Raw genomic sequence first — 56,460 nt, forward strand, 5'->3', positions numbered from 1 at the left:
CCAGCGCCCGTTTTTTACTCTGGCAATGTACACCATTACGGGTGCAGGACAGGTTCAGGACCGAGCCCAGTTCCAGTTTTAGATCGTTGTTCATCATAGTTTCACTTACGTGTTCACATCCGCATGGCGATTAACTCAGGCCGTTTTAATAGCCGTCGTTGACCCCTGATTGATTAGCGGCTCGTACCCTTATAAAGATACGAGCCGCCGCTGACTTTAGCTTAACCCGATGTGGGATGCTGCAGAGACAATCAGCGCATGGTGAAATTTAGTGTTGTTTAAGCTTATCTTTGTGTTTATTTAACTGGCGAGCCAGCTTATCTACCAGGCCGTCAATCGCCGCGTACATATCTTTTTCTTCTGCGGTTGCATGCAACTCCCCGCCGTTCACATGCAGCGTCGCATCTGCAATTTGAGTCACTTTTTCCACCTTCAAAACAATATAGACCTGATTAATCCGGTCAAAATATTGTTCCAGTTTACCGAATTTCGCTGTCACAAATTCGCGCAGGGCTTCGGTAATTTCAACGTTTAGTCCAGTGATATTGAGTTGCATGATGTCTTCCTTCTCAGTTCTTTCAGACCAGCTGTTTGCGCTGGTTTGATGGCGGGATGGATAAAGACTCTCGATATTTTGCCACAGTACGGCGCGCGACCATAATCCCCTGCTCAGAAAGCAGAGAAGTCAACTTGCTATCGCTCAGCGGCTTGGCGGGATTTTCCGCCGAAATTAATTTCTTAACCAATGCACGAATAGCAGTAGAAGAGGCTTCCCCCCCGCCTTCAGTACTCACGTGGCTGGAGAAAAAGTACTTCAGTTCAAATATACCGCGTGGGCTATGCAGATACTTCTGCGTTGTTACGCGCGATATAGTTGATTCATGCATATCGACTGCGCTGGCTATGTCTGCCAGTACCATCGGCCGCATATATTCCTCGCCCTGTTCAAAAAATGCCTGCTGTTGATCGACAATACAGCGTGTCACTTTTAGCAGCGTGTCGTTGCGGCTCTCAAGGCTTTTAATCAGCCATTTTGCTTCCTGCAAATTACTACGGATAAATTGTGAATCACTGTCGTTACGGGTTGAACCGCCCAGTGCAGCATAGTGCTGATTGATCTTTAAACGCGGAACGCTGTCGGCGTTAAGTTCAACCGTCCAGCGCGCACCGACTTTTCGTACCAGCACGTCAGGAATGACATATTCAGGTTCCTGCGTATTGATCGACTGTCCGGGACGTGGATCGAGGGACTGGATCAGCTGAACGGCACCCTTTAGAACCTCTTCTTTTAACTTTGTCAGGCGCATCAGGCTGCGGAAGTCATGATTTGCTAACAGATCGAGGTGATCGCTAACGATCAGCCGCGCTTCTTTCAACAGAGGAAGATCGTCAGGGAACTGAGAAAGCTGGACCAGCAGGCAGTCGCGCAGATCGCGGGCACATACGCCCACCGGATCGAATCGCTGTACGCGCTTCAGCACCGCTTCAACTTCATCCAGGCTGAGATCTTCATTCCCCATACTATCGAGGATATCGTCCAGCGAGATGGTCAGATAGCCGGTTTCATCCACGGCATCAACGATTGAAGTCGCGATCGCACGATCGGTGTCGGTAAAAGGCGTTAACTCCACCTGCCACATCAGATAATCCTGCAGTGACTGGGTGGTTTCCCCCTGATAAACCGGCAGTTCGTCGTCATGGTAGTCAGTACCGGTGCCGGAAGGTGTACCTGCGGTGTAAATCTCATCCCAGGTGGCATCCAGCGGCAGCTCTTCAGGCATGTCCTTTTGTTCCAGCGCTTCCCGGGTATCCAGCGCTTCGGTTTCCTGATATTCACGAGAGTCGATTTCCTCGTGAACATCGCTCTGCTCGAGCAACGGGTTGCTTTCCAGCGCCAGCTGAATTTCCTGCTGTAGTTCAAGCGTAGAGAGTTGCAGCAGTCGAATGGCCTGCTGTAACTGTGGCGTCATGGCAAGCTGTTGGCTCAGCCTGAGTTGTAAACCTTGCTTCATATTCAGGATAATAATTCCCTAAAAAACAAACCTTATGGCCACCTTATCAGAGTCTGAACTCTTCGCCCAGGTAGACGCGTTTCACCTGCTCATCGGCAAGGATTTCTTCAGGCGTACCGTGTGCGATAAGGTGCCCCTGGCTGACGATATAAGCGCGCTCACAGACCGCCAGCGTTTCACGAACGTTGTGGTCGGTAATCAGCACACCAAGTCCGCTATCACGAAGATGCTCGATAATCTTTTTAATATCAATAACGGAAATAGGGTCAACCCCGGCAAAAGGTTCATCCAACAGGATAAATTTGGGATTTGCAGCCAGCGCACGGGCAATTTCAACCCTGCGACGTTCGCCGCCGGAAAGCGCCTGGCCCAGACTGTCGCGCAGATGTTCGATATGGAACTCGGCCATCAGCTCATTGGCACGATCTTCACGTTGTTCGCTGGTCAGGTCTTCACGAATTTGCAGGACCGCCATCAGATTATCGTAAACGCTCAGACGACGGAAAATGGAGGCTTCCTGAGGGAGATAACCAATCCCCCGGCGCGCGCGCGCGTGCAGGGGCAGGATACTGATATCTTCATCATCAATCACGATACGGCCTGCATCGCGCGGAACAATACCCACTACCATATAAAAGGTGGTGGTTTTGCCGGCCCCGTTTGGCCCCAGTAGTCCGACAATCTCACCGGATTTCACTTCCAGACTGACGTCTTCAACCACGCGGCGGCCTTTGTAGGCCTTCGCCAGGTTTTCCGCAATTAACGTTGCCATGTTAGTTAGTTACTCTTCTTCTGACCGTTAGACGGTGTGCTTTTATCCTGCAGCTGTGACGGTACAAGTACGGTTGTCACGCGTTTGCCGGTGCTGCCGTAAGCCTGCATTTTCTGCTCTTTGACCAGATAGGTAATGCGATCGCCTTTGACATTGCTGTCCAGCTGCTCCAGATAGGCATTACCGGTCAACTCAACAAAATCTTTGGCCAGTTCATAATGCATTTTCTGCGCGTGTCCCTGAACCGGTTTACCGTTGTCCTGCATCTGATAGAAGGTTGCGGGATTGCCATAGGCATCAACGATAGTTTTATTGCTGTCGCCACCGGGACGAGTCACCACCACTTTATCGGCGGTGATCTTGATCGAGCCCTGGGTAACGATCACTTTACCGGTAAACGTGGCCACGTTCCCCTGCATATCCAGTGCCTGATTCTCCGAGTCGACATTGACCGGTTTGTCGGAATCCCCGGTCAAGGCCAAAGCCGGAACGCTGGCAGCGAGGAGCAGGGATGCCGTCAGGAACTTAAGGCTGTTTTTCATTTTGAATTTCATAAGATGTTTTGACCTTTTCAATCAACTCGGCAGTTTTCTTCCGTAAATTTCCGCGCATCTTCATTCCCGTGGAGTTAAAGCTGCGGCCATAAAGCGTAACTTGATCGTTAGAGGTGACATCCTGAGTTGTCAGGTTCACCAGCGCATTGTCGGTTGTAATTTTCTCCAACTGCGCATCTTTCGTCAGGCTTTTTACGACTACATTGCCGTACAGAAACAGCATACGATCGTTAGTCAGTTTGGCTTTATCGGCGCTTACTGACCAGGTAGCCACTTTATTTTCATCGTAAGTCGTCATCTTCGGGTTGTCGAACCAGCTGATGGCGTCTGTTGAAAAGTAAGTCACCTTGTCTGAAATCAGTCTGTAGCTCAGCCCACCCTCGGGGTTGTAAACGACGGTATGTGAATTATCACTCAGATAGGTGGGTTCGCTATCGTTGTTGCTGACTGCACCGTCACCGTTATCAGAATCCGCCAGATTCCAGCCAATCAAGATGATGGCAATCAGCGTCAGTAAAAGTGTAATCCAGCGTCTTGTTTTACTCATACAGACTGCCCTATGGCCTTATCAAACGTACCCTGAGAGATTAAGATCAGGTCACAAAGTTCCCGAACGGCTCCGCGTCCCCCGGCAATGCGGGTCACGTAGTCAGCTTTAGGCAGCAGTACCGGATGCGCATCGGCGACGGCCACGCTCAGGCCAACCTGGGCCATAACCGGCCAGTCAATCAGGTCATCACCAATGTAGGCAACCTGGCTGGCATTAAGCGCTAGTTTATCCAGAAGTTCGCGGAAGGCCAAAGTCTTATCAGACTGCCCCTGGTAAAGATGGGTAATACCCAGCGTGGTACAGCGATCTTCCAGCAGTTTTGCTTTGCGACCGGTAATAATCGCCACCTCCACATCCGAGGTCAGCAGGCAGCGGATGCCGTAGCCGTCTCGAACATTAAATGCTTTCAGCTCTTCACCGTTGTTACCCTGATAGATCACGCCATCAGACATCACCCCATCCACATCACAGATCAGCAATTTAATTTGCTGTGCCTGCGCCATGACCTGCTGACTTACCGGGCCATAGCAGGTGTCAACGGTGGCTGCTGGATTACTCATTCTCGTTTTATTCCTTATCAAACAACGCCGGCACGCAGCATATCGTGCATATGTACCACGCCCAACAGATGGTCGCCGTCGGCCACCATCACGGAAGTAATGTTCTTGTTCTGCATCAGATTCAACGCATCTACCGCCAGCGTATTGGGACGGACGCGAATGCCACCAGGGGTCATCACGCTGGCAATGCTGGCGTGCTGTATATCGATGCCCATATCAAACACGCGACGCAAGTCACCATCGGTAAAGATACCTTCGATTTTCATCAGATCGTTACAGATGACCGTCATGCCCATATTTTTGCGGGTAATTTCCAACAGCGCATCGCGCAGTGATGCATCGCTACTGATATGCGGCATTTCGTCACCAGAATGCATAATATCATCAACCCGCAGCAGCAACTTACGCCCCAACGCTCCACCAGGATGCGACAGTGCGAAGTCTTCCGCGGTAAAGCCGCGAGCTTTAAGCAAAGCAACCGCTAAGGCGTCACCCATTACCAGTGTAGCCGTCGTGCTGGTTGTTGGCGCAAGGCCCAGCGGACAGGCTTCCTGCGGCACTTTAACACACAGATGAATATCGGCAGCACGCCCCATTGCGCTATCGGGGCGGCTGGTCATGCAAATCAGGGAAACATGCAGGCGTTTCAGCACCGGTATCAGGGCCAAAATTTCGGAGGATTCTCCAGAATTAGAGATGGCGATAACCACATCATTAGGACTGACCATCCCCAGATCGCCATGGCTGGCTTCACCCGGATGGACAAAAAAAGCGGGTGTCCCGGTGCTGGCAAAGGTGGCGGCGATTTTTTTGCCGATATGCCCGGATTTGCCCATCCCCATGACTACCACTTTGCCACGGCAGCGTGAAATCAGCGCACAGGCCTGGTTAAAATCACCGTTAATGTACTGATCGAGCTGTTCCAGTCCCTCTCGCTCGATCTGTAAAACCTCTTTTCCGGCCGTTATAAAGTCAAAATCAGAATCGGTAATGATATGCGCCATAACTCTTCAGTCCTTTTACCAGAAAGTCACTGAGGGGAAACCGTACAGCATGACCACCCAGAGGATAAATCCGCACAGCAGCAACGCACCGGCTATCCGGCCAATCCGGCGGTTGCGTTGCAAACAGATCAGCGTAAACAGGGCGCTGACGCCCAGCATGACCCAGTAATCTCGGGCAAATGCGCTGGCATCAAAGCTACCGGGATGAATCAGTGCCGGGATACCCAGGACAATCACCATATTATAAATGTTAGACCCAATCAGGTTACCGATGGCGATATCATCTTCGCCTTTCAACGCGCCTGCGATCACCGTGGCCAGCTCCGGCAGGCTGGTACCAACTGAAATAATCGTCAGTGCAATAACCAGCTCGCTGATGCCGAAGTAGTCGGCAATCACCGTGGCGTTATCAATCACCATACGGGTTGAAACCGGCAGTAATATCAGCGCAACGGCCAGCCACAGGAAAGCTACTGTGTTGCCGACATCATCACGCGGTAGTTCGGCCAGCTGCTCACGGGTCAGGGTGTCATTATTCTCACGCTCTGCCCGGCGGGCGATTTTTATGGTGCACAGCAGCCAGCAGGCGGCGATGGCAATCAGCCCCAGCCCGTCATTCCGGCTAAGGTGATTATCAAAGAGTATGATGCCGCACAGCAGAGTCACCAGCAGCATCAGTGGCAGCTCGCGGCGTATCAGGTTGGAATGCACGGTGAGTGGATGCAGCAGTGCTGCACCGCCGAGAATGAGCAGGATATTGGTAATATTGGAACCAATTGCTGTCCCAACGGCGATATCCATCTGTCCGTGCGTTGCCGCTGAAAACGAAACAATCAGCTCGGGGAGGGAGGTGCCAATGCCTACCACGGTCATCCCGATGATCAGCGGCGGGATACCAAGCGATCGGCATAAAATAGCGGCGCTAAACACCAGACGATCGGCCCCATAAACCAGTAAGGCTAAACCGATAATCAATAGTGCTATAGCTACGAGCATGAAATGTCCTTTTATCGGATATAATCGTCGGTTGCTGCATGTGACGAAGCGTTTCTGGTTACGTTTTTTTAATGCCCGTGATTTTGACGGTCTAAAGCTAAAAAGTAAAACTTATGCCAGCTTTCGCGAAGTGATTGCAGTAAGTTTCTGTAAAAGTGTCCAGTCCGGCGGTTAATGCGTTACCATCGGAAGTATATTTAACGCCTGAATTGAGGATCGAGGTAACTATGGGCCAGACGGAAACGAATTTGGTAGATGTCCGGGATGTCTGTTTCTCCCGTGGCAACAGGCCTATTTTCGATAACATCTCGCTTACGGTGCCCAAAGGGAAAATTACCGCCATTATGGGACCCTCTGGCATTGGTAAAACAACGCTACTGCGTTTGATCGGCGGACAGATACCGCCCGACAGTGGTGAAATCTGGTTCAACGGTGAAAATATCCCCACGCTTTCGCGTTCCCGTCTTTATGCCGCCCGCAAAAAAATGAGCATGCTGTTCCAGTCCGGCGCATTGTTTACCGACCTGAGCGTTTTCGATAACGTTGCCTGGCCGCTGCGCGAGCACACTCAGCTGCCTGCGGCGTTGCTGCACAGCACGGTGATGATGAAGCTGGAAGCGGTGGGGCTGCGGGGTGCGGCGAATCTTAAACCTTCCGAGCTGTCCGGGGGAATGGCGCGACGTGCTGCGCTGGCGCGAGCCATTGCGCTTGAACCCGATCTGATTATGTTCGATGAACCTTTTGTCGGTCAGGACCCCATCACGATGGGCGTACTGGTCAAGCTTATCGACGAACTAAATCATTCGCTGGGTGTCACTTGCATTGTAGTTTCCCACGATGTACCTGAAGTACTGAGTATTGCTGATTATGCGTATATCATTGCCGACCAGAAAGTTATCGCCCAGGGTACGTCACCTCAACTGAGAGAGAATAATGATGCTCGCGTGCGTCAGTTTATTGATGGTATTGCTGATGGGCCGGTGCCGTTTCGTTTCCCGGCGGGAGATTATCTTCACGATTTAGTCGGCTCAGGGAGTTAACATACTGATGTTTTTACGAGCGCTGGCGTCATTAGGACGTCAGGGAATTAATACCTGTGCCGCCTTTGGCCGTGCCGGATTGATGCTTTTCCATGCACTTATCGGCGTTCCCAGTTTTCGCAAACATGCGCCGCTGTTGGTAAAGCAGCTTTATAGCGTTGGCGTATTATCGCTACTGATTATCGTGGTTTCCGGCTTGTTCATTGGTATGGTGTTGGGCCTGCAGGGCTATCTGGTGCTGAATACCTATGGTGCTGAAACCAGCCTCGGGATGCTGGTGGCACTGTCTCTGCTGCGCGAGTTGGGGCCGGTGGTCACCGCGTTGCTGTTTGCCGGACGGGCCGGTTCCGCGCTGACCGCTGAGATCGGTCTGATGAAAGCCACGGAACAGCTCTCCAGCATGGAAATGATGGCGGTTGATCCGCTGCGGCGTATTGTCTCACCGCGTTTTTGGGCTGGGGCGATCAGCATGCCTCTGCTGACGCTGATCTTTGTTGCCGTGGGGATACTCGGCGGTGCGATGGTTGGTGTGAGCTGGAAAGGGATCGACAGTGGCTTCTTCTGGTCAGCGATGCAGAATGCGGTCGATGTGCGTACTGATATTATCAACTGCGTGATTAAGAGCCTCGTGTTTGCCATTACCGTGACCTGGATTGCGCTGTTTAACGGCTACGACGCCATTCCGACGTCTGAAGGGATTAGTCGGGCAACAACGCGTACTGTGGTACATGCCTCTCTGGCTGTGCTCGGTCTGGATTTTGTGCTTACGGCACTGATGTTTGGGAATTGATTCGATGCAAACGAAAAAAAGCGAAATTTGGGTAGGTGCCTTCTTATTGTTAGCGCTTTGCGCGATCGTTTTTCTGTGTCTGCGCGTTGCCGATCTGAAGTCGCTCGGCAATGAACCGACCTGGAAACTCTATGCTACCTTTGACAATATCGGCGGCTTAAAATCAGGATCGCCGGTAAAAGTGGGTGGCGTTGTGATTGGCCGCGTAACGGATATCACGCTTGACCCAAAAAACTACTCGCCGCGGGTCACTATGGATATTGATGAAAAGTATAACAATATCCCGGATACCAGCTCACTGGCGGTACGTACATCAGGCCTGTTGGGCGAACAGTTTCTGGCGATGAATATCGGTTTCGATGACCCGGAAATGGGTACCGCGATGCTGAAAGATGGCAGCACGCTGCAGGACACCAAGTCGGCAATGGTGCTGGAAGATTTGATCGGTCAGTTCCTCTACAAAAGCGGAAATGGCAACGATAAGAGCGCAGATAAAGCAGATGATAACGGTGCTTCTGAGCAACCGGCTGTGGCTAACACTCCAGGAGAGGATAAGTAATGTTTAAACGTTTACTGATGGTGGCAATGCTGATCGTTGCCCCGATTGCGGCTAACGCGGCGGCTGATAAAACTAACCCTTATTCGATGATGAATGAAGCGGCAGCAAAAACCTTCGATCGTTTGAAGAATGAGCAAGCTAAGATCAAGCAGGACCCGAACTATCTGCGTCAGGTTGTTAAAGAAGAACTGCTGCCGTACGTGCAAATAAAATATGCCGGAGCGTTGGTGCTGGGTCGCTATTACAAAGATGCCACTCCGGCACAGCGAGAAGCCTATTTTAGCGCTTTTGGTGACTATCTGGCGCAGGCCTACGGTCAGGCTCTGGCGCTTTACAACGGTCAGACATACCAGATAGCTCCCGAGCAGCCGCTGGGGAATGCCGATATCATTGCTATCCGCGTTACCATCATTGATAAAAATGGCCGCCCTCCGGTACGTCTGGATTTCCAGTGGCGTAAAAACAGTCGTACGGGCGACTGGCAGGCTTATGACATGATTGCCGAAGGGGTCAGTATGATCACTACCAAGCAAAACGAATGGAGTGACATCCTGCGACAGAAAGGCATCGATGGTTTGACCGAGCGGCTGAAATCCTATGCGCAACAGCCAATCACGCTGGACAAACAGCAGTGAGCAACATGACGGCAGATTTGCTTAGCTGGACAGTCGACTCCGGCCTGTTGCGTCTTAGCGGTGAGCTTGAGCGCGAAACCCTGCTGCCGCTATGGCAGCAGCGGGATCAACTAATGCAGCAGGCTGAGGTTATTGATGTATCCAGCCTGGATCGCGTTGATTCTGCGGGGCTGGCATTACTGGTGCATCTGCGGCAAATCGCGTTACAAAAGGGCAAAACACCTCATTTCACCGGTATCCCCGATAAGCTCCGTTCTCTGATTACCCTGTATAATCTTCAGGAAATTATTGCCGATAATCGTTGATCCAGGACACGGCGGCTCAGGCCGCCGTACTCTTGCGGAACATATTGAGTTCGTTGATCTTTGCTTTCCTTTTCGTTTCCCCCGATCCTCCAAGCCTGAGCGACGTATAGCGTTATTCATTCTCATTTAGCCTTTTTCTGACGATCCTGGCATTTATTGCTTGTTTAAGAGTAGGGCAGATTCCACTAATATGTGTGCCTGTTTATTATCAGGTGAATTTGAAAGCATCATGGAAAATAGTGAAATTCAGTCCGTGCTTATGAGCGCGTTACCGCTGCAGGAAGTCCACGTCACTGGCGATGGCAGCCATTTTCAGGTGATTGCCGTGGGTGAGTTATTCGGTGAACTGAGCCGCGTGAAGAAGCAGCAGACGGTCTATGCACCCCTGATGGCCTATATTGCGGACAACCGTATTCACGCCGTTTCAATCAAGACTTACACTCCTGAAGAGTGGGCGCGTGACCGTAAGTTAAACGGTTTCTAAGCGGCAGCTGTCCACCGCGCGATGATGTGCTGGCGGGCTGAGCCGCAGATTTTTGGTCTGACAACAGAGAGCAGTTGCAATGGATAAATTTCGTGTGCAGGGTCCAACCCGGCTGAGTGGTGAAGTCACAATTTCCGGGGCTAAAAATGCTGCCCTGCCGATCCTGTTCGCTGCTTTGCTGGCTGAAGAACCGGTAGAGATTCAGAATGTCCCGAAACTGAAGGACATCGATACCACCATGAAGCTGCTGGGCCAACTGGGTGTGAAGACCGAGCGTAACGGCTCGGTGCATATGGATGCCAGTAAGGTTGATGTTTACTGTGCCCCATACGATCTGGTGAAAACCATGCGTGCCTCTATCTGGGCGCTTGGCCCGCTGGTGGCGCGTTTTGGCCAGGGTCAGGTATCGCTTCCCGGCGGCTGCGCTATTGGCGCGCGTCCGGTCGATCTGCATATTACCGGCCTGGAACAGCTGGGTGCTGAGATCAAGCTGGAAGAGGGCTACGTTAAGGCCTCGGTCGATGGCCGCCTGAAGGGCGCACATATCGTCATGGATAAGGTCAGCGTGGGTGCCACGGTAACCATCATGAGTGCCGCTACGCTGGCAACCGGCACAACGATTATCGAAAACGCCGCGCGCGAGCCGGAAATCGTTGATACCGCCAACTTCCTGAATACGCTGGGTGCAAAAATTACGGGCGCGGGCAGCGATCGCATTACCATCGAGGGCGTTGAGCGCCTGGGCGGTGGCGTGTACCGTGTGCTTCCCGATCGTATCGAAACCGGTACGTTCCTCGTGGCGGCTGCGATTTCCGGTGGTGCAGTGGTCTGCCGTGCTGCTCAGCCTGACACGCTGGATGCCGTATTGGCCAAACTGCGTGAGGCGGGGGCCGACATTGAAGTGGGCGAGGACTGGATAAGCCTTGATATGCACGGCAAGCGACCGAAAGCCGTGAACGTGCGCACCGCGCCGCATCCAGGATTCCCGACGGATATGCAGGCACAGTTCAGCCTGCTGAATCTGGTAGCAGAAGGAACTGGGGTGATCACTGAGACCATTTTCGAAAACCGCTTTATGCACGTACCGGAACTGGTACGTATGGGAGCGCACGGTGAAATTGAAAGCAACACGCTGATTTGCCACGGTGTAGAAAAGCTATCGGGTGCTCAGGTAATGGCGACCGATCTTCGCGCATCAGCCAGCCTGGTTCTGGCTGGCTGTATTGCGGAAGGTACAACGATCGTCGATCGTATTTATCATATCGATCGTGGCTATGAGCATATCGAAGACAAGCTGATGGCTCTGGGTGCCAATATCCAGCGGGTCAGCGGTGACGAATAAACGTTGCCTGTAGTCTTTTAGCAAGGGCCGGTCTTCAATACCGGCCCTTTTTATTTTCTGATCAGTTTTTTACGATCGATCAACTGCTTTGTCTTAGGATCGTAATAGCGGCTGGGCCAGATCTCTGCCGGGTGTATCTCCAGGGCGTCAGCAATCAGCCATTCCCCCTTCGGCCACGGCCGGCATAGCGTATTAGCCAGCGTTGATGAGCTTAAGCCTGCGCGGCGCGACTGTTCGGCGAGAGTGGTGCCTCTTTTACGCAGGGCGGCAATGATATCGGCAGGATGCCAGTCTTGAGAATTATAGGCCACGTGCTCTTTCTCCTTGTGCACTTGTGGAAACAACAGGAAATAATCTGCACAGGGAAAGTCTTTTCCTGCGCATCCGTATTTACCGTATTAACCCTGACGATAGTAACGGAATTTATAAGAGCTTTATATCAACTTGTTTCCTTTAATTTCCAGTAATTTTTATGCAAAGAGCCAGTTTTGCGTAGCTCTACGCAAAAGTGGAGACAAATGATGTAACGTTACATCGTGCAGTAATATCAGGACTGGCGGTGGGGGAATGGCTAAGATGAATCATGAAAAGCGCGGATTTCCGCGCATTTTCAATCAGAATTCGCGTTGTACAGACATATGAGCAAGTGCCTCAAGTGCGCTGCGCCATGGAGATTCAGGTAGAACTTGCAGGGCAGTAATGGCTTTGTCCGCTTCCTGCTCGGCAGCACGGCGCGTCCATTCCAGCGAGCCACACTGGTTCATGGTTTCCAAAACTGGTTCCAGTAAATGGCGGCCATTACCTTCCTCAATAGCCTTACGGATCATGCTGGCCTGCTCAGCAGTACCGTTGCGCATGGCGTGCAGCAACGGCAGCGTCGGTTTGCCTTCGCTGAGATCGTCACCCACATTTTTACCAAGTGTTGCACCATCTGCGCTGTAATCCAGCAGATCGTCAATCAGCTGGAAAGCGGTGCCAATGTAGCATCCATAATCCTGCAGAGCCTTTTCCTGCTCTGCGGTGGCACCTGCCAGTATCCCGGAAGACTGCGCGGCGGCTTCAAACAAGCGAGCAGTTTTGCTGTAAATCACCCGCATATAGCTTTCTTCAGTGATGTCCGGATCGTTACAGTTCATCAACTGTAACACTTCACCTTCGGCAATCACGTTAACCGCTTCAGACATCAGCGCCAGCACCCGCAGCGAGCCGAGGCTGGTCATCATCTGGAAGGCACGGGTATAAATAAAATCACCAACCAGTACGCTGGCCGCGTTGCCAAATGCCGCATTGGCCGTTGCTTTACCACGGCGCATATCCGATTCGTCGACCACATCGTCGTGCAGCAGCGTTGCGGTGTGGATAAATTCGATTAGTGCCGCCACGGCGATGTGCTGCTTGCCGTCGTAATTGTTGATAGCGCGTGCAGCAAGAACGGCGATCATTGGTCGGATACGTTTCCCACCGCCGCTAATAATGTAATGGCCCAGCTGATTGATAAGGGATACGTCCGAGTTCAGCTGGTCGAGTATTGTCGCGTTGACATCCGCCATATCCTGCGCGGTAAGTTCATTTATCTGTTCTAAGTTCATCAGTCTGTTCAGCTATCGCTCGCTCAGTTTGCTGGTATGATAAGCGCCTTTACGCGTGCCTGTGGCATGAAATGTATGACAGATTGTACTTGAAAAACACAACGGTGAAAGCGTCCCATGCACGTTGCGTTTTTTTTCTGCAATACAGCGTAACTGGCACTTGTCATTGGCAGCGAAGTTGCGTAGAATTCGCGCCCTATTGTGAATATTTATAGCGCAGCCTGATAATCAAAAAAAGGCAAGCGCGAGAGCGGAGTTTTATATGTACGCGGTTTTCCAAAGTGGTGGTAAACAACACCGAGTAAGCGAAGGTCAGACCGTTCGCCTGGAAAAGCTGGACATCGCAACCGGCGAAACTATTGAGTTCGACCAGGTTCTGATGATTGCCAACGGCGAAGACGTTAAAATCGGCGCGCCTTTAGTTTCAGGTGGCGTGATCAAAGCGGAAATCGTTGCTCACGGTCGTGGCGACAAGATCAAGATTGTTAAGTTCCGTCGTCGTAAGCATTACCGTAAGCAGCAGGGTCACCGTCAGTGGTTCACTGATGTGAAGATCACTGGCATCAGCGCCTAAGAGGAGATCTGACAAATGGCACATAAAAAGGCTGGTGGCTCGACTCGTAACGGTCGTGACTCCAATGCAAAACGTCTGGGCGTAAAACGTTTCGGCGGCGAATCAGTTCTGGCAGGTAGCATCATCGTTCGTCAGCGTGGTACTAAATTCCACGCCGGCACCAACGTTGGCTGCGGTCGTGACCACACCCTGTTTGCAACTGCAGACGGCAAGGTCAAATTCGAAGTTAAAGGCCCGAACAACCGTAAATACATCAGCATCGTTGCTGAGTAAGGTTTTCGAGCCGCAGAGTGATTTTTAAGTCACTTCTTGCTGCGAAATTAAAAGCCCCGCATCTCAGTGCGGGGCTTTTTACATTCTGCCCGTTAGGAATGCTACTGAGTCGACTGGCCTCGCAACAGATCCTGTTTTTGCTGTACACTTTATGTTCAGTGATGGTGCTGCTGTCGGTGACGGGTATTCCTTTCATCGAACGGGTGGTGCTGGTCAGCGAAAAAGAGACGCTGACGCCTTTACGCTGAAGTTTTCAGAATTATTATCGCCTGGCTGGTTCGAACGCTTTCCATTCCGCCTCTGAAGTTTCAGGGTTCAATCGGAGTGACTGGTGCCTGGCCAGGTGCCATATTTTCCGCAATGGGTCATCGCTTATGGCCACGGCGGAGCAATCCCGTTCCGGTGCAAAGACACTGGGCCACGGGCGAATGAGTGACGGAGAAGTAAAATGAAGTTTGTTGATGAAGCGACGATCCTGGCTGTAGCAGGCGACGGCGGCAATGGCTGCGTCAGTTTCCGTCGTGAGAAGTATATTCCTCGTGGTGGACCGGACGGCGGCGACGGCGGTGACGGCGGCGATGTTTACATGCAGGCCGACGAAAACCTGAATACCCTGATTGACTATCGTTTCGAAAAATCCTTCCGCGCTGAACGGGGTCAAAACGGCCAGAGCCGTGACTGTACCGGTAAACGTGGTAAAGATATCATCATCAAAGTTCCCGTCGGTACGCGCGTTATCGATCAGGGAACGGGTGAAACGCTGGGCGATATGACCCATCATCAGCAACTGCTGATGGTCGCGAAGGGTGGCTGGCACGGGCTGGGTAACACCCGCTTTAAGTCATCCGTTAACCGTACTCCACGCCAGAAAACAATGGGTACGCCGGGTGAGAAACGTGACCTGCAGCTGGAACTGATGCTGTTGGCTGACGTGGGTATGCTGGGCCTGCCTAACGCGGGTAAATCGACCTTCATCCGCGCCGTATCTGCTGCAAAACCAAAAGTTGCCGATTATCCCTTCACTACCCTGGTACCAAGCCTGGGCGTAGTGCGTATGGATAACGAGCAGAGCTTTGTGGTTGCCGATATTCCGGGCCTGATTGAGGGGGCTTCAGACGGTGCAGGTCTGGGAATTCGCTTCCTGAAGCACCTTGAGCGCTGCCGCGTTCTGCTGCATACCATCGATCTGGCACCGATCGATGAAAGCGACCCGGTGGAAAATGCCCGTGTTATTCTGGGGGAGCTGGAAAAGTACAGCGAGAAGCTTTTCCAGAAACCGCGCTGGCTGGTGTTCAATAAGGTTGACCTGCTGGACAGCGAAGAAGCCGAAGCACGTGCTAAGGCGATTGCTGATGCGCTGGGCTGGACCGATAAATACTACCTGATTTCTGCTGCGAATCGTGTAGGCGTTAATGCATTATGCTGGGACATTATGTCCTTCATGAATGCCAACCCGAAACAAGCTGAACTGGAAGCGAAGCAGCCAGAGAAAGTGGAGTTTATGTGGGACGACTACCATCGTCAGCAGCTGGAAGAAGCACAGCCTGCCGTCGAAGAAGATGACGATTGGGATGATGACTGGGATGATGAAGACGACGAAGGCGTTGAAATTATCTATCAGCGCTAATCTGCGATGAAAACAGGGACGCCATGGCGTCCCTGTTTATTTTCATTAGCCGATAACGGCAGTGGTCAGGCGTGAAATGCAGCATAACCGATCGCGATCGTCAAAGATCTCAATCTGCCATACCTGACTGGTCGTCCCGGCGTGTAAAGCACGACAAACACCGCGTACCGTACCGCTGAATACGCCGCGCAGGTGGCTGGCGCTGATTTCTGTACCTACCACGTTCTGCCCATGCTGCGAACATAGCCAGCCCGCCATCGATCCCAGTGACTCCGCTAAAGCCACCGAGGCCCCGCCGTGCAGCAGGCCAAACGGTTGATGGGTACGTGAATCAACCGGCATGGTCGCTTCCAGACGATCCTCTGTCAGATGGGTAAAGCGGATCCCCAGTCCGGCGATCATATTGCCTTCGGCCATCTGGTTGAGTGCCTCCGTGCTGCTTTGGCGCTTCCACAGCAATTGCGGCTTACGCACCGAGCGTTGCCCCACCGTCAACCACGATATCCTGCATGATAATGTGGCTGGCGCTGTCGGAAGCCAGGAACATCACCGCGCTGGCGATGTCATCAGGGCGGGCAATTTTACCCAGTGGGATGCCCAGTTTGTACTGCTCCGGATAACCCGCAATCATCTGCTGTTCATCTGCCGGGGTTTGCCACAGGCTGCGCTGCATCGCGGTATCCGTTGAACCCGGCGAAACAATATTACAGCGCACGCCATAAGGTGCCATTTCGAGAGCGACGGTCATGCACAGGCTGCGCAGCGCGGCTTTTGAAGCACCGTATGCAGACATGCCGATACGCGGCGCATGAGCTGCGTTAGAAGCGACCGTGACTATCGCACCGGCACGCTGCTGACGAAATACCGGCAGAGTCTGTTGGAACAGGTTGAAAGCGCCTCCGGCATTAACCGCCAGGCAGGCCTGCCAGTCTGCAAATGCCAGTTCCTCGGTGGAGCCGGTGCGTAAAATACCGGCAGCATTGACCAGCACGTCAAGATGTCGGGTATCGGAAAGTACTTTTTCGCAGACGCGCTTCACCTGCCATGGATCGGCGATATCGACGATCTCGCGCTGGAACGGATAATCGCTCTGCGAGAACTGTTTATCAAAGCCGACAACGGAAGCGCCAGCGGCAACAAAAGCCAGCGCGGTGTGGTAGCCGATGCCCTGGCCCGCGCCGGTAACCCAAACCTGCTTACCGGTAAAATCGAAACTGGCGGACATTATGCTGGCTCCCGTGACAGTAACTTCCACCAGCCATCGATACTCGGATCTTTGGCCAGAGAAATAAAATCGATATCGCTATGGATCTGGCGCCAGCGGGCGGCGAGCTCCATCATCCGCACGGAATCAAGACCGTAGTCCACCAGATTATCCGCATCATCCAGATCCTCTGCATCGTCATCCAGCAGCGGCAGCACCAGCGCGCGCAGCAGGGCTTTACTGGCTGGTGTTGTTGCCGGCAGCAGTTCAGAGGTCATCACCACCTTTCCGCTGCGCCCGGCGGTATAGTTCAGCGCCATCATATGTTCCTCGCGGCTGAAATCTGCCAGCGCGTCGGCAACCATAAACGGTTTAATGTCGCGCATAAATGCATCTGTCGCGGTGGTCAGGCAGCCAATGTGGGCGTAAACACCGCAAATAATCAGCTGATCTCGTCCGGTTTCTTTAAGGATTGACTCAAGCGGGGAGCGATGAAAAGCGCTGTAGCGCCATTTTACCAGTACCTGATCCTGTTCATCGGGTGCCAGCGCGCTGACCACTCGCTGCTGATCGGGATGCTTGTTGAGACCGGGGCCCCACATATCATTCAGCAGCGCGCGATCCTGGTCACTCTGCTGGTTGGGTTGGGCGGTGTAAAACACCGGGATGCCCTGAGATTTACAGAACTGACGCAGGCGAGCAACGTTCTCCACTACCTGATCGATCAACGGGCTGTCTTCTCCCCAAAAGTTGAGGAAATATTCCTGCATATCATGAATTAACAGCGCCGCACGTGCGGGGTTAAAATCCCACTTCACTTTGTTTACCGGCAGCTCTGCCTGCGTAGGTAGCAGATAGGACTGGAGTTTAGGGATAGCCATGGTCTCTCCTGAAAATTAGAGGCTCTGAGTATGGGCAAGCTGCTGGCGCAGGCGTTTTTTATCTACTTTGCCGACCGGTGTGAGGGGCAGTGAATCAACACATTCGATGCGATCCGGCAGTTTGAACTCCGCCACGCCCAGCTCACGTAGATGGCGGCGAAGCGCCACCGGCTTCAGCACCCCCTTTGTCACAATAAAGGCACAGCTTTTCTCGCCCATCAGACTGTCTTCCATCGAAACCAGCGCGGCGTGGATCACCTGAGCGTGGCGGAGCAGCAGGTTTTCGATCTCCTCTGCTGCGATCTTTTCACCACCGCGGTTGATCTGATCCTTTTCACGCCCCTGCACGGTGATATAACCATCGGGAGCGATGGAGATCAGATCGCCAGAGCAGTAAAACCCCTGACGATCGAAGCTGGCGGCATTATGTTCAGGGCTGTTGTAGTAGCCGCGAAACGTGTAGGGGCCACGGGTCATCAGACGTCCGGTTGTTCCGGCTGGGAGCGGATTACCGAACTCATCGGCTACCCAGACCTCGTCATCTTCAGAGATTGGCCTCCCCTGGGTGGTCAGAATATGCTGGCTGTCATCATCCAGACGGGTGTAATTAACCAGTCCTTCGGCCATACCGAACACCTGTTGCAGCTGGCAGCCGATTTCCGTGGGAATACGAGCAGCAAGTGACTCACTCAGCCTGGCCCCGCCAACCTGCAGCAGAGTCAGCGAAGCCAGGGCGCGATTGCTTCCCCACTCCTGGATAGCCTGTAGCCACAGGCTGACGGCGGGCGGAACCAGTGCGGCAACGTTGACCTGATGTTTTTCGATAAGAGGGAAACAGAGGTTAGCGCTGGGATCGTGTGCCAGCACTACACAGCCACCGGCGTAAAATACACCCAGTGCGCCCGGGGAGCTCATCGCATAGTTATGCGCAGCGGGCAGGGCGCAGAGATAGCGGGTGCTGCGGCTGAACTGACAAATATCAACGCTGCCACGAATGCTGTAGTAGTAATCATTGTGGGTTCGCGGGATGAGTTTCGGCGTACCCGTGCTGCCGCCGGAAAGCTGGAAGAAGGCCACCTCATCTGCCGCAGAAGGTGTTTCTGAGAAGCTTCCGGCTGCCTCATCGGCCATCCCCGCCAGGGACATCGCTACACCATGTTCATGACGTAAGGCGATCACGCTGAGTGCCGGAATAGCCTGTTTGAGCTGCTGCAGATAATCATCATTGCTGAAAAGCGGATGCTGTCGATCGGCAATGAGCAACGATGGCTGCAGCTGTGACGCGTAGGCGTCCAGCTCGTTACGCTGGTGACTGAACAGCGCATTAACCGGTGCCACCCCGATTTTAAGCAGGGCGAAAAACACCATGTAAAAATCCGCGACGTTACCGAGCTGAACCAGGGCGGTATCACCGCTTTTCAGTCCGCGTCGCTGAAGTGCCGCCGCCAGCCGATCGGAAAGTTGTGCCAGCTGCTGATAGCTGTAATGCCGATCGCCTTCGATGACTGCGACAGAAGTATTTTCAGCCTGACTGTGCAGAATATCCGTCATCGGCCGATCGAGCCAGTAACCCTTCGCGCGATAGCGTGCGGCCAGCTCATCAGGCCAGTGAGTGTAGGGAATAGTCATGATTTACCTTTAATTGAGGCCAAATGCACGCAGCATGGTATTCAGTTTGACGCCGGTCTCACGCCATTCGGATTCAGGCGTTGAGTCAGGAACAATTCCCGCCCCGGCAAACAGACGAACCCGGTTTCCGGCAACTTTTCCGCAGCGGATAGTGACCACCCACTCGCCGTTGCCATGCTCATCGCACCAGCCGACAATGCCGCCGAATAAATCGCGCTCGAAGGGTTCAAGTTTGGCAATCATCTGCATCGCGCTGGCATGAGGATATCCGCTCAGCGCCGGAGTTGGATGCAGCAGGCAGGCCAGCGAAAGCGCGTTTTCCGCCGCATGACTGACTTCACCCTCTATCGGGGTGCCGAGATGCCAAAGCGTGCCGGTGGTCAGCAGCTCCGGTTCCGCAGGGATGGCGAGGCGCTTGCTGCGCGATTGCAGCACATGACGCAGAGCATCGATCACCAGCTGATGTTCATAGCGGTCTTTTTGCGACTTCATCAGTTGCTGACCGGCCGCGCGATCCCGTTCGCGATCGCTGTCCCGCTTTGCCGAGCCCGCCAGCGGGTGGGTGTAGTAGCGGCGATCGTGCATGCGCAGCAGCAGTTCCGGGCTGGCTCCCAGCAGCGACCCGCCTTGCGCAAGCGGTACGTGAAAATTGTAGCTAGTGGGGTTCTGCGCGATGAGCTGTTGCATCAGGCCAGCAACGTCGACAGGTTTTTCCGTGACGATGTCCATCAGGCGCGAGAGCACGACCTTATCCAACTGCGAGGAAGCCGTGGCCGCAATAGCTTCGCTGACCATTCGCATAAATTCAGGCTGCTCAGGCAGTGCAGTACGCCGCAGAATGTCGTTATGTGATGAGCCGTGTGTCTGTACCTGCCGCTGAAAGCTGCTGCGGTCAAAAAAGTGGCTGGTTTCAGGGATAAACAGAGCTGAAGGCTGGCGGACATCAAAAGGGATTGCCCCCACAACGACCGGATGACGTATTCCCTGCCGTTTTGCTTCTGACAGATGATGCCGGATATCGTGTTGAAAACGACCCGTCAGCATTTCACCTTCATATGCCGGCGTATTGATAGTGGTAAAGCAACCTTTCGCTGCGAGACTGCGCCAGGGAGACATAAAGAAAAAGCCACTGGCGGCAGCATCTGCGGCAAATTGCAGCGTGCTTTCTGAGGTTAACAATTCCATTCTACGTCCTTATTTAAATGATAAACTAAGTAAGAATTATTATCATTTGCTTTCAGGGCCAGTAAGCTACGTTGAATGCTTCGAAGTGTCAATAAAGGTAAATTGATTTATTAGGCTCGTACTCGTGAGGGAATAATCGCTTTTTACACTATTTTTAGCGGTTTTTCGTTGATCTGACAGGGTAATTGCAGGTGATCGACTTTTAACGGGTTAGCGTTGCTAATTAAAATTCCAGAATGTTCTGTAAGAATTGCTGGCTCAGTTGAGCTGCTGCGGGAACCTGCATCGGGCATCAAGCCCGCTACGATCGGTGCGATTGGTCAGGCTTAGCTGGCCGTGGTGGAGTTGCACTATGCGCTGAACGATATTCAGACCCAGGCCGCTGCCGCCAAACCGCTGATCCATTCGGCGGAACGCTTTCACCACTTCCTGAACCTCGCTGGCATCAATGCCAGGGCCTTCATCACGCACGGTCACTATGCTACCGTTTTCGCTGGATGTGACTATCAACGTGATAATGCTGCCCTGCGGGCTGTAGCGCGAAGCGTTCTCCAACAGATTACGTAGCATCAGGCGCAACAGTACGGCATCACCCTGCACGCGGCTGCCGTCGCTGGTATCGTCAACAACAAGTCGTTGCTGGTTAAGCGCCAGCATCTCTTCCATCTCCTGACGCAGTGGCTGAATCACTTCTTTCCAGCTCAAAGTCTGGTAGTGACCACTTACCATCATTTGTCCGGCTCGCGACAGCATCAGCAACTGCTCGATAACATGCATCAGCTGATCGACCCGTGCGACCAGCATCGTACCCAACGGGTTGCCGTCCTGCTCCAACAGCTCCAGGTGCAGCCGCAGGCCAGCCAGCGGGGTACGTAATTCATGGGCCGCATCTGCCGTAAACAGCCGTTCCTGCTGCAGTGTATGGTCCAGGCGCGCCAGTAGCTGATTCAGTGCGCCGGTAACCGCCACAATTTCATCCATATCCGAATGCAGCGGCAGGGGGGTCAGGTTGTCCGCAGAGCGTGAGGCCAGGCTGCTTTGTAGCGAGCGCAGAGGTCGAATTATCCAGCTGATTGCCCAGAAGGAGAGCAGAAGGGTAAAGCACACCATCACCAGGGACGGCAGCAGCAGCGAGGCAATGGCTTCGCGGATCTCATTTTCGACATGCTCATTGCGGGCATGATTAGTTAGCGTTTCATTTACCAGAAAACTGATTTGCTCCCGGCTTTCATGCCACAGCCAAAAAGCACTCATCAGCTGACAGCTCAGCAGAATTAGCGCCAGCATAATCAATAAACGCCGACGCATGCTGTTCATTCGCGCTCTTCCAAACGATAACCGACGCCGCGAACGGTTTTGATGCGATCTTTGCCAAGTTTGCGTCGAAGATTATGGATATGTACTTCAAGTGTGTTCGAACTGGTGTCATCCTGCCAGCTGTAGAGATCCTGCTGTAGCGTTTCGCGATGAACCGTCTGGCCCAGGCGCATCAGCAGGCGAGTCAACAGGGCGAACTCCTTTGGCGTGACTTCAACGGGGAGATTTTCGACGGCCACCTGCTGGGATGTGAGATTTAGCGTGATGTCGCCGCGCTCCAGCAGATTATCGCTGTGGCCCTGATAGCGGCGAATCAGCGCCCGAACGCGGGCTTTAAGTTCAGCCAGTGCAAATGGCTTCACCAGATAGTCATCAGCACCGGCATCCAGCCCTTCAACCCGATCTTCCAGCGCGTCACGTGCCGTCAGGATCAGCACCGGCAAATCGTTCTGTTCTTTACGCCACTGGCGCAACAGTTCAGTACCGTCACGATCGGGCAAACCGAGATCCAGCACGATCAGGCTGTACTGGCTGCTGCGCAGGAATACGACCGCCTGGGTCGCATTTGCCGCGCAGTCCACAGCGTAACCTTCTCCGGTCATTGCCAGAGTCAGGCCTTTTTGTAGCAGTTCATCGTCCTCAACAATTAATATTTTCAATGATTAATTATTCCGGTAAACGTCCTTATACAGACGACTTTCAAAGCGAACCAACGGGATGCGGCGCTGGCGTTGATCTTCCGGCGGCACGGCATAACCGGAGAGGAACTGTACAAAGGCCACCCGTTGCCCGCTGGCGGTGGTCATAAATCCGGCCAGGTTATACACACCCTGCAATGAACCGGTTTTGGCGGAGACTTTGCCGTCAACGCCCGCTTCATGCAGCCCGCCGCGATAGCGCAGCGTGCCATCATAACCGGCCAGCGGCAGCATCGAGATGATATTGAGCTGCTGATCGTTCTGTGCGATATATTGCAGTACCTGCATCATGGTAGCAGGAGAAATCAGATCGTGGCGGGATAGCCCGGAGCCGTCTACCTGAATACTATTGCCCAGATCGATATTGGCTTTCTGACGCAGGATTTGGCGCACTGCATCCGAGCCAGCGCGCCAGGTACCCGGTACGTTAAAGCGTTCATGACCAATCGTACGGAATACGGTATCCGCAATCATGTTATCTGACTTTTTCAGCATAATTTTCAGCAGGTCGCGAAGCGGCGCCGACTGAGTTTGTGCCAGAACGGTTCCAGGTTGGGTGACCTGAGTCTGGCGTATCAGATGGCCACTGTAATCAATACCCGCGTTTTGCAGTTCAGATTTCAGGATCGCTCCGGCATAGCTGGCGCCATCCTGGATAGCGAAAGCCAGCGGCAATGGCTCAGAACGCTGGGTAAGGCAGCCGGTTAGCGTAAAGCGATTCAGTTCACCCGGAACGACATCCAGTTCACAATACTGCGCGTCTGCCGATCCTCTGGCCAGCGTTCTGACTTCGCTGAACATATTGACTGGATACCAGGAGGCCACGCGAATAAAGGCTTTTTCCCCCGGGGTCGGAGCGCTGTAGAGTGAAACCGAGAAGCAGTTACGGTCTACGATTGCAGCACCCGGCGGTGCACTGAAGCACTGGGTCATATCGTTCCACGGCCAGCCGGGGGCTTTATCGTGGCTGGCAAAAACCGAGGTATCAATCACCAGATTGCCGGCAATGTGTTCTACACCCTGTTTTTTCAGGTTCGTGACCATATTACGGAGATCCTGGCGCGTTAACGTTGGGTCACCACCGAAACGGGCAACCAAATCGCCGCGCAGCGTATTGCCGCTAATGCTACCCTTGCTTTCCAACTGAGTGTTGAAGCGGTAATCAGGGCCCAGTTGTAACATAGCGGCCAGCGCTGTAATCACCTTCATTGTGCTGGCAGGCAGCGCCATCTGCTGGCTGTGATAATCAATAGAGGGCGTTGTCGCCCCAATTTTTTGCACTACGAGCGCCAGGTTTGCGCCGTCGGGAAGGTACTGGGTGTAGTCTTCGACGGGGGCTGCCTGTGCCTGCAGCATAAAAGCGCAGCTAAGGCCGGTAACAATTCGTGAAAATCGCATAATCTCGCGGTAACTGACAGGTGATGCTGTCATACTACGGTGCATTGCGGTGGAAAGTAAACGATGACCCCCAGGGAACTCTGGGGTAAAATACGTATCAAATTGAAAAATAGATCCTGACCTGGAGTTTACTCCGGGTCAGGTTTCTTTTGTTTTAAATCAGTAGAAAGCGGCGCAGAACGCCTTTTTCTGCATACCATCCGTCAGGACGACGACACTTTGAACAGGAAAGATTTTAAGAGGTATTGAGATGAATCAGATTCCGATGACGTTAAAAGGCGCAGAGAAACTGCGCGAAGAGCTGGAAGAGCTCAAAACGGTAAAACGCCCCAGGATTATTGCCTCAATTGCTGAAGCGCGGGAGCACGGTGACCTGAAGGAAAATGCGGAATATCATGCTGCTCGCGAAGAGCAGGGATTCTGCGAGGGCCGTATCCAGGAAATTGAATCAAAGCTTTCTAATGCCCAGGTGATTGATGTCACAAAAATGGCTGGCAACGCTAACGGCCGGGTGATTTTTGGTGCCACCGTTACCGTGTTAAATGTGGATAGTGATGAAGAGTCTACCTATCGTATTGTGGGTGATGACGAAGCTAACTTTAAGCAAAATCTTATCTCGATCAATTCACCGATGGCGCGTGGCCTGGTAGGTAAGGTAATTGATGATGTTGCTATCATCAAAACGCCGGGCGGCGACGTGGAATATGAAGTGTTAAACGTCCAGTATCTCTGATATTGACTATCCTCATTATGGATGAGGGTTTTGTAAAGATAAGAAAAAGGCCGCACTGCGGCCTTTTATCGGAATGAGGAGCGTGGCACTTTCTCCTGACCTGAGTTTGTTCGGAAAGGCCGGTCAGCTGACCAGCCCCCCCCTCAGCGCGGAATGGAGATCTTGCGTTCCTTCGTTGGACGGTACAGCACCAGCGTCTTGCCGATTACCTGCACATTAACTGCACCGGTTTCGCGCACGATAGCTTCAACCACCAGGGTTTTCGTCTCACGGTCTTCCGTGGCGATTTTCACCTTGATGAGTTCATGGTGCTCCAGTGCATGTTCGATCTCGGCCAGCACTCCCTCGGTCAAGCCGTTGTTGCCCAGCATGACTACTGGCTTCAGCGGATGGGCCAGACCTTTCAGGTGCTGTTTTTGTTTGGTACTCAGATTCATCGTATTTTTTACTTACATTGGGATTGAAAACGGGTCATTCTACCGCCATCTCGAGTGTATCACCAAATCGGCTTCGCTGATTTGTGCGGTTATTTATCGCGAACAATGAATCATAGTTGGAAATTGTATGACTGGTAAAAAGCGTTCGGCCAGTTCCAGCCGCTGGCTACAGGAACACTTTAGCGATAAATATGTGCTTCAGGCGCAGAAAAAAGGGTTGCGTTCGCGCGCCTGGTTTAAACTGGATGAAATACAGCAGGGTGACAAACTTTTCAAACCCGGTATGACCGTGGTTGATCTCGGTGCGGCTCCGGGTGGTTGGTCACAGTATGTGGTAACGCAGATTGGGTCAAAAGGTCGTGTTATTGCCTGTGATATTCTGCCAATGGATCCGATTGTTGGGGTCGACTTCCTTCAGGGCGATTTTCGTGACGAAAGCGTACTGAAAACCCTGCTGGAACGTGTGGGTGAGACTAAAGTTCAGGTTGTGATGTCGGATATGGCACCCAACATGACGGGTACACCTGCAGTGGATATTCCCCGGTCGATGTATTTATGTGAGCTTGCCCTGGATATGTGCCGTGACGTATTGGCGCCCGGTGGTAGCTTTTTAGTAAAGGTGTTTCAGGGAGATGGTTTTGAAGAATACCTGCGGGAAATTCGCTCCCTGTTTACGAAAGTAAAAATTCGTAAGCCGGACGCTTCACGTTCTCGTTCGCGTGAAGTGTACATTGTAGCGACAGGGCGCAAACTGTAACCATCATCGCCGGATCCGCCGCCGCAGTTTTGCAGCGATTCCAAGTGTGAAGGATATGTAGTACCCTACGCTGTCTGTTAACACAGTTGTAATAAGAGGTTAATCCCTTGAGTGACATGGCGAAAAACCTAATTCTCTGGTTAGTCATCGCAGTCGTGCTGATGTCTGTATTCCAGAGCTTTGGGCCCAGCGAGTCGAATGGCCGTAGGGTTGATTACTCAACCTTCCTGTCTGAAGTGAACCAGGATCAGGTCCGCGAGGCACGTATTAACGGGCGTGAAATTAACGTAACCAAAAAAGATAGTAATCGCTACACGACCTACATTCCCGTCAACGATCCCAAGTTACTCGATAACCTGTTGACTAAAAATGTGAAAGTAGTCGGTGAACCACCGGAAGAACCAAGCCTGTTGGCTTCGATCTTTATCTCATGGTTCCCAATGCTGTTACTGATTGGTGTCTGGATCTTCTTTATGCGGCAGATGCAGGGCGGCGGCGGCAAGGGCGCGATGTCCTTCGGCAAAAGCAAAGCCCGCATGCTGACAGAAGATCAGATTAAAACCACCTTTGCTGACGTTGCAGGCTGCGACGAAGCGAAAGAGGAAGTGGGCGAGCTGGTTGAATACCTGCGCGAGCCTAGCCGTTTCCAGAAGCTGGGCGGTAAAATTCCGAAAGGCGTACTGATGGTCGGTCCTCCGGGTACCGGTAAAACCCTGCTGGCGAAAGCGATTGCAGGCGAAGCTAAAGTGCCTTTCTTCACCATCTCTGGCTCTGACTTTGTTGAAATGTTCGTTGGTGTGGGTGCATCCCGCGTGCGCGATATGTTTGAACAAGCTAAGAAAGCCGCGCCGTGCATTATCTTCATCGATGAAATCGATGCGGTAGGTCGTCAGCGTGGTGCAGGTCTGGGCGGTGGTCACGATGAGCGTGAACAGACGCTGAACCAGATGCTGGTTGAGATGGATGGTTTTGAAGGTAACGAAGGCATCATTGTTATTGCCGCTACTAACCGTCCAGATGTGCTTGACCCTGCACTGCTGCGTCCGGGTCGCTTCGACCGTCAGGTTGTCGTCGGTTTACCGGATGTTCGTGGTCGTGAGCAGATCATGAAAGTGCACATGCGCCGTGTACCGTTGGCACCAGATATCGATGCGGCAATCATTGCCCGTGGCACCCCTGGTTTCTCCGGTGCAGATCTGGCTAACCTTGTTAACGAAGCGGCGCTGTTTGCTGCCCGCGGTAACAAGCGTGTGGTGTCGATGGTTGAATTCGAAAAAGCGAAAGACAAAATCATGATGGGTGCAGAACGTCGCTCCATGGTAATGACTGAAGCGCAGAAAGAATCAACCGCTTACCATGAAGCAGGTCACGCCATTGTGGGTACGCTGGTTCCTGGTTATGACCCGGTGCACAAAGTCACCATCATTCCTCGTGGCAGAGCGCTGGGCGTAGCCTTCTTCCTGCCGGAAGGGGACGAGATCAGTGCCAATCGTCAGAAGCTGGAAAGCCGAATTTCCGTGGCCTACGGTGGACGTCTGGCGGAAGAGATTATCTACGGGCCGGACTACGTTTCCACCGGCGCGTCGTCTGATATCAAAATGGCGACCAGCGTTGCGCGTAACATGGTTACTCAGTGGGGCTTCTCAGAAAAGCTGGGCCCATTGCTTTATGCTGAAGAGGAAGGTGAAGTATTCCTCGGCCGTTCAGTGGCTAAGGCTAAGCATATGTCCGATGAAACGGCACGTATCATCGATCAGGAAGTGAAAAAACTGATTGATACCAACTATGCTCGTGCTCGCCGCATTCTGGACGAAAATATGGACATTCTTCATGCGATGAAAGATGCGCTGATGAAGTATGAAACCATTGATGCACCTCAGATCAGCGATCTGATGGCGCGTCGTGAGGTTCGTCCGCCAGCGGGTTGGGAAGGGCCAGTTAATATTGAGAAAACAGCAGCGCCTCAGGCATCTCGCCCGAACGACGACATGCCAGGTTCAGATAAAATCGTGTGATAGCGGTGTGGCGGAAACCTGATGGAGTCCGCCAGATTGCAGTCAATATGCTGTTATAATGCAAACCCCGGCTATGGTCGGGGTTTTTTTATATCTACTATTGGAGACTGTTTGTTATGAAGCTGTACGCCAGAGATACCGTACTCGACCTCTCACATCCGCATGTGATGGGTATCCTGAACGTCACTCCCGATTCGTTTTCAGATGGCGGAAAGCATAACGAACTGATCCATGCTCTGACCCACGCTAACGAGATGATTAACGCCGGTGCCACGATTATTGATGTCGGCGGAGAGTCGACCCGTCCCGGCGCCAAAGACGTCAGCGTGGAAGAGGAGCTGGAGCGCGTTATTCCTGTGGTAGAGGCGATTGCACAGCGTTTTGAGGTGTGGATATCGGTGGATACCTCTAAACCCGAGGTCATCCGCGAATCTGCCCGCGCGGGCGCGCACATTATCAATGATATTCGTTCACTACAGGAACCGGGAGCGCTTGAAGCCGCCGCTGAAACCGGGCTGCCGGTATGCCTGATGCATATGCAGGGCGAACCGAAAACCATGCAGCAGTCACCGCACTATCAGAACATTCTGCGCGATGTTGATGACTTTTTCGTTCAGCATATTGCCCGATGCGAAGCGGCAGGGATAAAAAAATCACAGCTGCTGCTCGACCCGGGTTTTGGTTTCGGTAAGAATCTTTCCCATAATTATCAACTTCTGGCGCACCTGGCCGACTATCATCACTTTGGCCTGCCGCTATTAGTCGGCATGTCACGTAAAAGTATGATTGGCCAGCTGCTGAACGTGGGTCCCGGGCAGCGTTTAACCGGCAGCATCGCCTGTGCGGTGATTGCTGCTATGCAGGGGGCTCATATTTTGCGCGTACACGATGTAAAAGAAACCGTAGAGGCGATGCGCGTCGTCGAAGCGACACAGTCAGCGAAGGAAGAATAACGTTATGAGCAACCGCAAGTATTTTGGTACCGATGGCATTCGTGGCAAAGTGGGTGAATATCCCATCACTCCTGATTTTGTGCTGAAACTTGGCTGGGCTGCCGGAAAGGTGCTGGCACGCCACGGTTCGAAGAAAATTATCATCGGGAAAGATACGCGTATCTCTGGCTATATGCTGGAATCTGCGCTGGAAGCGGGTCTGGCCGCAGCCGGATTGTCAGCCGCGTTTACCGGGCCAATGCCTACGCCTGCGGTGGCCTACCTGACACGCGCATTCCGTGCCGAAGCGGGTATTGTTATCTCTGCCTCTCATAATCCGTTCGATGATAACGGCATTAAGTTCTTTTCCACCGAGGGCACCAAGCTGCCGGATGAAGTGGAAGAGGCGATTGAAGCCGAGATGGAAAAGCCGATTACCTGCGTTGAATCTATCGAACTGGGACGCGCCAGCCGTATTGTTGATGCCGCCGGGCGCTACATCGAGTTTTGCAAAGGAACCTTCCCGAGCGAGTTAAGCCTTAACGGATTAAAAATCGTGGTGGATTGCGCGAACGGCGCGACGTATCACATTGCGCCTAATGTGCTGCGTGAACTGGGTGCAGACGTCATCTCGATTGGCGTGCAGCCTGACGGGATGAACATTAATAAAGAGTGCGGTGCAACCGATCTGCGCCTGTTACAGGAGCGTGTACTGGCTGAGAAAGCCGATCTGGGACTGGCCTACGACGGTGATGGCGACCGTATCATGATGGTTGATCATCTTGGGCAGAAGGTTGATGGCGATCAGATCCTCTATATCATCGCCCGTGAGGGCTTACGCCAGGGGCAACTGCGCGGTGGTGTTGTCGGTACGCTGATGAGCAATATGGGCCTGGAGCTGGCGCTTAAACAGCTTGGTATCCCGTTTGCCCGGGCGAAAGTGGGTGACCGATACGTACTGGAAAAGCTGAAGGAAAAAGGCTGGCGTCTTGGCGCTGAGAATTCAGGCCACGTAATCCTGCTTGATAAGACGACCACCGGCGACGGTGTGGTTGCAGGTTTGCAAGTACTAACTGCGATGGTCCGCAATCATATGACTTTGCACGATCTGTGTAGTGGAATGAAGCTGCTGCCACAGATTCTGGTTAACGTGCGCTTCAGTGGCGAAAACGATCCGCTGGAAGATGCACAGGTTAAAGCGGTAACCAGTGAAGTGGAAGCTGAGCTGAAAGGGCGTGGTCGTGTGCTGCTGCGTAAATCCGGCACCGAACCGTTGATCCGTGTAATGGTGGAAGGTGAGGACGAAGCTCAGGTTACCGCACTTGCCCACCGTATTGCCGATGCGGTGAAAGCCGTATAATCCGGAGCGGGGCCGGACATTCACTTCGGCCCCTGTTTCAGGTCTTGTTCTATCGTACAAAACGGCGTTCTTTTTGTTTTTTGTCTGGTCGTTTTTTTGTGAAAAATCATTGATGAATAGCGTGTTTTTTCTCCATAAATTGGTCTTTTGCCGCTTTTTTCTGCAATCAGTGTGATGTTGTAAAATTGCCCTTGCACGGAAGAGCGCCTTTGGTTAGTATTCACACCCGCTTCTGATGGGTAGTGGTTCACTATCGATTTAACTGGTTTGAAGCTTTTAATGCACATCTAACGTGCAAGGAAGAAGGTTGATTATGTACGAAGCTCTTTTAGTAGTTTTCCTTATTGTGGCAATCGGCCTTGTTGGTCTGATCATGCTGCAGCAAGGTAAAGGCGCTGATATGGGAGCATCATTTGGTGCAGGCGCTTCTGGTACACTGTTTGGTTCTAACGGTTCAGGTAACTTCATGACCCGTATGACTGCAGTGCTGGCAACCCTGTTCTTCATTATCAGCTTGATCCTGGGTAACCTTAATAGCAACAAAACCCAGAAAGGAAGCGAGTGGGAAAATCTGACTCAGCCAGCACAGTCTCAGCAGACTGCGCCAGCTAAACCGGCAGCGCCGGGCAGTGATATCCCGCAGTAAGACCTGAGTTACATTTCGACGCGATAGAAATAAAAAAATCGCAACTTTAGTGCCGTGGTGGTGGAATTGGTAGACACGCTACCTTGAGGTGGTAGTGCCCGCATGGGCTTACGGGTTCAAGTCCCGTCCTCGGTACCAAATCTCAGTTTTGCTTGCAATTTGTGCAAGTTTTGCGTAGTATTCGGACGCGGGGTGGAGCAGCCTGGTAGCTCGTCGGGCTCATAACCCGAAGGTCGTCGGTTCAAATCCGGCCCCCGCAACCACTTTCCCTTAGAGTTCTTTTTCAAATATACTGTATGCACAGAACGGCGCGTTTACAGCGAATTTTGAAAAAAATTCTTTTGGATTGTGCCGAGCCGCATCTATTGCGGTATACAGGGTCCAGTCGCATAAAGCCCCGAATTTTCGGGGTTTTTTGTTATCAGGAAACAGTAACACTGGGCTATAGGCCCTTTTTTTATGTCTTGGGGGTGGGATTGTCCACATTAGAGCAAAAATTAACAGAGCTGATTTCAGCACCGGTAGAAGCGCTTGGCTACGAACTGGTAGGTATTGAGTTTGTACGCGGTCGCACATCCACCCTGCGCATCTATATTGATAGTGAAGATGGCATCAATGTTGATGATTGCGCTGATGTGAGCCACCAGGTTAGCGCGGTGATGGACGTTGAAGATCCGATTACCGTGCCATACAACCTTGAAGTCTCTTCACCTGGTCTTGACCGTCCAATGTTTACCGCAGATCATTACGTACGTTTTACTGGTGAAGAAGTCAGCCTGGTTCTGCGTATGGCGGTACAGAACCGCCGCAAATGGCAGGGCATCATTAAATCTGTCGAAGGTGAAATGATTACCGTTGCCGTTGAGGGTAACGACGAAGTGTTCGCACTGAGCAACATCCAGAAGGCGAACCTGGTTCCCCACTTTTAAAAGTCCGGATTGAGGCATACCAGGATGAACAAAGAAATCTTAGCTGTTGTAGAAGCGGTCTCTAATGAGAAATCCCTCCCGCGCGAGAAGATTTTCGAAGCGCTGGAGAGCGCGCTGGCTACAGCCACCAAGAAAAAATACGAGCAGGAAATTGACGTTCGCGTCACCATCGATCGTAAAAGCGGCGATTTCGACACTTTCCGTCGTTGGCTGATCGTTAACGAAGTGACGCAGCCGACCCGTGAAATCACGCTGGAAGCAGCACGTTACGAAGATGAATCGCTGGATCTCGGTGATTTCGTTGAAGATCAGATCGAATCCGTGACCTTTGACCGTATCACCACTCAGACCGCCAAGCAGGTTATCGTTCAGAAAGTCCGTGAAGCAGAACGAGCAATGGTCGTGGATCAGTTCCGCGAGCAGGAAGGCGAGATCATCACCGGTGTAGTTAAGAAAGTTAACCGCGACAACATCTCCCTGGAAGTTCGGCCTACCGATGGTTCTAACACCAATGCCGAAGCCGTCATCATTCGTGAAGATATGCTGCCGCGTGAAAACTTCCGTCCGGGTGACCGCATTCGTGGTGTTCTGTATGCCGTGCGTCCAGAAGCCCGCGGTGCGCAACTGTTCGTCAGCCGTTCCAAGCCGGAAATGCTGATTGAATTGTTCCGTATTGAAGTGCCGGAAATTGCTGAAGAAGTTCTTGAAATTAAAGCCGCTGCGCGCGATCCAGGCTCCCGTGCCAAAATCGCTGTGAAAACTAACGATAAGCGCATCGACCCGGTCGGTGCCTGCGTTGGTATGCGCGGTGCGCGTGTTCAGGCGGTATCCAGCGAGCTGGGTGGCGAACGTATTGATATCGTACTGTGGGATGATAATCCGGCGCAGTTCGTGATCAACGCGATGGCTCCAGCGGATGTCGCTTCTATCGTGGTTGATGAAGATAATCACACCATGGATATTGCCGTTGAAGCCGGAAACCTGGCTCAGGCAATTGGCCGTAATGGCCAGAACGTGCGTCTGGCTTCACAGCTGAGTGGCTGGGAGCTGAACGTGATGACGGTCGACGACCTGCAAGCTAAGCATCAGGCCGAAGCGCATGCTGCCATTGACGTCTTTACTAAACACCTCGATATCGATGAAGACTTCGCTACCGTACTGGTAGAAGAAGGCTTCTCTTCTCTGGAAGAGCTGGCTTATGTGCCGATCAACGAGCTGTTGGAGATCGACGGCCTGGATGAAGAGACAGTAGAAGCGTTGCGCGACCGAGCTAAAAACGCGTTAACCACCCTGGCTTTGGCGAAAGAAGAGAGCCTGGGCGATGCCCAACCTGCGGAAGATTTACTGGGCCTGGAAGGTCTGGAACGTGAGCTGGCCTTCAAGCTAGCCGCGAAAGGCGTTCGTACGCTGGAAGATCTTGCCGAGCAGGGTGTTGACGACCTGTCAGATATTGATGGCCTGACCGATGAGCGGGCCGGTGAGCTGATTATGGCTGCACGTAATATTTGCTGGTTCGGCGACGACGCGTAATAAACTGTAGCAGGAAGGAACAGTATGACGACAGATGTAACCGTAAAATCACTGGCAGCAGAGATTCAGACACCGGTTGAACGCCTGGTACAGCAATTTGCTGATGCAGGGATCCAAAAGTCTGAAACAGACTCTGTTACCCAGCAAGAAAAAGAAACTTTACTTACCCATCTGAATCGCGAACATGGCGGTGGATCTGGTAAGCTAACTCTGCAGCGTAAAACACGCAGCACATTGAATATCCCAGGCACCGGGGGTAAAAGTAAATCGGTGCAAATTGAAGTCCGCAAAAAACGCACCTATGTAAAAGGCGATCCGGCTGAAGCTGAACAGGCTGAAGCAGAAGCGCAGGCACAGCGTGAAGCGGAAGAACTGGCTCGTCGCGAGGCTGAAGAAAAAGCCCAGCGCGAAGCTCAAGAGAAAGCGAAGCGTGAAGCCGAGGAGCAGGCCAAGCGTGAGGCAGCTGATAAAGCCAAACGTGAAGCAGCGGAAAGAGATAAAGTGAGCAATCAACATACCGATGAAATGACCCGGGCTTCACAGTCCGACAAAGCCCGCCGTGAAGCTGAATCAGCTGAACTGAAGCGTAAAGCCGAGGAAGAAGCGCGTCGCAAGATCGAAGAAGATGCGAAGCGTGTAGCTGAAGAAGCGCGTAAAATGGCGGAAGAAAAGGGTGAAGAGTGGGCATCAGTCAAAGAGGAAGAAGACACCTCTGACTACCACGTCACCACATCCACTCACGCGCGTGCTGCAGAAGACGAGAGCGATGCACAGGTTGAAGGTGACCGTCGTACTCGTGCGGCAGCACGTCCAGCTAAAGCCCCGGTTCGTAAAAAGGGCAACAAACACGCTGAAGCCAAAACCGACCGTGAAGAAGCGCGTGCGCAGGTTCGCGGCGGCAAAGGTGGCAAGCGTAAGCCAAGCTCGCTGCAGCAGGGCTTTAATAAGCCAGCTCAGGTAGTAAACCGTGATGTGGTGATTGGTGAAACCATTACCGTAGCGGAACTGGCTAACAAGATGGCAGTGAAAGGCTCCCAGGTCATCAAAGTGATGATGAAGATGGGTGCTATGGCGACCATCAACCAGGTCATCGACCAGGAAACTGCCCAACTGGTTGCGGAAGAAATGGGTCACAAAGTGACACTGCGCCGCGAAAACGAGCTGGAAGAAGCGGTAATGAGCGACCGTGACACCGATGCCGTGCTGGAATCCCGTGCGCCGGTCGTGACCATCATGGGCCACGTTGACCACGGTAAAACCTCACTGCTGGACTATATCCGCTCCACGAAAGTCGCCTCTGGCGAAGCGGGCGGCATTACCCAGCACATCGGTGCATACCACGTTGAAACTGACAACGGTATGGTGACCTTCCTTGATACCCCGGGCCACGCCGCGTTTACCGCAATGCGTGCTCGTGGTGCTCAGGCTACCGATATCGTTATCCTGGTTGTTGCTGCTGATGATGGCGTGATGCCACAGACTATCGAAGCAATCCAGCACGCCAAAGCGGCGAAAGTGCCGGTTGTTGTTGCGGTGAACAAGTGCGATAAGCCAGAAGCCGATCCGGATCGCGTTAAGAACGAGCTGACTCAGTACGGAATTATTCCGGAAGAGTGGGGCGGTGAAAACATGTTCGTCAACGTATCTGCGAAAGCCGGTACCGGTATTGACGACCTGTTGAACGCTATCCTGCTGCAGGCTGAAGTTCTCGAACTGACCGCCGTGCGTCAGGGTATGGCGAGCGGTGTGGTTATCGAATCCTTCCTGGATAAAGGTCGTGGTCCGGTTGCTACCGTGCTGGTGCGTGAAGGTACGCTGAACAAAGGCGATATCGTACTGTGCGGTTTCGAGTACGGTCGTGTTCGTGCGATGCGTGATGAGCTGGGTCGTGAAGTTCTGACCGCTGGCCCATCTATCCCTGTTGAGATCCTCGGTCTGTCCGGTGTTCCTGCTGCGGGTGATGAAGCAACGGTTGTTCGTGACGAGAAGAAAGCGCGTGAAGTTGCGCTGTATCGTCAGGGCAAATTCCGTGAAGTTAAACTGGCACGTCAGCAGAAATCTAAGCTGGAAAACATGTTTGCGAACATGACCGAAGGCGAAGTATCTGAACTGAACATCGTACTGAAAGCCGACGTACAGGGTTCTGTAGAAGCCATTGCTGACTCACTGATGAAACTTTCTACCGATGAAGTGAAAGTGAAAATCGTTGGTTCCGGCGTAGGTGGTATCACCGAAACCGACGCCACCCTGGCTGCCGCATCTAACGCTATCCTGGTTGGCTTCAACGTCCGTGCCGATGCCTCTGCTCGCCGCGTGATTGATTCTGAAAGCCTGGATCTGCGTTACTACTCCGTGATCTATAATCTGATCGACGAAGTGAAAGCAGCGATGAGCGGCATGCTGGCACCAGAATACAAGCAGCAGATCATTGGTCTTGCAGCGGTGCGTGACGTGTTCAAATCACCGAAATTTGGTGCTATCGCGGGCTGTATGGTCACCGAAGGTAACATCAAGCGTCACAACCCAATCCGTGTACTGCGTGACAACGTGGTTATCTATGAAGGCGAGCTGGAATCCCTGCGCCGCTTCAAAGATGACGTTAACGAAGTTCGTAACGGCATGGAATGTGGTATCGGCGTGAAGAACTACAACGATGTTCGCGTTGGCGATATGATCGAAGTATTCGAAATTATCGAAATTCAGCGTACCATCGATTAATCGACTGGCAGATATCCGGTAGATTTCGCGTTGCAGCAGGGCAGTTAACGCAGCGGCGATGTGAAGATTGCAGGATATTATTTGGGAGGCTTCTGGCCTCCCAAATTATTTGGAGAGATAAATTATGGCGAAAGAATTTGGTCGCCCGCAGCGCGTTTCTCAGGAGCTGCAAAAAGAGATCGCTATCATTCTGCAGCGCGAGATTAAAGATCCGCGTCTGGGTATGATGGTCACCGTTTCTGGCGTTGATGTGTCCCGCGATCTGGCCTACGCGAAAGTGTTCGTCACGTTCCTCAACGACAAAGACGAAGCGGCAATTAAAGCCGGCCTGCGTGCACTGGGTGATGCATCGGGTTACATCCGTACGTTACTGGGTAAAGCAATGCGTCTGCGCATTGTGCCGGAGCTGACCTTCTTCTATGACAACTCTCTTGTTGAAGGGATGCGCATGTCTAACCTGGTGACCAACGTAGTGAAAAAAGACGTTGAGCGCCGTGGTCCGACAGAAGATGAGCAGGAAGAAGGTAAAGAAGATTAATGAGCCGTCCTCGCCGTCGCGGTCGCGATATCCACGGGGTGCTGTTGCTGGATAAGCCGCAGGGCTTATCCTCTAACGATGCTCTGCAAAAAGTGAAACGCCTCTACAATGCTAATCGAGCGGGCCATACCGGCGCGCTGGACCCTTTGGCGACGGGCATGTTGCCTATCTGCCTTGGGGAAGCCACCAAGTTTTCTCAGTACCTGCTGGATTCAGACAAGCGTTATCGTGTGATTGCGCGGCTGGGACAGCGTACCGACACGTCAGATGCAGATGGTGTGGTAGTCAGTGAGCGCCCGGTAACCTTTACTGCGGAAGCGCTGATGGAAGCGATGGAAAGCTTTCGCGGTGAAACGCAGCAAATCCCGTCGATGTATTCTGCGCTTAAGTATCAGGGCCGTAAGCTGTATGAATATGCCCGCGAGGGGATAGAAGTTCCTCGTGAGTCTCGCAGCATCAATGTCTACGAGCTGCTGTTCATTCGCCATGAGGGGAATGAGCTGGAGTTGGAAATTCACGTTTCCAAAGGCACCTATATTCGTACCATTATTGACGATCTTGGCGAGAAACTGGGCTGTGGCGCGCACGTTACCTATCTGCGTCGTTTACAGGTCGCCACTTATCCGATTGCTAAAATGGTGACGCTGGAACAGCTGAATGCACTGGCGGAAGAAGCGCATCGAAGCGAACAGCCGCCTGCGGTTCTGCTTGATGCTTTACTGATGCCGATGGACAGCCCGGCAGCAGAATACCCGGTGGTGAATCTGCTGAGTGAAGTGGCCGCCTGGTTTAAACAGGGTATGCCGGTTCGGGTAGCAGGTGCACCAAGTGCAGGTCTGGTGCGCGTGACCGAAGGCGACGAACACAAATTCATCGGCATGGCCGAAATTGCCGATGATGGGCGAGTGGCTCCACGCCGTCTGGTTGTGGAACATTTCGACTAATTTACTCTGTTTCGTTCGGTCGGCAGACCTTGCTTCTGCTGACGAAAAGATAACGGGTAAATTTGCGCTTGCGCATTGCGCGGAGTAGAATGGCGCGGCTTTACACTGGGTTGCTGAATTAGAGATCGGCGCCTGTACATTTACCTTATAATTTGGAGTTGTCTCATGTCTCTAAGTGTTGAAACTAAAGCGCAGATCGTTGCTGATTTCGGTCGTGGTACTAACGACAGCGGTTCTACTGAAGTGCAGGTTGCTCTGCTGACTGCGCAGATTAACCATCTGCAGGGTCACTTCTCTGAACACAAGAAAGACCACCACAGCCGTCGCGGTCTGCTGCGTATGGTTTCTCAGCGTCGTAAACTGCTGGACTACCTGAAGCGTAAAGACGTTTCTCGTTACACCAGCCTGATCGAGCGTCTGGGTCTGCGTCGCTAAGTCTTAAGGCTGTTCTGCCCGTTTTCAGAGCGATCTGATAACAAAATGGCAAACGTACAGCCTGGAACGAGTTTCGCTGGAAAGGGGCCTTTATGGCCCCTTTTTTCAAGCAATCGGCAGCAATTCCGGGCAAACTATTGTATTGTTGCTGAGTGTGATCTTCAGTTGCAGAGGTTCGCGCGGCTAATGAGAGGCTTTATCCCATTGGGGATTAGGGTTGTCATTAGTCGCGAGGATGCAAAGTGAAGATTAGTAATCCACGGTGGGATTAAACCCTGCCCAGATGTTTAAGGAACTAATTTTGCTGAACCCGATCGTAAAAAAATTCCAGTATGGTCAGCATACCGTCACCATTGAGACCGGTATGATGGCTCGCCAGGCAACGGCTGCCGTAATGGTAAGCATGGACGACACCGCTGTGTTCGTTACCGTTGTCGGCCAGAAAAAATCCAAACCAGGCCAGGACTTCTTCCCGCTGACAGTAAACTATCAGGAGCGTACTTACGCTGCTGGTCGTATCCCGGGTAGCTTCTTCCGTCGTGAAGGCCGTCCAAGCGAAGGCGAAACTCTGATTTCTCGCCTGATTGACCGCCCGATTCGTCCTCTGTTCCCTGAAGGCTTCGTTAACGAAGTGCAGGTTATTGCTACCGTGGTTTCCGTTAACCCACAGGTTAACCCGGACATCGTCGCAATGATCGGTGCTTCAGCGGCGCTGGCGCTGTCTGGCCTGCCGTTCAATGGTCCTATCGGTGCCGCTCGCGTCGGTTACCTCAACGACCAGTACGTGCTGAACCCAACCAGCGATGAGCTGAAAGAGAGCAAGCTGGACCTGGTTGTTGCCGGTACTCAGGGCGCGGTACTGATGGTTGAATCAGAAGCTGAGCTGCTGAGCGAAGACCAGATGCTGGGCGCGGTCGTATTTGGCCACGATCAGCAGCAGGTTGTTATCAATAACATCAATGAACTGGTTGCTGAAGCCGGTAAACCTCGCTGGGACTGGCAGCCAGAGCCTGTAAACGAAGCGTTACACGCACGTATTGCTGCCCTGGCTGAAGCGCGTCTGAGCGATGCTTACCGCATCACCGAAAAACAGGAGCGTTATGCCCAGGTTGACGTGATCAAATCTGAAGCGACTGCTGCGCTGCTGGCTGAAGACGAGAGCCTGGACGCTGGCGAAATCAGCGACATCCTGCACGCGCTGGAAAAAGACGTCGTTCGTAGCCGCATCCTGCGCGGTGAGCCACGTATTGATGGCCGTGAAAAAGACATGATCCGTGGTCTGGACGTGCGTACCGGCGTTCTGCCACGTACCCACGGTTCCGCACTGTTCACCCGTGGTGAAACTCAGGCGCTGGTTACCGCGACTCTGGGTACTGCACGTGATGCACAGAACCTGGACGAGCTGATGGGCGAACGTACCGACAGCTTCCTGTTCCACTACAACTTCCCTCCGTACTCTGTTGGTGAAACCGGTATGGTGGGTTCACCGAAGCGTCGCGAGATTGGTCACGGTCGTCTGGCGAAACGTGGCGTGCTGGCCGTTATGCCTAAAGGCGATGCGTTCCCGTACACCGTGCGTGTTGTGTCTGAGATCACTGAATCAAACGGCTCTTCTTCAATGGCTTCCGTTTGTGGTGCTTCTCTGGCGCTGATGGACGCAGGCGTGCCTATCAAAGCCGCCGTTGCGGGTATCGCAATGGGCCTGGTGAAAGACGAAAACAACTTCGTGGTTCTGTCTGACATTCTGGGTGACGAAGACCACCTGGGCGATATGGACTTCAAAGTTGCCGGTAGCCGTGAAGGTATCACCGCGCTGCAGATGGACATCAAAATCGAAGGCATCACCCGCGAGATCATGCAGGTTGCTCTGAACCAGGCTAAAGGTGCGCGTCTGCACATCCTGAGCGTGATGGAACAGGCTATCAGCACCCCGCGCGGCGATATCTCTCAGTTCGCACCGCGTATCCACACCATTAAGATCAGCGTTGATAAGATCAAAGACGTGATCGGTAAAGGTGGTTCTGTTATCCGTGCGCTGACCGAAGAAACCGGTACGACCATCGAAATCGAAGATGATGGTACGGTTAAGATTGCTGCAACCGACGGCGAAAAAGCGAAATTCGCAATTCGTCGTATTGAAGAAATCACCGCAGAGATCGAAGTTGGTCGCATCTACAACGGTAAAGTGACGCGTATCGTCGACTTCGGTGCCTTCGTGGCTATCGGCGGCGGTAAAGAAGGTCTGGTACACATTTCTCAGATCGCTGACAAGCGCGTTGAGAAAGTGACCGACTATCTGCAGATGGGTCAGGAAGTACCGGTCAAGGTACTGGAAGTTGACCGTCAGGGTCGCGTGCGTCTGAGCATCAAAGAAGCCAGCGAACAGGCTCAGCCTGAAGCTGCAGCTCCTGCGGCACCAGAAGCAGAATAAAGCACCACCATTGAGCTCTCCGTCGTATGGCGGAGAGCTGTTTCATCGCAGGGTTGGACCCCTGTATGCGGCAGGCGGATGACAGGATGATCATCCCAATGTTTGTTTGTGGGAGTGGGAAATGAAGCCATTTTTGCGCTGGTGTTTCGTTGCGACAGCTTTAACGCTGGCAGGATGCAGCAACACCAATTGGCGTGAGAACGAAATTTTGGCAGTTCCGCTGCAGCCTACGCTGCAACAGGAAGTCATTCTTGCTCGCATGGAACAAATTCTTGCCAGTCGGTCATTGACCGATGATGAACGCGCACAGCTGTTATATGAGCGCGGAGTGTTGTATGATAGTTTAGGTTTGAGAGCACTGGCGCGGAATGACTTTTCTCAGGCGCTATCTATCAGACCGGATATGCCCGAAGTATTCAACTACTTAGGCATATATTTAACGCAGGCAGGCAACTTTGATGCTGCCTATGAAGCGTTTGATTCTGTACTTGAGCTTGATCCAACTTACAATTATGCGCACTTAAATCGCGGTATCGCCCTTTACTACGGCGGAAGATTTAAATTAGCGCAAGATGATCTGCAGGCGTTTTATCAAGACGATCCTAACGATCCCTTCCGCAGCCTGTGGCTGTATCTCACTGAACGTGAGATCGACGCAGAACAGGCCAAAGTATCGCTGAAGCAGCGTTACGACAAAGCGGTAAAGGACCAATGGGGATGGAATATTGTCGAGTTCTACCTGGGCGACATCAGCGAAAAAACGCTGACGGAGCGCCTCCAGGCGGACGCAACGGATAACACTTCGCTCGCTGAACATCTCAGTGAAACCAACTTCTATTTAGGTAAGTACTACCTAAGTCTGGGGGAGAAGGACAACGCAGAAGCGTTGTTCAAGCTGACGGTCGCTAACAACGTTCATAACTTCGTTGAGCACCGATATGCATTGTTGGAGCTGGCGCTACTCGGCCAGACACAAGACGATTTATCAGAATCCGACCAGCAATAGCTGACGAACTTTTATTGCCTGAACTTTGAAAAGTCATCATCTTCGCGGATGAGGGCATTTTTGTTTGTCGAAACCACTAATTTGAGCCGGTTCACACTTTTTGATGAAAATGACTGAAAATTTTCACGACGAGTTATGTAGACTGGCCGCCGAAATCTACGAGGCACGTGTACTACATGACTGATATTCAAACCACTTTTTCTGACCTTGGCCTGAACGCTGATATCCTTGAAGCACTGAACGGTATGGGCTACGTGAAGCCTTCCCCAATCCAGGCTGAGTGTATTCCTCACCTGCTGGCGGGCCGTGACGTTCTGGGTATGGCACAGACCGGGAGTGGTAAAACTGCGGCATTCTCCCTGCCGCTGCTGAACAACATTGACCCAACTGTTAAAGCACCACAGATTCTGGTGCTGGCACCGACCCGCGAACTGGCGGTTCAGGTTGCCGAAGCCGTAACCGAATTCTCTAAACACATGCGTGGTCTTAACGTTGTGGCCCTGTACGGCGGCCAGCGTTATGACGTGCAGTTGCGTGCTCTGCGCCAGGGACCTCAGGTTGTTGTTGGTACCCCAGGCCGTCTGCTGGACCACCTGAAGCGTGGCACTCTGGACCTGTCTAACCTGCGTGGTCTGGTACTGGACGAAGCAGATGAAATGCTGCGTATGGGCTTCATCGAAGACGTTGAAACCATCATGGCGCAGATCCCGGACGGTCATCAGACCGCGCTGTTCTCTGCAACCATGCCGGAAGCCATTCGCCGTATCACTAAGCGTTTCATGAAAGATCCACAGGAAGTGCGCATTCAGTCAAGCCTGACTACGCGTCCTGACATCAGCCAGAGCTACTGGACTGCCTATGGCCGTAAAACTGATGCACTGACTCGCTTCCTGGAGGCGGAAGACTTCGACGCTGCAATCATCTTCGTGCGTACCAAAAACGCAACGCTGGAAGTGGCTGAAGCGCTGGAGCGCAGCGGTTACAACAGTGCAGCGCTGAACGGTGACATGAACCAGGCTCTGCGTGAGCAGACTCTGGAGCGTCTGAAAGATGGCCGTCTAGACATTCTGATTGCGACCGACGTTGCGGCTCGTGGCCTGGACGTTGAGCGTATCAGCCTGGTGGTTAACTACGACATCCCTATGGATGCCGAGTCTTACGTCCACCGTATTGGTCGTACCGGCCGTGCTGGCCGTGCTGGCCGCGCACTGCTGTTCGTTGAGAACCGCGAGCGTCGTCTGCTGCGTAACATCGAACGCACCATGAAGCTGACCATCCCTGAAGTGGATCTGCCTAACGCAGAACTGCTGGGTGAACGTCGTCTGGCTAAGTTCGCAGCAAAAGTACAGCAGCAGCTGGAAAGCAGCGATCTGGATCAGTACCGCGCACTGCTGGCTAAACTGCAGCCTGCTGAAGAGCTGGACATCGAAACTCTGGCCGCAGCCCTGCTGAAAATGGCCCAGGGCGAACGTCCTCTGATCGTTCCTGCTGATGCTCCACAGCGCCCACGTCGTGAATTCCGTGAGCGTGACGATCGTCGCGGTGACCGTCCAGAGCGTGGTCCACGTGAAGCACGCGGTGAGCGCGACGGTGACCGTCCGCGTCGTGAGCGTCGTGATGTTGGTGATATGGAAGTGTACCGTATTGAAGTTGGCCGTGATGATGGTGTTGAAGTTCGTCATATCGTTGGCGCGATCGCTAACGAAGGCGATATCAGCAGCCGTTACATCGGTAACATCAAGCTGTTCGGTACTCACTCTACTATCGAACTGCCAAAAGGCATGCCGGGCGAAGTGCTTCAGCACTTTACTCGTACGCGTATTCTGAACAAACCAATGAATATGCAGTTGATTGGCGATGCACAGCCACGCAGCGATCGCGGCGGTGAGCGTCGTCCGGGCGGCCCAGGCCGTGGTGGTTTCGGCGGTGGCGAGCGTCGTGAAGGCGGTCGTGGTGGTGAAGGCGGTCGTCGCTTCAGCAACGAGCGCAGCGGTGAACGTCGCCCGGGCGGCTTCAACCGTGGTCCACGTCGCGAAGAAGGCGGCAGTGCACCAGCCCGTCGTCGTGATGCATAATTACTGATGCCAAATAAAAAACCAGCCTGCGGGCTGGTTTTTTTATGTCTGCAATTCGTGAAAAATTACAAAGAGTTTCGTACCTGCATGGCCAACTCAAAGGAGTAGAGGCGTGCCTCGGGATCGAAAATCTGCCCGTTAACCATAATTTCATCCGCCTGAGTCTCACGCATCAGGTTTGCCAGCCCCTGACGTACCTTCTCTTTATCACCCACGATCGACATACTCAGCGCCTGCTGCACGCCGTATTGCTCGGAAGACGACCACAAACTATCAATATTTTCCACCGGCGGCGGCAGCGGACCAGGTTGACCCCGGCGCAGGTTAATGAACTGCTGCTGCATTGAGGTAAACAGGAACCGGGCATCGCGCTCGCTGTCGGCGGCAACGATATTGATACACACCATGGCATAAGGTTGTGACAGACGTGCCGACGGTTTAAAGTTTTCGCGGTACAGATGCAGCGCCTGCATCAGCATATCCGGAGCAAAGTGTGAGGCGAATGCAAACGGCAGACCCAACTGGGCCGCCAGCTGTGCGCTGTAAAGGCTGGAGCCCAGCAGCCACACCGGAATATTTAATCCCAGTCCCGGCACTGGCTGTACCGCCGGTGCATCGTTCCCGGCCGCATCGAACCAGCTAATCATTTCAGCCACATCGGCAGGGAAATTATCCACATGTCCGCCCATATGACGGCGTAGCGCCATCATCGTGCGCTGATCGGAGCCCGGCGCGCGGCCAAGTCCCAGGTCAATACGGCCCGGATACAGTGATTCCAGCGTGCCGAACTGTTCGGCAATCACCAGCGGGGAGTGGTTTGGTAGCATCACGCCGCCGGAGCCAAGCCGCAGGGTTTGCGTATTCGCCGCCAGATAGCCAATCAGCACCGAGGTCGCCGCGCTGGCAATACCGGTCATGTTGTGGTGCTCAGCCAGCCAGTAGCGGTGATAGCCCAGCTTCTCGGACTGCCTGGCCAGAGAGAGCGAATTGTGAAACGCCTCGCGCGGGGAAGCACCAAGCGGAATAGGGGCAAGATCGAGTACCGAAAGCGGTACTGTTTTTTTCTCAGACATAGATGCTCACTTATTCTCAGATTCCGACTCATACATCGTGCAAGGCTACGATATATGTTTGCCAAACGATTGTCCGTTTGCAGCACTTTGTAAAAGATTTAACCGCCCACGATCTTCGTGCGGGTGTCTGTGAATGCGTTATACCGCTAAAAGTGGTTTTACGGTAAGAAACCTTAAATCAGCGATCGTATATTCCTTCAATATGGACCATTTTTATGCAAAGGAAAGCACAATGGCTGGCTGGTCGTTTCCCCATTTATTGATAAAAAACGGGGAAATTTCATGAAGAAAACGGCATTTTTTACCCTTCTGCTGATCGTTCTGGCAGTTGCTTTGACCATTTTGATTCGTGCACACAATCATTATTTGCTGTTACAGGGCGAAGTTGACGCTACGGAAGTTATTGTCTCTTCCAAAGCTCGCGGCCGTGTAGTCGAAAAACTGGTTCGTCGTGGTGATGATGTGGTTATCGGGCAACCTCTTATCCGGCTTGAAGCTCCCGAACTTATCGCCCAGTTGAAAGCCGCTGAAGCGGCTCGCGAGCAGGCACAGCAGATACTCAACCTTTCCCTTGACGGCACCCGCGAAGAGACGATCCGTAATTTACGTGCTCAGTTCGAACAGTCCCGTGCCGACTATCTTAATGCCGAGGCAACCTGGCAGCGTGACCTCTCTGTAGCAAAGCAGGGCTATATTTCCGCCCAGGACCTGGATAATGCCCGCAGAAGCCGCGACAGCGCCCGGCAGCAGATGCTGGCTGCACAGGCGAATCTCGATCAGGGTTTGCACGGCGATCGTGTTGAACAGCGTGCTGCCTATGTCGCCCAGCTGCATCAGGCCGAACAGGATCTGCTGGAGATCAAGGCGCAAACCGATGAACTGCTGGTCAGAGCGCCGGTTGCAGGCGAAGTTGGCCCGATCCCTGCTGAACGAGGTGAGTTACTCAATTCCGGTAGCCCGCTGATTACGCTTCTTGAATTACCCACGGCGTGGTTTGTGTTTGATTTGCGCGAGGACATTCTTGCGCACGTGCGCAAAGGCGATAAAGTTTTGCTGCGTGTACCTGCGCTGAACAATCAGCAAATTGAGGCTGAAGTTCGCTACATCGCTCCGTTGGGTGACTACGCGACAAAACGCGCGACCCGTGCCACCGGTGACTTCGACCTGAAGACGTTTGAAGTTCGCCTGTATCCGTTAGCACCGGTAAAAGACTTACGTCAGGGAATGAGTGCGCTATGGCAATGGCAGGAATAAATCGCAGGCTTTGGGCCTTCCTGCGCGCTTTTCGTCATGAGATTCTGGTTGCCTGGCGTAAGCCGGTCGTTCACTGGCTAGGCTGGTGCTTCCCGCTGCTGTTGTTCGCGCTGATCGCCAGCGATTTCTCTGCCGGAACGCTGCTCGATCTGCCGATCGTCGCCGTCGATCGCGATCACAGTGAAGCATCGCGTCAGCTGATCCGCAATCTGAATGCAGGTTCACATGGGCAGGTTACCGTTGCCGACGGTGGCTTACCGGCTGCGCTGGAGCGGCTGCGTCGTGCCGAAGACTATTCGGTGCTAATGATCCCCCCCTTTTTCGAAGCCGACCTGCTGGCTGGCCGGCAGCCGCGCGTCACCCTCTACTACAACGCGCTGTTTTACGGCGCCGGGTTTTACTCCACGCAGGACTTTAGCGGCGTGATAGCCGGGCTGAACAGCCAGTACCAACCCTGGCTGATGGCAGCTAGCGGGCGTTCAATGCCGGTGCTACCGAACGTTACGCTGGACTACGACAGCCTGTTCAACGCCAGCGGCAGCTATATCTACTATCAGCAATTCGCAGCCTGCATTCATCTGGTTCAGCTATTCACCGTCACTCTGACTATCTGGCTGCTGGCACGGGCGCGCCCGTTAATTTATCAAAGCCATTTTGGCATGGCACTGCTCGGTAAACTGTTTCCGTTCACCTTGTGCTATACCGCGCTGCTGATGACGGAGATCGCGTTGCTGGTGGGGATCTTTGGTGCGAGGGTGGTGGGAAATCCGTTTTATATGTTGGCCGTGGCGTTTTTTTACGTCATGGCGGCGCAAAGCCTTGGAGTGATGCTGTTTACCTTTACCGGCAGTGCGATTACTGCCTACAGCATGATGGGGATTTTCGTCAGTCTTGCACTGACGTTTTCCGGTATTGCAATGCCGGAGCTGTCGATGCCGTGGCCTGCTCAACTGATATCCAATATCGAACCACTCACCCATGCGCTTTATGCCATGTTTGATCTTTTCCTGCGGGATGTACCCGGAAAACCGGTGCTCAGCGTCTGCGCGCTGCTTATGGTTTATCCACTGTTCTCAGCGCTGCTTGTACGCAAACGCCTCTATCAGCGGCTGCTTAAACCGGAGGCGGCACAGTGAAACTGTGGTGGCAAACCTTCTACTCCACGCTAATGCGCATGCTGCAAAAACCGATGTGGATGATGCTGCTGCTTTCGCTGTGTGTGATGAGCACCGTTTACATGAACCGCAGCGTATGGGACCTGCCGGTTGCGGTGATTGATATGGACCACAGCAAGGCCAGCCGGCTGATTACCCGGCAGCTGAACGCGACGCCAAAGGTGAGCACGCAGATCTATGAAAATCTCCCGGATGCTCTGCGCGATCTGGGACTGCGTAAACTGTTCGCGGTGGTCCTGATGCCGCAGGACCTTGAGCAGAAAATGCTGTCAGGTAAACAGGTAAATATTCCTGTTTACGGTGATGCGACTAACCGACTGGCGAACGGTCAGATTGAGCTGGATGTGATTGCCGCTTATCAGCAGGTGTTGGACCAGTACAGCCTGCAACTGATGCAGCAGCAGGGCTTCAGCACCCGTGAGGCAGACGTTATTCTTAACCCCGTCATCGGGCAAACGGTCGAGGTGTTTAACCCTGGGATCAGTTTTGCCGCTATCGTTTTTCCCGGCCTGCTGGTGATGTTACTACAGCATTCGTTACTGATTGCCGGGGTGCGGGTCAATATCACTCTGCGCAGCCAGGGGAAGCTGCCGCTGGCGGTGACGCTGGGAACGCTGTCAGCCCTAATCCCCGTCTGGCTATTTTTATCGGTAGTGCTGTTTGGGCTGTGGCCCTGGGTGCTGGGATACCGCCAAACGGCTCCGTTGGCTGAGTTAGTGCTGCTGACGCTACCGTTTCAACTGGCGGTGCTGGGGCTGGCAAAGCTGTTGACCGAATGCATTCGAGAGGTAGAGCGTATTTATCTGTCGCTGTCGTTTATCACCACGCCGGTCTACTACCTTTCGGGCACTCTCTGGCCGGTGCAATCGATGCCGGACTGGGTCCATACTATTTCCATGATGCTTCCCTCCACATGGGGGGCCAGAATGATTGCCGGAGTCAACCAGATGGGGCTGCCGGTCGTGGAAGTCAGGGAGTATGTCATTGTACTGCTGGCGATGGGCGCAGTTTATGCCACTGCGGGATTACTGGTGGCAAAACTGCGCGAAAACGGCTGGCGGCTGCGCCCACCGGGCTAAATGCTGCGTTTATCCGATCAGCTCCAGCCCGGCCACTCGCTGCCAGTAACCGTTGCAATCACCTCGTGCCGCCAGCGCTATCGGGCTGTGGCCGGTTTCATTGGCCCGAAACTGGCTGACAACCTCCAGCGTATCGATGCCCGATGGAGAGAGGCGCACCACGTCGACCAGCCCTTGCATTGAGGCCAGCTCATTACCGAGGTTGTAGCAGTACCCACTCATGGTCTGAATTCCGTTGAGCACGAACACCTGCTGATCTTCCTGGGTGTGCAGGCTGCGGCCCTGGGGATAGTTAATGCAGCAGGTCTGGCAGTCATCCTTGCTGCGGTTTTCCGAACGTGCGGTAAAGCAGCGGGCAGAATAAGCGAGCGGCAGATAACCGTAGCTCATCACCTCAACCTCGAACTTATCGCGAATACCCAGCTCTTCACACTGCGTCAGCAGATTGGCCAGCCAGTCCCTTGAAAGCTCAACCGGCATACACCAGCGAGTCATCCCCATCTTGAGCAGCAGTTCCAGCGTGACGGCGTTATAGACATTCAGCGCAGGCCCGGCCACGAAGGGCAGCCCGGCCTCACTGGCCAGCGTGACCGCACCAAAGTCACTGGCCTCAATCATAAACTCGCCGTTATCCACATAGCGCTTCAGCTCGGTCAGCTCGGAGGGCGACTGCAACAGCGCCAGCGTGCTCAGCACCACCTGCTTTCCTGCTGCTGCCAGCTCCCGCGCCATTGCCAGCCAGTCGTTGAATTTGGTCGCCCGCCGCTTGCTGCATACCGATTCACCAAGGTAGATAATCTGCGCTTCGCTGCCCGCAGCCGCGCGATAGAAATCCTGCAGCGCCTCATGCGGCCAGTACCACAGCACCGGCCCCAGGGAATAATTCATTTTCAATTCTCCTATTGCCACTGCCGGTGCCAGGCACCCAGCGTGGTCTGTGTACCTTCACTCAGCTCGGACAATGCCGCCATCCACTGGGGCTGAGCGACAAAGTTTTCCGGGGACGTTTTGCAGCGATCGATAGCCTGTCGCCAGATACGCGTCACCTGAGCCACATAGGCGGGGCTGCGCTGGCGGCCTTCGATTTTGACCGAGGCGATATGGGTTGCCATCAGCTCCGGCAGCAGCTCCAGCGTATTCAGGCTGGTGGGTTCCTCCAGCGCGTGGTAGCGCTGACCGTCCAGCCTGTAGCGGCCTTTGCACAGGGTGGGGTAGCCGGCATTTTCGCCGTTCTCGTAGCGATCGATCAGCACCTCATTCAGCCGCGATTCCAGCCCGTCAGCGGTCTGCTGCCAGCGAACAAAGCGGGCAGGAGAACAGGCTCCGACAGTATTGGGCGACTCGCCGGTCAGGTAAGAAGAGAGGTAGCAACGGCCCTCGGCCATAATGCACAGGCTGCCGAAAGCGAACACCTCCAGCGGCACGTTGGTATCCCGTGCGAGCTGGCGAACCTGATGGATAGATAGCACGCGCGGCAGTACCACCCGAGCCACATCAAAGTTACGCTGATAGAAACGTACGGCTGCGGCATTGGTCGCGGAGGCCTGTACGGAGAGATGGCGTTCAATCTGCGGATAACGCTCAGCGGCGTAGGCCAGCATGGCGATATCGGCGAGGATCAGCGCGTCGGCACCGGCATCGGCGGCCATATCCACCGCTCGCTGCCAGCGGCTGTAGCCATCCGGATGAGCAAAGGTGTTAATTGCCACGTGCAGCTTGCGTTTATGCTGATGAACGAAGCGAGATGCTTCCTGCAGGCGCTTATCCGTGAAGTTAAGACCGGCAAAATGACGGGCGTTGGTTTCATCTTTCAGACCGATGTAGACCGCGTCAGCGCCGTTTTCAATGGCGGCTTTCAGTGCCGGAAGATTCCCGGCCGGGCACAGCAGTTCCATAAGGATCAATCCCATTAGACAGAAGAATCGATGATTCTAGAGAGGAAAGCGGCGACAAATTTTGATTTAAGGCATCGAATGGCGTATTGATGAGGGACGGATTCCCTGCTAAAAACCGTATAGTTCGCCCATTTTATTGATCCAGCCGCCTGACGCGCTCTGCCATTGTGGCAAAATAGGCGAAATTTTTCGTAAGGAGTAATAATGGTGTTGAACCCGCTACGTACCCACTGCATTCGTAAAGGGCCGCAGCTGCTGCGCTTCCCACTGCGATTCACCCCGTTTGCGCTAAAAAAGCCGCTATTACAGGGATTGTTACGCTGGCAGTTTCAGCAGGCGCTGGCAGAAGGCGAGCTGGATTTTCTTGAAAATCGCTGGCTGGGTATAGAAGTTAGCGATCTTGAGCTACGCTGGTCAGTTACGGTTGAAAATGGGCAGCTTTTGGTTGCCGAGCGCAGCGACTGCGACGTCTGGTTTCGCGGCAATGCTAACGACCTGTTATTGATTGCGGCACGCAGGCAGGACCCCGACACGCTGTTCTTCCAGCGCCGACTGCATATTGAAGGCGATACCGAACTGGGTCTGGAAGTGAAGAATTTGATGGACGCAATCGATATTGAATCCATGCCGAAGCCAATGCGCCTCGGGCTTATGCAACTGGCCGACTTTGTTGAGGCCGGACTAAAAGAGGACGCGACTTCCTCGCCGGATCGCGCAGGTGTGTCATGTTAATTCGTACCGAAATTGGTGTTGATGCCGCCAGCATCGATGGTCTGCTGCGCCGTAGTTTCCCGACATCTGCTGAAGCGGAACTGGTGCAGCAGCTGCGTGAAGACGGGCTGCTGACGCTGGGCGTCGTTGCCACTGATGACGAAGGCCAGGTACTGGGCTACGCGGCCTTCAGCCCGGTCACGCTGAATGAAGAAGATCGGCAGTGGGTTGGCCTTTCCCCGCTGGCTGTTGACGAAAGCGTCCGTGGCCAGGGGCTGGGCAAGCAGCTGGTTTATGAAGGGCTGGATACGTTAAATGAGTTCGGCTATGCCGCCGTTGTGGTTTTAGGCGATGCGAACTTCTACACTCGGTTCGGCTTTGAAAGCGCCGCGCAGCACCAGCTACATTGCCGCTGGCCAGATACGGAAACGGCGTTGCAGGTGTATAAACTGGCGGACGATGCTTTTGAAAGCGTAACGGGTGAAATTGGCTATTCCGAGCCGTTTAACCGTTTCTGAGTCCTTCAAGCCAGGCAGATAAAGATTCAGGCTGGTGGGTAATCAGCCTGATTTTTTCATTTTTTTTCAGCTGTTTCACCTGATATTCCAGCTTTGATGCCTGCGAGCGATCGCCGGCTTCACAGTGAAACAGCAGCTCCAGTGGCCCTTTTCCACGCAGCGCTTTCGCGCCTTTACCGCTCTGATGCTGGTTAAAACGCCGGTCTATATCGTTGGTGATGCCGGTATACAGCATGCCTTTCGCGGTGCGCAGGATGTAGAGTCGCCAGCTGGCGGCAGTTGTGCTCATGAGTCTTCTCGAAAACGGCGGTCACCGCTACTTTAGCGTAAAAATGCGTGAGCAGGGGGGCGCATCTCACCGCCGTCGCCGATCTTCAACGCAGCCGGTGGATCACCTGATTGCTGCTGCCGCGCCACAGCAGCGACGGATCGCGTAATTCCCGGACGTATTTCCCGTCAATCAGTACATTGACCTGGGCCACCACCTCCTGCTGCCGTTCGCTCAGTTCCGCCATCTGATAGCCGGTCCACATCCAGATATCTTTTCCCGGGCAGTCGCGCCGCACACGGCTCAGCAGCCGTCGAACATCGCTCAGGTTGGCCGGATGCAGCGGATCGCCGCCGGACAGCGACAGCCCCTGGCGTGGGATGCGGCTGTCGTTGAGGTCGGCGATCAGTCGCTCTTCCATCTCAATGGAAAAAGGCACCCCGGAGTTTACCCGCCAGGTACTCTGGTTATAGCAGCCGGGGCACTGATGCTCGCAGCCGGAGACAAACAGCGTGCAGCGTGTACCCGGCCCGTTAACGATATCAACCGGGTAATACTGATGGATATTCACCCCAGCTGACCTGATGCAAGGTGTTTAACCCGCCGCTTAACCTCTTCCTGCTTGCCGGAATTAAACGGGCGAGCATCCGGACTGCCGAGATAGCCGCACACCCGACGAGTAACCGATACCCGGCTGCTGTCATGGTTACCGCATTTCGGGCAGGTAAAGCCTTTGCTGGTACAGTCGAACTCCCCGGTAAATCCGCACTCGTAGCACTCATCAATCGGCGTATTGGTGCCGTAGTAGGGCACGTGTTGGTAGCTGTAGTCCCAGACGTCCTCCAGTGCTTTCAGGTTGTGCTGAATATTCGGATACTCGCCGTAGCAGATAAACCCGCCGTTGGCTAAAGGCGGATAGGCGTCTTCGAAGTCGATTTTGTCGTAAGGGTTCACCTTCTTCTCAACGTCCAGATGGAAACTGTTGGTGTAATAGCCTTTATCGGTCACACCGGCGACCACGCCAAACTCGGCGGCATCAAGACGGCAGAAGCGATCGCAGAGGTTTTCACTTGGCGTACTGTACAGGCTGAAGCCGTAGCCGGTTTCGGCCTTCCAGCAATCCACCGCCTGGCGCAGGTGACTGACAATTGCCAGCCCGGTCTCCCTCAGACGGATGTCATCGTACGGGTGAACCGCGCCGCCGCTCAGGGCATTCAGCGTTTCATGAATCCCGATATAGCCAAGGGAAATCGACGCGCGGCCGTTTTTAAAAATACCGGCAACCGGTTCATCCGCCTGCAACCTCACGCCGCAGGCACCCTCCATATACAGGATGGGAGCGACCCGGGCCTTGACGTTTTCCAGCCGGGCAATGCGGGTCATCAACGCCTTTTTAGCCAGCAGCAGCCGACTATCCAGCAGCGCCCAAAAGCGCTTTTCGTCACCGTTCGCTTCCAGCGCGATGCGCGGCAGGTTCAGGCTGATCACGCCGATATTGTTGCGGCCATCGTGGATCTGCTCCCCGTTTTCTTCATAAACGCCGAGGAAGCTGCGGCAGCCCATTGGCGTTTTAAAGGAGCCGGTCACCTCAACAACCCGGTCGTAATTAAGAATATCGGGGTACATACGCTTGCTGGCACACTCCAGCGCCAGCTGCTTGATATCATAATTAGCTTCGCCGGGCAGGCGGTTAAGCCCGGCCCTGATGGCGAACACCAGCTTCGGAAACACGGCGGTTTTGTGATTTTTCCCGAGCCCGGCAATGCGGTTGCGCAGAATCGACTGCTGGATCAGCCGGGCGGCCCAGCTCTCCCCCAGGCCAAAGCCGAAGGTGACAAACGGCGTCTGACCGTTGGCGGTATGCAGCGTGTTGACCTCATATTCCAGCGACTGGAAGGCGTCGTAGCACTCTTTTTCCGTACGACTGCGGGCATAGGCTTCGGCGTCCGCAATCTGCCAGCTGAGCGCCACCTGGCGATGTTTTTCCAGGCTGGCCTCAACGTAGGGAGCCAGCACCTCATCAATACGGTTGATGGTAGTGCCGCCGTAAATGTGGCTGGCGACCTGAGCAATAATCTGTGCGGTCACGGCGGTGGCGGTGGAGATTGATTTTGGCGGCTCAATCTCGGCATTACCCATTTTGAAGCCGTGGGTCAGCATGCCGCGCAGATCGATCAGCATACAGTTAAACATCGGGAAAAACGGCGAGTAGTCGAGATCGTGATAGTGGATCTCGCCGCGCTCGTGGGCGCTGACCACATCGCGTGGCAGCAGGTGTTGGCGAGCATAGTGTTTTGCCACGATCCCTGCCAGCAGATCGCGCTGGGTTGGGATCACCTTGCTGTCTTTGTTGGCGTTTTCATTCAGCAGCGCGGTGTTGCTTTGTTCAACCAGCCCGCGGATCTCATGATTCAGCCGCCCGCGTAGCTCGCGGGCGACATCGCGATCGTGACGATACTCAATATAGCAGCGTGCCAGCTGCGGATAGGCACCGGCCATCAGCCGATCCTCCACCGCCTTCTGCACGTCGGCAATATCAACCCGCTGATGCCCGGCCAGTGCAGCACTGACCAGACCGGCGACGGTGGCACAGTAATCCTTATCCTCAACCCGTGCCGCCTGAGCGGCAGCACGAATCGCCGCCTCAATACGTGCGGGATCAAAAGCCACAATGCAGCCGTCCCGTTTGATGACCTCAGTTACCACCGCCACTCTCCTGTGAAATCTATATATAGGTTGCGATAAGTATATTAAGCGCTATATGTAGTGCTTTGATCGTATTTAAACGAGATTTTGTTGACCTGAAACAAAGATTACGACGTGTGGGAGACAAGCCAGCCGTCTGGATGGATTGCTACAGATATTTCCAGGGGGGCAGGAAATCAGGACGCGGTGAAGAGGTAAAAATGACCCGCAGTGGATGAATACCTGAGCAGGCAAGCCGCATCAGTCTGCTTTTAGCCCGCTAGTGTGCTGTCGCAGTTGCATTCCTACCCCCGGAATTAATATTATTGCCGGTTGCCGTGGGGCAAAAGTGTATTTGCCCGATTCAACCAGGAATAACTGCACGATGTCGTCCGTTACCTACAACGAAAATCAGGTCGTCCGCTGGCTGGGGGTACGAACCGTTGCCCGTGCGCGCGATCTGGTCGCCAGCGTGCAGAATATCCAGTGGCAGAACCGACTGCTGACCGGCGAAGTTGCCGGGCGAGCGGCAGAGCCTTACAGCGTACTGGTGCATTTCAGCCGTCCTCAGGGCAGGCTACAGGCCAGCGGCGAATGCAGCTGCGCGGTAAAAAATAACTGTCGCCACGTCGCCGCGGTGATGCTCGCCAATCTGCGCCCGCGGCAGACCGTGGAAAAAGCCGTACTGAACACCATCCACGCCGAGCCGATCCCCACGTTACAACTTGAATCCCGGGCCAAGTTTATCAGCGGTTACGGCCACTACGGCCACCGGCAGAAACGCCTGGACTTCGCCTCGGTCAGCTTCGACTACGCCGGCGTGCGGGTCGATGCGGGAAGTCGTGCGCAAAGCTTCAGCGACCGCAAAGGGCAGCACTATCACGTTGCCCGCCATATAGAAGAAGAACAGAACTGGCTGGCGCAGATCCAGCATGCCGGGCTGCAAACCATCCCGGCGGGCCATATCTATACCCCTGCGCCGCTGCCACCGGAGATCTTCGCCCCGGAAACGCCCGCTGAATGGCGAGATTTTATTAAAACCGGCCTGCCGGCCCTGCGCAGGCGCGGCTGGAAAATCCGCATGGACAGCGACTTTACCTGGAACGTGACCGAAGTGGACGCCATTGAAGGGCGTGCGGTGCAGGCACAGGATGGCTGGTTCGATCTGGAGCTGGCATTGAAAATGGGGCGCCAGCGCGTGAGGCTGGAACCGCTGCTGGCGGGGCTGTTTGCCCGCGACAGGCGCTGGATGGGCGGCAGCCTGAACCTGATTCCTGATGATGAACGAATTGAACTGCGCGATGAACGCGATCGGCGTTTGCTGTTCCGCGCCGCGCAGCTCAAGCCGCTGGTGGGTAACCTGATTGACCTGTTCGACAGGCAGGACCCGCAGCCGCTCAGGCTGGCCGCATGGGACGTCGGTCGACTTGGCCAGAGCGATCCCTATAGCCGCTGGACCTTTGACAGCGACAGCGCGGTGCACCAGCTGTCACAGAAGCTCAGCGGCAATGACGGCGTGCAGCCGGTCGCTCCGCCAGCGGGGCTGAAAGCCACGCTGCGAGACTACCAGCTGCAGGGCGTCAGCTGGATGCAGTTCCTGCGTCAGCACCAGCTGGCGGGCGTGCTGGCGGATGATATGGGACTGGGTAAAACCATTCAGACTCTGGCGCATCTGCTGCTGGAGAAAGAAGCTGGCCGACTTGACCGACCGGCGCTGATCGTCGTCCCGACCACGCTGGTGCATAACTGGTGCTGCGAGGCGACGCGCTTTGCGCCCGACCTGCGCGTGCTGGCACTGACCGGTCCGCAGCGTAAAGACTTCTTCGAGCAGGTGGAGCAGTACGATGTGGTGATTACCACCTACTCCCTGCTGTGGCGCGATCAGCCGCAGCTGGTCGCACACGCCTACCACATGCTGATCCTCGACGAGGCGCAGTACGTGAAAAACAGCGCTTCACGTGCGGCCTCGGTGATCCGCGGGCTGAAGACCCGTCATCGTCTGTGCCTGACCGGTACACCGCTGGAAAACCACCTCGGCGAGCTGTGGTCGCAGTTTGACTTCCTGCTGCCGGGGTTCCTGGGCAGCGAACGCGACTTTATGCAGGAGTGGCGGGTCCCGGTTGAGCGTAACGGTGATAAAGCTCGTCGTGACCTGTTGGCGAAGCGTGTGCGGCCGTTTATGCTGCGCCGCCGCAAGCAGGAAGTGGCGAAAGAACTGCCGCCAAAAAACACCATCGTGCGTAGCGTGCCGCTGGAAGGTGCGCAGCGTGAACTGTATGACCAGGTCCGCGCGGCGATGCAGGATCGGGTGCAGCTGGCGGTGCAACAGCAGGGGGCA

60 protein-coding genes and 2 tRNA genes (2 of these 62 running past the window's edge) are annotated in these 56,460 nt (G+C 53.8%); 35 read left to right on the forward strand and 27 right to left on the reverse strand.

Going from position 1 to position 56,460, the window contains the following annotated elements; translation table 11 throughout:
• The 9 genes from ptsN to IBT47_RS17805 form a co-directional block, all read right to left on the reverse strand.
• On the reverse strand, window positions 1–97 hold the start of the coding sequence (gene ptsN, locus IBT47_RS17765; RefSeq protein ID WP_105592917.1) for a PTS IIA-like nitrogen regulatory protein PtsN. 380 nt of this gene lie to the left of the window's left edge; 97 of the gene's 477 nt are visible here — the first part of the coding sequence; its start codon is at window positions 95–97; its stop codon lies beyond the left edge, outside the window.
• Between the two features lie 171 nt (window positions 98–268).
• A complete protein-coding gene (gene hpf, locus IBT47_RS17770) occupies window positions 269–556 on the reverse strand; it encodes a ribosome hibernation promoting factor (RefSeq protein WP_105592918.1) in 288 nt (95 codons plus the stop codon).
• 22 nt (window positions 557–578) lie between these two features.
• On the reverse strand, window positions 579–2,012 hold the full coding sequence (gene rpoN / locus IBT47_RS17775) for an RNA polymerase factor sigma-54 (RefSeq protein ID WP_200561836.1): 1,434 nt from the start codon (window positions 2,010–2,012) through the stop codon (window positions 579–581).
• Between the two features lie 46 nt (window positions 2,013–2,058).
• Window positions 2,059–2,784: an LPS export ABC transporter ATP-binding protein gene (lptB, locus tag IBT47_RS17780; protein ID WP_200546540.1), complete on the reverse strand. Its 726-nt coding sequence runs from the start codon at window positions 2,782–2,784 to the stop codon at window positions 2,059–2,061.
• A gap of 5 nt (window positions 2,785–2,789) precedes the next feature.
• Complete coding sequence (gene lptA / locus IBT47_RS17785; protein ID WP_105592921.1) at window positions 2,790–3,338, reverse strand: lipopolysaccharide ABC transporter substrate-binding protein LptA; 549 nt, start codon at window positions 3,336–3,338, stop codon at window positions 2,790–2,792.
• Complete coding sequence (gene lptC, locus IBT47_RS17790) at window positions 3,310–3,885, reverse strand: LPS export ABC transporter periplasmic protein LptC (RefSeq protein ID WP_200561838.1); 576 nt, start codon at window positions 3,883–3,885, stop codon at window positions 3,310–3,312. Before lptC ends, lptA begins: the two co-directional genes overlap by 29 nt.
• Window positions 3,882–4,448, reverse strand: coding sequence for a 3-deoxy-manno-octulosonate-8-phosphatase KdsC (gene kdsC / locus IBT47_RS17795; RefSeq protein WP_105592923.1), 567 nt, complete (start codon window positions 4,446–4,448; stop codon window positions 3,882–3,884). The genes lptC and kdsC overlap by 4 nt, the downstream gene beginning before the upstream one ends.
• Window positions 4,449–4,465: 17 nt before the next feature.
• On the reverse strand, window positions 4,466–5,452 hold the full coding sequence (kdsD, locus tag IBT47_RS17800) for an arabinose-5-phosphate isomerase KdsD (RefSeq protein ID WP_200546542.1): 987 nt from the start codon (window positions 5,450–5,452) through the stop codon (window positions 4,466–4,468).
• A 15-nt stretch (window positions 5,453–5,467) separates the two neighbouring features.
• Window positions 5,468–6,448: a calcium/sodium antiporter gene (locus IBT47_RS17805; RefSeq protein ID WP_105592925.1), complete on the reverse strand. Its 981-nt coding sequence runs from the start codon at window positions 6,446–6,448 to the stop codon at window positions 5,468–5,470.
• A 227-nt stretch (window positions 6,449–6,675) separates the two neighbouring features.
• On the opposite strand from IBT47_RS17805, the gene mlaF reads away from it, so the two are divergent.
• The 7 genes from mlaF (at window position 6,676) to murA (ending at window position 11,603) form a co-directional block, all read left to right on the forward strand.
• The gene (mlaF, locus tag IBT47_RS17810) at window positions 6,676–7,488 is read left to right on the forward strand and encodes a phospholipid ABC transporter ATP-binding protein MlaF (protein WP_200561840.1); all 813 of its coding nucleotides are present in this window, start codon (window positions 6,676–6,678) and stop codon (window positions 7,486–7,488) included.
• Between the two features lie 7 nt (window positions 7,489–7,495).
• Window positions 7,496–8,278, forward strand: coding sequence for a lipid asymmetry maintenance ABC transporter permease subunit MlaE (gene mlaE / locus IBT47_RS17815; RefSeq protein ID WP_105592927.1), 783 nt, complete (start codon window positions 7,496–7,498; stop codon window positions 8,276–8,278).
• A gap of 4 nt (window positions 8,279–8,282) precedes the next feature.
• Window positions 8,283–8,837 (forward strand): outer membrane lipid asymmetry maintenance protein MlaD, encoded by a 555-nt coding sequence (gene mlaD, locus IBT47_RS17820; RefSeq protein ID WP_105593106.1) that lies wholly within the window; start codon window positions 8,283–8,285, stop codon window positions 8,835–8,837.
• A complete protein-coding gene (gene mlaC / locus IBT47_RS17825; RefSeq protein ID WP_200561842.1) occupies window positions 8,837–9,472 on the forward strand; it encodes a phospholipid-binding protein MlaC in 636 nt (211 codons plus the stop codon). Before mlaD ends, mlaC begins: the two co-directional genes overlap by 1 nt.
• 5 nt (window positions 9,473–9,477) lie before the next feature.
• Window positions 9,478–9,777, forward strand: a complete 300-nt coding sequence (gene mlaB, locus IBT47_RS17830; RefSeq protein WP_200546545.1) for a lipid asymmetry maintenance protein MlaB — start codon at window positions 9,478–9,480, stop codon at window positions 9,775–9,777.
• Window positions 9,778–10,006: 229 nt separating this feature from the next.
• Window positions 10,007–10,261: a BolA family iron metabolism protein IbaG gene (ibaG, locus tag IBT47_RS17835; protein WP_105593107.1), complete on the forward strand. Its 255-nt coding sequence runs from the start codon at window positions 10,007–10,009 to the stop codon at window positions 10,259–10,261.
• A gap of 79 nt (window positions 10,262–10,340) precedes the next feature.
• Complete coding sequence (murA, locus tag IBT47_RS17840) at window positions 10,341–11,603, forward strand: UDP-N-acetylglucosamine 1-carboxyvinyltransferase (protein ID WP_200561844.1); 1,263 nt, start codon at window positions 10,341–10,343, stop codon at window positions 11,601–11,603.
• A 50-nt stretch (window positions 11,604–11,653) separates the two neighbouring features.
• On the opposite strand, the gene IBT47_RS17845 is transcribed toward murA, so the two are convergent.
• Both IBT47_RS17845 and ispB read right to left on the reverse strand, forming a co-directional pair.
• Window positions 11,654–11,914: a helix-turn-helix transcriptional regulator gene (locus tag IBT47_RS17845; RefSeq protein WP_105592931.1), complete on the reverse strand. Its 261-nt coding sequence runs from the start codon at window positions 11,912–11,914 to the stop codon at window positions 11,654–11,656.
• A 303-nt stretch (window positions 11,915–12,217) separates the two neighbouring features.
• Window positions 12,218–13,192, reverse strand: a complete 975-nt coding sequence (gene ispB, locus IBT47_RS17850; RefSeq protein WP_200561846.1) for an octaprenyl diphosphate synthase — start codon at window positions 13,190–13,192, stop codon at window positions 12,218–12,220.
• Between the two features lie 262 nt (window positions 13,193–13,454).
• On the opposite strand from ispB, the gene rplU reads away from it, so the two are divergent.
• The 4 genes from rplU to cgtA all read left to right on the forward strand — a co-directional run bounded on the left by rplU (window position 13,455) and on the right by cgtA (window position 15,666).
• On the forward strand, window positions 13,455–13,766 hold the full coding sequence (rplU, locus tag IBT47_RS17855; protein ID WP_004155106.1) for a 50S ribosomal protein L21: 312 nt from the start codon (window positions 13,455–13,457) through the stop codon (window positions 13,764–13,766).
• Between the two features lie 15 nt (window positions 13,767–13,781).
• Entirely contained in the window at window positions 13,782–14,039 is a 258-nt protein-coding gene (gene rpmA / locus IBT47_RS17860; RefSeq protein WP_017349604.1) for a 50S ribosomal protein L27, read from the forward strand.
• A 98-nt stretch (window positions 14,040–14,137) separates the two neighbouring features.
• Window positions 14,138–14,287 carry a hypothetical protein gene (locus IBT47_RS17865; protein WP_200561848.1) on the forward strand — a complete coding sequence of 50 codons (150 nt, stop codon included), beginning with the start codon at window positions 14,138–14,140 and terminating at the stop codon, window positions 14,285–14,287.
• A 200-nt stretch (window positions 14,288–14,487) separates the two neighbouring features.
• The gene (gene cgtA, locus IBT47_RS17870) at window positions 14,488–15,666 is read left to right on the forward strand and encodes an Obg family GTPase CgtA (protein ID WP_105592933.1); all 1,179 of its coding nucleotides are present in this window, start codon (window positions 14,488–14,490) and stop codon (window positions 15,664–15,666) included.
• Window positions 15,667–15,711: 45 nt separating this feature from the next.
• Here cgtA and IBT47_RS17875 read toward each other — a convergent pair whose 3' ends face one another.
• The 8 genes from IBT47_RS17875 to dacB all read right to left on the reverse strand — a co-directional run bounded on the left by IBT47_RS17875 (window position 15,712) and on the right by dacB (window position 23,978).
• A complete protein-coding gene (locus IBT47_RS17875; protein WP_200561963.1) occupies window positions 15,712–16,125 on the reverse strand; it encodes a hotdog fold thioesterase in 414 nt (137 codons plus the stop codon).
• Between the two features lie 7 nt (window positions 16,126–16,132).
• Window positions 16,133–16,891, reverse strand: coding sequence for a 2,3-dihydro-2,3-dihydroxybenzoate dehydrogenase (gene dhbA, locus IBT47_RS17880; protein ID WP_200561860.1), 759 nt, complete (start codon window positions 16,889–16,891; stop codon window positions 16,133–16,135).
• A complete protein-coding gene (locus IBT47_RS17885) occupies window positions 16,891–17,751 on the reverse strand; it encodes an isochorismatase family protein (protein WP_200561862.1) in 861 nt (286 codons plus the stop codon). The genes dhbA and IBT47_RS17885 overlap by 1 nt, the downstream gene beginning before the upstream one ends.
• Window positions 17,752–17,766: 15 nt before the next feature.
• Window positions 17,767–19,380: a (2,3-dihydroxybenzoyl)adenylate synthase gene (locus IBT47_RS17890; RefSeq protein WP_200561921.1), complete on the reverse strand. Its 1,614-nt coding sequence runs from the start codon at window positions 19,378–19,380 to the stop codon at window positions 17,767–17,769.
• A gap of 9 nt (window positions 19,381–19,389) precedes the next feature.
• On the reverse strand, window positions 19,390–20,565 hold the full coding sequence (locus IBT47_RS17895) for an isochorismate synthase (protein ID WP_200561923.1): 1,176 nt from the start codon (window positions 20,563–20,565) through the stop codon (window positions 19,390–19,392).
• 258 nt (window positions 20,566–20,823) lie between these two features.
• Complete coding sequence (gene pmrB / locus IBT47_RS17900; protein ID WP_200561925.1) at window positions 20,824–21,882, reverse strand: two-component system sensor histidine kinase PmrB; 1,059 nt, start codon at window positions 21,880–21,882, stop codon at window positions 20,824–20,826.
• Window positions 21,879–22,541, reverse strand: a complete 663-nt coding sequence (pmrA, locus tag IBT47_RS17905; RefSeq protein ID WP_200561927.1) for a two-component system response regulator PmrA — start codon at window positions 22,539–22,541, stop codon at window positions 21,879–21,881. The genes pmrB and pmrA overlap by 4 nt, the downstream gene beginning before the upstream one ends.
• Before the next feature lie 3 nt (window positions 22,542–22,544).
• On the reverse strand, window positions 22,545–23,978 hold the full coding sequence (gene dacB / locus IBT47_RS17910) for a serine-type D-Ala-D-Ala carboxypeptidase (RefSeq protein WP_105592940.1): 1,434 nt from the start codon (window positions 23,976–23,978) through the stop codon (window positions 22,545–22,547).
• A gap of 250 nt (window positions 23,979–24,228) precedes the next feature.
• On the opposite strand from dacB, the gene greA reads away from it, so the two are divergent.
• Window positions 24,229–24,711: a transcription elongation factor GreA gene (gene greA, locus IBT47_RS17915; RefSeq protein WP_200561929.1), complete on the forward strand. Its 483-nt coding sequence runs from the start codon at window positions 24,229–24,231 to the stop codon at window positions 24,709–24,711.
• 143 nt (window positions 24,712–24,854) lie between these two features.
• Here greA and yhbY read toward each other — a convergent pair whose 3' ends face one another.
• A complete protein-coding gene (gene yhbY, locus IBT47_RS17920) occupies window positions 24,855–25,148 on the reverse strand; it encodes a ribosome assembly RNA-binding protein YhbY (RefSeq protein ID WP_105592942.1) in 294 nt (97 codons plus the stop codon).
• A 127-nt stretch (window positions 25,149–25,275) separates the two neighbouring features.
• Here yhbY and rlmE point away from each other — a divergent pair, with 127 nt between their 5' ends.
• The 4 genes from rlmE to glmM all read left to right on the forward strand — a co-directional run bounded on the left by rlmE (window position 25,276) and on the right by glmM (window position 30,212).
• The gene (rlmE, locus tag IBT47_RS17925; protein WP_105592943.1) at window positions 25,276–25,905 is read left to right on the forward strand and encodes a 23S rRNA (uridine(2552)-2'-O)-methyltransferase RlmE; all 630 of its coding nucleotides are present in this window, start codon (window positions 25,276–25,278) and stop codon (window positions 25,903–25,905) included.
• Window positions 25,906–26,021: 116 nt separating this feature from the next.
• A complete protein-coding gene (ftsH, locus tag IBT47_RS17930) occupies window positions 26,022–27,920 on the forward strand; it encodes an ATP-dependent zinc metalloprotease FtsH (RefSeq protein WP_105592945.1) in 1,899 nt (632 codons plus the stop codon).
• 116 nt (window positions 27,921–28,036) lie between these two features.
• Entirely contained in the window at window positions 28,037–28,873 is an 837-nt protein-coding gene (gene folP, locus IBT47_RS17935) for a dihydropteroate synthase (RefSeq protein WP_200561931.1), read from the forward strand.
• 4 nt (window positions 28,874–28,877) lie between these two features.
• A complete protein-coding gene (gene glmM / locus IBT47_RS17940) occupies window positions 28,878–30,212 on the forward strand; it encodes a phosphoglucosamine mutase (RefSeq protein ID WP_105592947.1) in 1,335 nt (444 codons plus the stop codon).
• Window positions 30,213–30,232: 20 nt separating this feature from the next.
• Here the strand turns inward: glmM and IBT47_RS17945 are convergent, their stop codons facing one another.
• Window positions 30,233–30,436 (reverse strand): hypothetical protein, encoded by a 204-nt coding sequence (locus tag IBT47_RS17945; protein ID WP_200546558.1) that lies wholly within the window; start codon window positions 30,434–30,436, stop codon window positions 30,233–30,235.
• An 89-nt stretch (window positions 30,437–30,525) separates the two neighbouring features.
• Between IBT47_RS17945 and secG the strand changes: the two genes are divergently transcribed.
• From secG to IBT47_RS18010, 13 genes are all read left to right on the forward strand, one after another.
• Window positions 30,526–30,858, forward strand: coding sequence for a preprotein translocase subunit SecG (secG, locus tag IBT47_RS17950; RefSeq protein WP_105592949.1), 333 nt, complete (start codon window positions 30,526–30,528; stop codon window positions 30,856–30,858).
• 51 nt (window positions 30,859–30,909) lie between these two features.
• Window positions 30,910–30,996: transfer RNA gene (locus IBT47_RS17955), tRNA-Leu, on the forward strand.
• Between the two features lie 48 nt (window positions 30,997–31,044).
• Window positions 31,045–31,121, forward strand: a tRNA-Met gene (locus IBT47_RS17960).
• Between the two features lie 213 nt (window positions 31,122–31,334).
• Complete coding sequence (rimP, locus tag IBT47_RS17965) at window positions 31,335–31,787, forward strand: ribosome maturation factor RimP (RefSeq protein WP_146114134.1); 453 nt, start codon at window positions 31,335–31,337, stop codon at window positions 31,785–31,787.
• Between the two features lie 24 nt (window positions 31,788–31,811).
• Window positions 31,812–33,317 carry a transcription termination factor NusA gene (gene nusA, locus IBT47_RS17970; RefSeq protein WP_105592950.1) on the forward strand — a complete coding sequence of 502 codons (1,506 nt, stop codon included), beginning with the start codon at window positions 31,812–31,814 and terminating at the stop codon, window positions 33,315–33,317.
• Window positions 33,318–33,341: 24 nt separating this feature from the next.
• Window positions 33,342–36,035, forward strand: a complete 2,694-nt coding sequence (gene infB, locus IBT47_RS17975; RefSeq protein ID WP_105592951.1) for a translation initiation factor IF-2 — start codon at window positions 33,342–33,344, stop codon at window positions 36,033–36,035.
• A 124-nt stretch (window positions 36,036–36,159) separates the two neighbouring features.
• A complete protein-coding gene (rbfA, locus tag IBT47_RS17980) occupies window positions 36,160–36,573 on the forward strand; it encodes a 30S ribosome-binding factor RbfA (RefSeq protein WP_200546561.1) in 414 nt (137 codons plus the stop codon).
• The gene (gene truB / locus IBT47_RS17985; protein WP_200561933.1) at window positions 36,573–37,517 is read left to right on the forward strand and encodes a tRNA pseudouridine(55) synthase TruB; all 945 of its coding nucleotides are present in this window, start codon (window positions 36,573–36,575) and stop codon (window positions 37,515–37,517) included. Before rbfA ends, truB begins: the two co-directional genes overlap by 1 nt.
• Before the next feature lie 165 nt (window positions 37,518–37,682).
• Entirely contained in the window at window positions 37,683–37,952 is a 270-nt protein-coding gene (gene rpsO / locus IBT47_RS17990) for a 30S ribosomal protein S15 (RefSeq protein WP_105592954.1), read from the forward strand.
• A 301-nt stretch (window positions 37,953–38,253) separates the two neighbouring features.
• Entirely contained in the window at window positions 38,254–40,383 is a 2,130-nt protein-coding gene (gene pnp, locus IBT47_RS17995) for a polyribonucleotide nucleotidyltransferase (protein WP_200561935.1), read from the forward strand.
• A 121-nt stretch (window positions 40,384–40,504) separates the two neighbouring features.
• Window positions 40,505–41,389 carry a lipoprotein NlpI gene (gene nlpI, locus IBT47_RS18000; RefSeq protein ID WP_105592956.1) on the forward strand — a complete coding sequence of 295 codons (885 nt, stop codon included), beginning with the start codon at window positions 40,505–40,507 and terminating at the stop codon, window positions 41,387–41,389.
• A 109-nt stretch (window positions 41,390–41,498) separates the two neighbouring features.
• A complete protein-coding gene (gene yrbN / locus IBT47_RS27365) occupies window positions 41,499–41,573 on the forward strand; it encodes a protein YrbN (protein WP_370348261.1) in 75 nt (24 codons plus the stop codon).
• Window positions 41,566–43,464, forward strand: a complete 1,899-nt coding sequence (locus IBT47_RS18010) for a DEAD/DEAH family ATP-dependent RNA helicase (protein WP_200561937.1) — start codon at window positions 41,566–41,568, stop codon at window positions 43,462–43,464. Before yrbN ends, IBT47_RS18010 begins: the two co-directional genes overlap by 8 nt.
• Window positions 43,465–43,529: 65 nt before the next feature.
• Here the strand turns inward: IBT47_RS18010 and IBT47_RS18015 are convergent, their stop codons facing one another.
• Window positions 43,530–44,537, reverse strand: coding sequence for a luciferase-like monooxygenase (locus IBT47_RS18015; protein ID WP_200561939.1), 1,008 nt, complete (start codon window positions 44,535–44,537; stop codon window positions 43,530–43,532).
• 282 nt (window positions 44,538–44,819) lie between these two features.
• On the opposite strand from IBT47_RS18015, the gene IBT47_RS18020 reads away from it, so the two are divergent.
• The 3 genes from IBT47_RS18020 to IBT47_RS18030 are packed head-to-tail and all read left to right on the forward strand — an operon-like array spanning window position 44,820 to window position 48,045.
• Window positions 44,820–45,791 (forward strand): HlyD family secretion protein, encoded by a 972-nt coding sequence (locus IBT47_RS18020; RefSeq protein WP_200561941.1) that lies wholly within the window; start codon window positions 44,820–44,822, stop codon window positions 45,789–45,791.
• Window positions 45,773–46,927, forward strand: coding sequence for an ABC transporter permease (locus IBT47_RS18025; protein ID WP_200561943.1), 1,155 nt, complete (start codon window positions 45,773–45,775; stop codon window positions 46,925–46,927). Before IBT47_RS18020 ends, IBT47_RS18025 begins: the two co-directional genes overlap by 19 nt.
• Window positions 46,924–48,045, forward strand: a complete 1,122-nt coding sequence (locus tag IBT47_RS18030; protein WP_200561945.1) for an ABC transporter permease — start codon at window positions 46,924–46,926, stop codon at window positions 48,043–48,045. Before IBT47_RS18025 ends, IBT47_RS18030 begins: the two co-directional genes overlap by 4 nt.
• 9 nt (window positions 48,046–48,054) lie before the next feature.
• On the opposite strand, the gene IBT47_RS18035 is transcribed toward IBT47_RS18030, so the two are convergent.
• Window positions 48,055–48,933 carry a U32 family peptidase gene (locus tag IBT47_RS18035; RefSeq protein WP_200561947.1) on the reverse strand — a complete coding sequence of 293 codons (879 nt, stop codon included), beginning with the start codon at window positions 48,931–48,933 and terminating at the stop codon, window positions 48,055–48,057.
• Between the two features lie 11 nt (window positions 48,934–48,944).
• Window positions 48,945–49,940 (reverse strand): peptidase U32 family protein, encoded by a 996-nt coding sequence (locus tag IBT47_RS18040; protein WP_105592964.1) that lies wholly within the window; start codon window positions 49,938–49,940, stop codon window positions 48,945–48,947.
• A gap of 204 nt (window positions 49,941–50,144) precedes the next feature.
• Here IBT47_RS18040 and IBT47_RS18045 point away from each other — a divergent pair, with 204 nt between their 5' ends.
• Both IBT47_RS18045 and IBT47_RS18050 read left to right on the forward strand, forming a co-directional pair.
• Window positions 50,145–50,672 carry an SCP2 domain-containing protein gene (locus tag IBT47_RS18045; RefSeq protein WP_200561949.1) on the forward strand — a complete coding sequence of 176 codons (528 nt, stop codon included), beginning with the start codon at window positions 50,145–50,147 and terminating at the stop codon, window positions 50,670–50,672.
• Complete coding sequence (locus IBT47_RS18050) at window positions 50,666–51,169, forward strand: GNAT family N-acetyltransferase (protein ID WP_200561951.1); 504 nt, start codon at window positions 50,666–50,668, stop codon at window positions 51,167–51,169. Before IBT47_RS18045 ends, IBT47_RS18050 begins: the two co-directional genes overlap by 7 nt.
• On the opposite strand, the gene IBT47_RS18055 is transcribed toward IBT47_RS18050, so the two are convergent.
• The 3 genes from IBT47_RS18055 to nrdD all read right to left on the reverse strand — a co-directional run bounded on the left by IBT47_RS18055 (window position 51,156) and on the right by nrdD (window position 54,143).
• Complete coding sequence (locus IBT47_RS18055) at window positions 51,156–51,458, reverse strand: GIY-YIG nuclease family protein (RefSeq protein ID WP_200561953.1); 303 nt, start codon at window positions 51,456–51,458, stop codon at window positions 51,156–51,158. The two genes, IBT47_RS18050 and IBT47_RS18055, sit on opposite strands and share 14 nt — an antisense overlap.
• A gap of 85 nt (window positions 51,459–51,543) precedes the next feature.
• Window positions 51,544–52,008, reverse strand: a complete 465-nt coding sequence (nrdG, locus tag IBT47_RS18060) for an anaerobic ribonucleoside-triphosphate reductase-activating protein (protein ID WP_200561955.1) — start codon at window positions 52,006–52,008, stop codon at window positions 51,544–51,546.
• Window positions 52,005–54,143, reverse strand: a complete 2,139-nt coding sequence (nrdD, locus tag IBT47_RS18065) for an anaerobic ribonucleoside-triphosphate reductase (protein WP_200561957.1) — start codon at window positions 54,141–54,143, stop codon at window positions 52,005–52,007. Before nrdD ends, nrdG begins: the two co-directional genes overlap by 4 nt.
• A gap of 364 nt (window positions 54,144–54,507) precedes the next feature.
• On the opposite strand from nrdD, the gene IBT47_RS18070 reads away from it, so the two are divergent.
• A protein-coding gene (locus tag IBT47_RS18070; protein WP_200561959.1) for a DEAD/DEAH box helicase crosses the window boundary here: on the forward strand, window positions 54,508–56,460 show its 5' portion. 606 nt of this gene lie beyond the right edge of the window; only the first 1,953 of its 2,559 coding nucleotides appear in the window; it begins with the start codon at window positions 54,508–54,510; the stop codon falls past the right edge of the window.

The sequence above is a fragment of the Erwinia sp. S43 genome (assembly GCF_016624745.1).
Taxonomy (GTDB): domain Bacteria; phylum Pseudomonadota; class Gammaproteobacteria; order Enterobacterales; family Enterobacteriaceae; genus Erwinia; species Erwinia coffeiphila.

Coding starts and splice junctions, on each gene's coding strand:
- hpf (WP_105592918.1), bottom strand. CDS start 556: ATGCAACTCAATATCACTGGACTAAACGTTGAAATTACCGAAGCCCTG.
- pmrB (WP_200561925.1), bottom strand. CDS start 21,882: ATGAACAGCATGCGTCGGCGTTTATTGATTATGCTGGCGCTAATTCTG.
- IBT47_RS18055 (WP_200561953.1), bottom strand. CDS start 51,458: ATGAGCACAACTGCCGCCAGCTGGCGACTCTACATCCTGCGCACCGCG.
- dhbA (WP_200561860.1), bottom strand. CDS start 16,891: ATGTCCGCCAGTTTCGATTTTACCGGTAAGCAGGTTTGGGTTACCGGC.
- murA (WP_200561844.1), top strand. CDS start 10,341: ATGGATAAATTTCGTGTGCAGGGTCCAACCCGGCTGAGTGGTGAAGTC.
- IBT47_RS17805 (WP_105592925.1), bottom strand. CDS start 6,448: ATGCTCGTAGCTATAGCACTATTGATTATCGGTTTAGCCTTACTGGTT.
- nusA (WP_105592950.1), top strand. CDS start 31,812: ATGAACAAAGAAATCTTAGCTGTTGTAGAAGCGGTCTCTAATGAGAAA.
- IBT47_RS18040 (WP_105592964.1), bottom strand. CDS start 49,940: ATGGAACTGCTGTGCCCGGCCGGGAATCTTCCGGCACTGAAAGCCGCC.
- IBT47_RS18020 (WP_200561941.1), top strand. CDS start 44,820: ATGAAGAAAACGGCATTTTTTACCCTTCTGCTGATCGTTCTGGCAGTT.
- rbfA (WP_200546561.1), top strand. CDS start 36,160: ATGGCGAAAGAATTTGGTCGCCCGCAGCGCGTTTCTCAGGAGCTGCAA.
- mlaE (WP_105592927.1), top strand. CDS start 7,496: ATGTTTTTACGAGCGCTGGCGTCATTAGGACGTCAGGGAATTAATACC.
- infB (WP_105592951.1), top strand. CDS start 33,342: ATGACGACAGATGTAACCGTAAAATCACTGGCAGCAGAGATTCAGACA.
- IBT47_RS18015 (WP_200561939.1), bottom strand. CDS start 44,537: ATGTCTGAGAAAAAAACAGTACCGCTTTCGGTACTCGATCTTGCCCCT.
- yhbY (WP_105592942.1), bottom strand. CDS start 25,148: ATGAATCTGAGTACCAAACAAAAACAGCACCTGAAAGGTCTGGCCCAT.
- lptC (WP_200561838.1), bottom strand. CDS start 3,885: ATGAGTAAAACAAGACGCTGGATTACACTTTTACTGACGCTGATTGCC.
- mlaC (WP_200561842.1), top strand. CDS start 8,837: ATGTTTAAACGTTTACTGATGGTGGCAATGCTGATCGTTGCCCCGATT.
- lptB (WP_200546540.1), bottom strand. CDS start 2,784: ATGGCAACGTTAATTGCGGAAAACCTGGCGAAGGCCTACAAAGGCCGC.
- rpoN (WP_200561836.1), bottom strand. CDS start 2,012: ATGAAGCAAGGTTTACAACTCAGGCTGAGCCAACAGCTTGCCATGACG.
- IBT47_RS17865 (WP_200561848.1), top strand. CDS start 14,138: ATGCTACTGAGTCGACTGGCCTCGCAACAGATCCTGTTTTTGCTGTAC.
- mlaF (WP_200561840.1), top strand. CDS start 6,676: ATGGGCCAGACGGAAACGAATTTGGTAGATGTCCGGGATGTCTGTTTC.
- IBT47_RS17885 (WP_200561862.1), bottom strand. CDS start 17,751: ATGGCTATCCCTAAACTCCAGTCCTATCTGCTACCTACGCAGGCAGAG.
- ftsH (WP_105592945.1), top strand. CDS start 26,022: ATGGCGAAAAACCTAATTCTCTGGTTAGTCATCGCAGTCGTGCTGATG.
- rpsO (WP_105592954.1), top strand. CDS start 37,683: ATGTCTCTAAGTGTTGAAACTAAAGCGCAGATCGTTGCTGATTTCGGT.
- IBT47_RS17895 (WP_200561923.1), bottom strand. CDS start 20,565: ATGGAATTGTTAACCTCAGAAAGCACGCTGCAATTTGCCGCAGATGCT.
- mlaD (WP_105593106.1), top strand. CDS start 8,283: ATGCAAACGAAAAAAAGCGAAATTTGGGTAGGTGCCTTCTTATTGTTA.
- lptA (WP_105592921.1), bottom strand. CDS start 3,338: ATGAAATTCAAAATGAAAAACAGCCTTAAGTTCCTGACGGCATCCCTG.
- mlaB (WP_200546545.1), top strand. CDS start 9,478: ATGACGGCAGATTTGCTTAGCTGGACAGTCGACTCCGGCCTGTTGCGT.
- rpmA (WP_017349604.1), top strand. CDS start 13,782: ATGGCACATAAAAAGGCTGGTGGCTCGACTCGTAACGGTCGTGACTCC.
- rlmE (WP_105592943.1), top strand. CDS start 25,276: ATGACTGGTAAAAAGCGTTCGGCCAGTTCCAGCCGCTGGCTACAGGAA.
- kdsC (WP_105592923.1), bottom strand. CDS start 4,448: ATGAGTAATCCAGCAGCCACCGTTGACACCTGCTATGGCCCGGTAAGT.
- secG (WP_105592949.1), top strand. CDS start 30,526: ATGTACGAAGCTCTTTTAGTAGTTTTCCTTATTGTGGCAATCGGCCTT.
- ispB (WP_200561846.1), bottom strand. CDS start 13,192: ATGAACTTAGAACAGATAAATGAACTTACCGCGCAGGATATGGCGGAT.
- IBT47_RS18025 (WP_200561943.1), top strand. CDS start 45,773: ATGGCAATGGCAGGAATAAATCGCAGGCTTTGGGCCTTCCTGCGCGCT.
- rplU (WP_004155106.1), top strand. CDS start 13,455: ATGTACGCGGTTTTCCAAAGTGGTGGTAAACAACACCGAGTAAGCGAA.
- dacB (WP_105592940.1), bottom strand. CDS start 23,978: ATGCGATTTTCACGAATTGTTACCGGCCTTAGCTGCGCTTTTATGCTG.
- truB (WP_200561933.1), top strand. CDS start 36,573: ATGAGCCGTCCTCGCCGTCGCGGTCGCGATATCCACGGGGTGCTGTTG.
- ibaG (WP_105593107.1), top strand. CDS start 10,007: ATGGAAAATAGTGAAATTCAGTCCGTGCTTATGAGCGCGTTACCGCTG.
- kdsD (WP_200546542.1), bottom strand. CDS start 5,452: ATGGCGCATATCATTACCGATTCTGATTTTGACTTTATAACGGCCGGA.
- nlpI (WP_105592956.1), top strand. CDS start 40,505: ATGAAGCCATTTTTGCGCTGGTGTTTCGTTGCGACAGCTTTAACGCTG.
- folP (WP_200561931.1), top strand. CDS start 28,037: ATGAAGCTGTACGCCAGAGATACCGTACTCGACCTCTCACATCCGCAT.
- IBT47_RS18050 (WP_200561951.1), top strand. CDS start 50,666: ATGTTAATTCGTACCGAAATTGGTGTTGATGCCGCCAGCATCGATGGT.
- greA (WP_200561929.1), top strand. CDS start 24,229: ATGAATCAGATTCCGATGACGTTAAAAGGCGCAGAGAAACTGCGCGAA.
- IBT47_RS18035 (WP_200561947.1), bottom strand. CDS start 48,933: ATGAATTATTCCCTGGGGCCGGTGCTGTGGTACTGGCCGCATGAGGCG.
- glmM (WP_105592947.1), top strand. CDS start 28,878: ATGAGCAACCGCAAGTATTTTGGTACCGATGGCATTCGTGGCAAAGTG.
- IBT47_RS18045 (WP_200561949.1), top strand. CDS start 50,145: ATGGTGTTGAACCCGCTACGTACCCACTGCATTCGTAAAGGGCCGCAG.
- cgtA (WP_105592933.1), top strand. CDS start 14,488: ATGAAGTTTGTTGATGAAGCGACGATCCTGGCTGTAGCAGGCGACGGC.
- IBT47_RS18010 (WP_200561937.1), top strand. CDS start 41,566: ATGACTGATATTCAAACCACTTTTTCTGACCTTGGCCTGAACGCTGAT.
- IBT47_RS17890 (WP_200561921.1), bottom strand. CDS start 19,380: ATGACTATTCCCTACACTCACTGGCCTGATGAGCTGGCCGCACGCTAT.